This window comes from Mesorhizobium sophorae, from assembly GCF_002270415.1.
In the GTDB taxonomy this organism is placed as follows: domain Bacteria; phylum Pseudomonadota; class Alphaproteobacteria; order Rhizobiales; family Rhizobiaceae; genus Mesorhizobium; species Mesorhizobium sophorae.
In genome coordinates this window covers 1-57,671 of record NZ_NNRI01000008.1, presented here as the reverse complement: position 1 = coordinate 57,671, position 57,671 = coordinate 1, and the positions used below count along the sequence as shown (strand labels likewise).

37 protein-coding genes (1 of these 37 running past the window's edge) are annotated in these 57,671 nt (G+C 61.5%); 24 read left to right on the top strand and 13 right to left on the bottom strand.

Features of this window, described 5'->3' with window-relative positions; genetic code table 11:
• Positions 1 to 303, bottom strand: partial view of a sugar ABC transporter substrate-binding protein gene (locus tag CGZ66_RS12495; RefSeq protein WP_095084461.1) — the 5' portion only. Its footprint begins 678 nt before the window's first position; the window shows 303 of its 981 coding nt (coding positions 1-303); it begins with the start codon at positions 301 to 303; its stop codon lies beyond the left edge, outside the window.
• A gap of 100 nt (positions 304 to 403) precedes the next feature.
• Positions 404 to 1,411, bottom strand: coding sequence for a sterol desaturase family protein (locus CGZ66_RS12490; RefSeq protein ID WP_095084460.1), 1,008 nt, complete (start codon positions 1,409 to 1,411; stop codon positions 404 to 406).
• Positions 1,412 to 1,685: 274 nt separating this feature from the next.
• Here CGZ66_RS12490 and CGZ66_RS12485 point away from each other — a divergent pair, with 274 nt between their 5' ends.
• The 5 genes from CGZ66_RS12485 (at position 1,686) to CGZ66_RS12465 (ending at position 8,666) form a co-directional block, all read left to right on the top strand.
• Positions 1,686 to 2,723: a LacI family DNA-binding transcriptional regulator gene (locus tag CGZ66_RS12485; RefSeq protein ID WP_095084459.1), complete on the top strand. Its 1,038-nt coding sequence runs from the start codon at positions 1,686 to 1,688 to the stop codon at positions 2,721 to 2,723.
• A gap of 360 nt (positions 2,724 to 3,083) precedes the next feature.
• Positions 3,084 to 4,532: a TolC family protein gene (locus CGZ66_RS12480; protein ID WP_095084458.1), complete on the top strand. Its 1,449-nt coding sequence runs from the start codon at positions 3,084 to 3,086 to the stop codon at positions 4,530 to 4,532.
• A 39-nt stretch (positions 4,533 to 4,571) separates the two neighbouring features.
• Positions 4,572 to 6,704 (top strand): type I secretion system permease/ATPase, encoded by a 2,133-nt coding sequence (locus CGZ66_RS12475; protein WP_095084457.1) that lies wholly within the window; start codon positions 4,572 to 4,574, stop codon positions 6,702 to 6,704.
• A gap of 41 nt (positions 6,705 to 6,745) precedes the next feature.
• On the top strand, positions 6,746 to 8,035 hold the full coding sequence (locus CGZ66_RS12470; RefSeq protein ID WP_095084456.1) for an HlyD family type I secretion periplasmic adaptor subunit: 1,290 nt from the start codon (positions 6,746 to 6,748) through the stop codon (positions 8,033 to 8,035).
• Entirely contained in the window at positions 8,025 to 8,666 is a 642-nt protein-coding gene (locus CGZ66_RS12465) for a ribbon-helix-helix domain-containing protein (protein WP_095084455.1), read from the top strand. Before CGZ66_RS12470 ends, CGZ66_RS12465 begins: the two co-directional genes overlap by 11 nt.
• 105 nt (positions 8,667 to 8,771) lie before the next feature.
• On the opposite strand, the gene CGZ66_RS12460 is transcribed toward CGZ66_RS12465, so the two are convergent.
• Entirely contained in the window at positions 8,772 to 9,716 is a 945-nt protein-coding gene (locus tag CGZ66_RS12460) for a transglutaminase-like cysteine peptidase (protein ID WP_095084454.1), read from the bottom strand.
• 324 nt (positions 9,717 to 10,040) lie between these two features.
• Between CGZ66_RS12460 and CGZ66_RS12455 the strand changes: the two genes are divergently transcribed.
• The 6 genes from CGZ66_RS12455 (at position 10,041) to CGZ66_RS12430 (ending at position 24,056) form a co-directional block, all read left to right on the top strand.
• Positions 10,041 to 19,817: a DUF5801 repeats-in-toxin domain-containing protein gene (locus CGZ66_RS12455; RefSeq protein ID WP_095084453.1), complete on the top strand. Its 9,777-nt coding sequence runs from the start codon at positions 10,041 to 10,043 to the stop codon at positions 19,815 to 19,817.
• 61 nt (positions 19,818 to 19,878) lie between these two features.
• Positions 19,879 to 20,250 (top strand): hypothetical protein, encoded by a 372-nt coding sequence (locus CGZ66_RS12450; protein WP_095084452.1) that lies wholly within the window; start codon positions 19,879 to 19,881, stop codon positions 20,248 to 20,250.
• 53 nt (positions 20,251 to 20,303) lie between these two features.
• Positions 20,304 to 21,035: a lytic transglycosylase domain-containing protein gene (locus CGZ66_RS12445; RefSeq protein WP_425352285.1), complete on the top strand. Its 732-nt coding sequence runs from the start codon at positions 20,304 to 20,306 to the stop codon at positions 21,033 to 21,035.
• A 91-nt stretch (positions 21,036 to 21,126) separates the two neighbouring features.
• Complete coding sequence (locus CGZ66_RS12440; protein WP_095084451.1) at positions 21,127 to 22,326, top strand: type 1 periplasmic-binding domain-containing protein; 1,200 nt, start codon at positions 21,127 to 21,129, stop codon at positions 22,324 to 22,326.
• Positions 22,327 to 22,415: 89 nt separating this feature from the next.
• Positions 22,416 to 23,084, top strand: coding sequence for a thermonuclease family protein (locus CGZ66_RS12435; protein WP_245331103.1), 669 nt, complete (start codon positions 22,416 to 22,418; stop codon positions 23,082 to 23,084).
• A gap of 219 nt (positions 23,085 to 23,303) precedes the next feature.
• Positions 23,304 to 24,056, top strand: coding sequence for a GGDEF domain-containing protein (locus CGZ66_RS12430; protein WP_095084450.1), 753 nt, complete (start codon positions 23,304 to 23,306; stop codon positions 24,054 to 24,056).
• Positions 24,057 to 24,077: 21 nt separating this feature from the next.
• Here the strand turns inward: CGZ66_RS12430 and CGZ66_RS12425 are convergent, their stop codons facing one another.
• The 8 genes from CGZ66_RS12425 to CGZ66_RS12390 all read right to left on the bottom strand — a co-directional run bounded on the left by CGZ66_RS12425 (position 24,078) and on the right by CGZ66_RS12390 (position 37,395).
• Complete coding sequence (locus CGZ66_RS12425; RefSeq protein ID WP_095084449.1) at positions 24,078 to 25,427, bottom strand: HlyD family type I secretion periplasmic adaptor subunit; 1,350 nt, start codon at positions 25,425 to 25,427, stop codon at positions 24,078 to 24,080.
• Positions 25,424 to 27,184, bottom strand: a complete 1,761-nt coding sequence (locus tag CGZ66_RS12420; protein ID WP_095084968.1) for a type I secretion system permease/ATPase — start codon at positions 27,182 to 27,184, stop codon at positions 25,424 to 25,426. Before CGZ66_RS12420 ends, CGZ66_RS12425 begins: the two co-directional genes overlap by 4 nt.
• A 105-nt stretch (positions 27,185 to 27,289) precedes the next feature.
• On the bottom strand, positions 27,290 to 32,275 hold the full coding sequence (locus CGZ66_RS12415; RefSeq protein ID WP_095084448.1) for a beta strand repeat-containing protein: 4,986 nt from the start codon (positions 32,273 to 32,275) through the stop codon (positions 27,290 to 27,292).
• 308 nt (positions 32,276 to 32,583) lie between these two features.
• Positions 32,584 to 33,222, bottom strand: coding sequence for a response regulator transcription factor (locus tag CGZ66_RS12410; RefSeq protein ID WP_095084447.1), 639 nt, complete (start codon positions 33,220 to 33,222; stop codon positions 32,584 to 32,586).
• 285 nt (positions 33,223 to 33,507) lie between these two features.
• Positions 33,508 to 35,064, bottom strand: coding sequence for a VOC family protein (locus CGZ66_RS12405; protein WP_095084446.1), 1,557 nt, complete (start codon positions 35,062 to 35,064; stop codon positions 33,508 to 33,510).
• 50 nt (positions 35,065 to 35,114) lie between these two features.
• Complete coding sequence (locus tag CGZ66_RS12400) at positions 35,115 to 35,708, bottom strand: NADPH-dependent F420 reductase (RefSeq protein WP_095084445.1); 594 nt, start codon at positions 35,706 to 35,708, stop codon at positions 35,115 to 35,117.
• A gap of 151 nt (positions 35,709 to 35,859) precedes the next feature.
• A complete protein-coding gene (locus CGZ66_RS12395; protein WP_245331087.1) occupies positions 35,860 to 36,432 on the bottom strand; it encodes a nuclear transport factor 2 family protein in 573 nt (190 codons plus the stop codon).
• A gap of 93 nt (positions 36,433 to 36,525) precedes the next feature.
• Positions 36,526 to 37,395 (bottom strand): SDR family NAD(P)-dependent oxidoreductase, encoded by an 870-nt coding sequence (locus tag CGZ66_RS12390; protein ID WP_095084966.1) that lies wholly within the window; start codon positions 37,393 to 37,395, stop codon positions 36,526 to 36,528.
• Between the two features lie 257 nt (positions 37,396 to 37,652).
• Between CGZ66_RS12390 and CGZ66_RS12385 the strand changes: the two genes are divergently transcribed.
• The 7 genes from CGZ66_RS12385 (at position 37,653) to CGZ66_RS39855 (ending at position 45,426) form a co-directional block, all read left to right on the top strand.
• Positions 37,653 to 38,516 (top strand): LysR family transcriptional regulator, encoded by an 864-nt coding sequence (locus CGZ66_RS12385; RefSeq protein ID WP_095084444.1) that lies wholly within the window; start codon positions 37,653 to 37,655, stop codon positions 38,514 to 38,516.
• Between the two features lie 154 nt (positions 38,517 to 38,670).
• Positions 38,671 to 40,836 carry an adenylate/guanylate cyclase domain-containing protein gene (locus CGZ66_RS12380; RefSeq protein ID WP_095084443.1) on the top strand — a complete coding sequence of 722 codons (2,166 nt, stop codon included), beginning with the start codon at positions 38,671 to 38,673 and terminating at the stop codon, positions 40,834 to 40,836.
• A 597-nt stretch (positions 40,837 to 41,433) separates the two neighbouring features.
• Complete coding sequence (locus tag CGZ66_RS12375; protein ID WP_095084965.1) at positions 41,434 to 42,240, top strand: hypothetical protein; 807 nt, start codon at positions 41,434 to 41,436, stop codon at positions 42,238 to 42,240.
• Positions 42,241 to 42,680: 440 nt separating this feature from the next.
• Complete coding sequence (locus CGZ66_RS12370; RefSeq protein ID WP_245331086.1) at positions 42,681 to 43,319, top strand: hypothetical protein; 639 nt, start codon at positions 42,681 to 42,683, stop codon at positions 43,317 to 43,319.
• Positions 43,316 to 44,014: a hypothetical protein gene (locus CGZ66_RS12365; RefSeq protein WP_095084441.1), complete on the top strand. Its 699-nt coding sequence runs from the start codon at positions 43,316 to 43,318 to the stop codon at positions 44,012 to 44,014. Before CGZ66_RS12370 ends, CGZ66_RS12365 begins: the two co-directional genes overlap by 4 nt.
• A gap of 140 nt (positions 44,015 to 44,154) precedes the next feature.
• Positions 44,155 to 45,255 carry a glycosyltransferase family 9 protein gene (locus CGZ66_RS12360; RefSeq protein WP_095084964.1) on the top strand — a complete coding sequence of 367 codons (1,101 nt, stop codon included), beginning with the start codon at positions 44,155 to 44,157 and terminating at the stop codon, positions 45,253 to 45,255.
• A gap of 9 nt (positions 45,256 to 45,264) precedes the next feature.
• A complete protein-coding gene (locus CGZ66_RS39855; protein WP_167392093.1) occupies positions 45,265 to 45,426 on the top strand; it encodes a hypothetical protein in 162 nt (53 codons plus the stop codon).
• A gap of 189 nt (positions 45,427 to 45,615) precedes the next feature.
• On the opposite strand, the gene CGZ66_RS12355 is transcribed toward CGZ66_RS39855, so the two are convergent.
• Positions 45,616 to 47,538, bottom strand: coding sequence for a sensor histidine kinase (locus tag CGZ66_RS12355; protein WP_245331085.1), 1,923 nt, complete (start codon positions 47,536 to 47,538; stop codon positions 45,616 to 45,618).
• A 376-nt stretch (positions 47,539 to 47,914) separates the two neighbouring features.
• Between CGZ66_RS12355 and CGZ66_RS12350 the strand changes: the two genes are divergently transcribed.
• A complete protein-coding gene (locus tag CGZ66_RS12350; protein ID WP_095084962.1) occupies positions 47,915 to 48,841 on the top strand; it encodes a cation diffusion facilitator family transporter in 927 nt (308 codons plus the stop codon).
• A 48-nt stretch (positions 48,842 to 48,889) separates the two neighbouring features.
• Here CGZ66_RS12350 and CGZ66_RS12345 read toward each other — a convergent pair whose 3' ends face one another.
• Positions 48,890 to 49,768 (bottom strand): succinylglutamate desuccinylase/aspartoacylase domain-containing protein, encoded by an 879-nt coding sequence (locus CGZ66_RS12345; RefSeq protein WP_095084440.1) that lies wholly within the window; start codon positions 49,766 to 49,768, stop codon positions 48,890 to 48,892.
• A 428-nt stretch (positions 49,769 to 50,196) separates the two neighbouring features.
• On the opposite strand from CGZ66_RS12345, the gene CGZ66_RS12340 reads away from it, so the two are divergent.
• From CGZ66_RS12340 to CGZ66_RS12320, 5 genes are all read left to right on the top strand, one after another.
• Positions 50,197 to 50,775, top strand: coding sequence for a VIT1/CCC1 transporter family protein (locus CGZ66_RS12340; RefSeq protein ID WP_143748721.1), 579 nt, complete (start codon positions 50,197 to 50,199; stop codon positions 50,773 to 50,775).
• A 193-nt stretch (positions 50,776 to 50,968) separates the two neighbouring features.
• Positions 50,969 to 53,221: an Orn/Lys/Arg family decarboxylase gene (locus tag CGZ66_RS12335; protein WP_095084438.1), complete on the top strand. Its 2,253-nt coding sequence runs from the start codon at positions 50,969 to 50,971 to the stop codon at positions 53,219 to 53,221.
• A gap of 3 nt (positions 53,222 to 53,224) precedes the next feature.
• The gene (gene speC, locus CGZ66_RS12330; RefSeq protein WP_095084437.1) at positions 53,225 to 55,588 is read left to right on the top strand and encodes an ornithine decarboxylase; all 2,364 of its coding nucleotides are present in this window, start codon (positions 53,225 to 53,227) and stop codon (positions 55,586 to 55,588) included.
• A 30-nt stretch (positions 55,589 to 55,618) separates the two neighbouring features.
• Positions 55,619 to 56,962 (top strand): putrescine-ornithine antiporter, encoded by a 1,344-nt coding sequence (potE, locus tag CGZ66_RS12325; protein ID WP_095084436.1) that lies wholly within the window; start codon positions 55,619 to 55,621, stop codon positions 56,960 to 56,962.
• A gap of 38 nt (positions 56,963 to 57,000) precedes the next feature.
• Positions 57,001 to 57,671 (top strand): transporter substrate-binding domain-containing protein (locus tag CGZ66_RS12320; protein ID WP_095084435.1); only part of this gene is annotated, 671 nt, incomplete at its 3' end.

Below are 57,671 nucleotides of genomic sequence, written 5' to 3'. Positions count from 1 at the left end.
GGGCACCCAGTCCGGACCGACGATGGCGCTCGGCTTCTGGCTGAGCGCCGTGCGGATCAGCTTGGCAGCGTCCGGGCCGAGATTGTCGTAGTTCTGCGGGCCGAGCCAGGTCACCGAGCCGCCGGTCAGTTCGGCGACCTTGCCGGCGTCGTCCGCACCCTTCTTGACCTTCGACCAGAACGGGTCGTCCGCCTTGCCGCCGATGACGAAGATCTTCGCCCCATCGGCCATCGCGGCTGTGGCACCTGTCGCCACCACAGCTGCCGTCATCGCCGCCGTCAAAAGCTTCGTGATATGGTTCATTTCATTTCCTCCCGGTTGCCGTCATCAGACGGATTGGAAAACTTCGTCCCGACGCTCCCCTCCCGGCGCGTCGCGTGATCAATGCTTCGCCCGGCGTCGGTCACGCCCTGGCATTCATGCGCTGCTTCTTTTTCTGGAACCGGGCGTCCATCATGGCGTCGCCCTCTCTGGTGCCGTCATGCAAGGTGCCGAACCATCTATCGAGCGGGATCAGCCCGTCGCCGCCGTAGTTCACCTCGAAATATTTATGGTGCAGGTAATGCGCGTAGGCGTGGCTCGATACGGCTGTGTCCTGCGTGAGTTCCAGCTTTTCGAAGCCGAGATGGCCGTTGACGGCACCAAAGCTGGCGACATGCAGCTGGAACAGTGCGACGATGGGGTTGGACGGGATCAGCAGATGCCAGAAGGCGACCGCGTGATAGAGGAACCCTTCCACCGGGTGCATCGACAGCGACGACCAGGGCGACGGGTTGATCGAATTGTGGTGGACGGAGTGGATCCAGCGATAGAGCGGACCCCAGTGGATCAGGCGGTGGATGAAGAAGAAATGCACCTCGTGAATGGCCGGTGCGACCAGCACCAGCGCGGCGAGGTAGACGGGGTGGTCCTGCCAGCCGACCCACGGCACGTAGCCCTTGGCAAAGCACCACAGGAAGATGACTTCGACCACCGTCCATAGCGGGATGGTGATGAAGAACGAGCGCAGGAAGTTGTCGAGGTTCTGGCTCTGGAACCAGAACACGTCGGAAGGCGCATCGGCGGGGAATTTGTGGTTGTATTTGAAGCGCGTCGCTTGAGCGCGCCTGACGTAATAGCGCAGCTCGAAAATGCCGTAGAAGACCAGGATCGCCGCGGCGTTGACGGCGTAGAGCCAGAGCGCCCAACCCCAGCTGAGCGTCTTCATCGTCTCGACGCTGGGGACGATATAGAACCAGTAAAGGAGCGCCGTGGCCATGTGGAAGGCGTTCCACGGCCAGATATAACCGGGCAGCCACGCCAGGATCTTCGGCAGCCTCGGTGGCCAATTCCACAACGGCACGGCCTCGATGCGCCCGTTCGGCTTCCAGTCGCCGCGCTTGTCGCGCACGCCGTATTTGAGATCGTCCATCCCGGATACTCCACCCGCAGTGCCTGGGATGGCTCGCACGCGCACGCTGCCTCACACCGCCGTCGGGCGGAGGGTCAGAACCTTGTCTGCGCTGTGCTGCTTCTATCCCTGGGCTGGCGGTGCTTGCGCCTTCTTTGCTTCTTCCCGAGATAAACATCTTGATCCAAAATGAATCAAGAATAGAATGTTTATTCCAAATGAATTGTATCATTCGTCTCAGGATTGCCTGAAGAATGATATCTTCGTATCAAATGCTATAGGCTGATGAGACGAAATGGATCAGAACAAGCGGCCGACCATCAAGGATGTTGCCGCCGAGGCCAATGTTTCGGTGGCCACCGTCAATCGGGTGCTGAGCGGCTCGGGCGCCGTCCGCCAGGGCACGCGCGAGCGTGTCATGCTGGCGGCGGAGCAGATCGGTTTCTACGGCATGGGCGCGCTGCGCAGCCGTATAGCGGCCGCCCGGCCGCGCTACCGGTTGAGTTTCCTGCTGCACCAGCCCGGCCGAGCCTTCTACCGCAACATGGCCGATGCACTGCGCCTTGCGGCCCAAACGATGCCCGACTGCGAAATAGAGTTGCGTACTGAGTTTCTCGACGATCTGTCGCCGCAGAATGTCGCCTCGCGGATGCTGGCACTGGGCGCCGAATGCGACGCCGTCGGCGTCGTCGCCGCGGTCCATCCTCTGGTCACCCAGGCGGTGGACGCGCTGCAGGCCCGCAACGTGCCGGTTTTTGCGCTGATCTCGCAGATCTCGGCGACCGGCCATATCAACTATATCGGCCTGGACAACTGGAAGGTCGGGCGCACCGCGGCCTGGGTGTTCGAGCATGTCTGCCGGGGGCCCGGCAGACTGGGCATCCTGGTCGGCAACCATCGCTACCGCTGCCAGGAGATGAACGAAAGCGGCTTCCGTTCCTATTTCCGCGAACATGCTCCTGGCTTCACGCTGCTGGAGCCGCTGCTGACCTTCGAATCCAGCGCCATCGCGCAGGAGATGACCGAAAAACTGCTGAACGAAAATCCGGATCTGTCTGGCCTGTATGTCGCCGGCGGCGGCATCACCGGTGCCATAGCGGCGCTACGGTCCACCAGGCGGGCCGGCAGCGTCGTGGTCGTCGGCTATGAACTGATGGACACGACCCGTGCCGCACTGCTCGACGGCACGCTGACCTTCGTCATTTCGCACCCGTTGGCGCGCATCGCACAAGAAGCGCTGGCCGGCATGGTCCGCTCCGTCTCGGCCCCGAACGAAGGCGGCAACTTCACGACGATCCTGCCCTTCGAGATCTACACCCGCGAGAACATCTAGTTCACGGCGCCGTCGCAATCCTTGATCCCCCGAAAAGATTGCTGCAACAGCGATCCGCCTTCGGTCTGGTCGCAAATAGCGGCTATCCCTGCTTGATTCTCCCCGCCTTGGTTAACCACCTTCGGTTTTTTGTCCTTTTCCCCACTTGGCAGCCTCAGGATACGATCGCAGGGGGCCTATGCTTATGTGCCATTTTTGCTACATTTAACAATCTTGTGGCCTGAATCATCGATTTAGCAGGAGCTAATTCAATAATTCCTCACACATTTCGTGAAACTGTGGATAGTTCTCGGAGGCAGGCCTTGGCTTGGCGTAGCGCTCTCGAATAAGGGTGCTGGGGGAAACTTTAGGGTGGGTTATATGAATAAGACAAGCATCTCGGCCGTCGGCAAGCGCCTTGGTCTTTTGATGGCGGCTACAATGCTGACCTGCGCGAGTGCTCATGCGCTCACGCTCAAGGAGGCGATGGCTGTCGCGGTGGAATCCAATCCCGAGATTGGACAAGCAATCGAAAACCGCGAAGCAATCGAGTTCGAGTTGCGACAGGCCAAGGGCCTTTATCTTCCCAGTGTCGATGTCGAGGCATCGGCTGGAGTTCGTCGCCTCGACGATTCGTCCCGGCGCGCACTGTCGATAGAGGACGATTCGCTCTATCCGGCGGAAGCGGATCTGGTGGTCACACAGAAGCTGTTTGACAGCGGCGCGCGGCGGGCGGAATTGAACCGCCAGGCATCGCGGGTCGACGGAGCGTCCTTTCGGGTGCTGGAACGCTCGGAATTCATCGGGCTGTCGGTCGTCCAAGACTACCTTGAATATATGCTGCAGGCTTCGATCGTCGCCGAAGCCAAGAAGAACCTCGGTTTCCATCAGGCGATACTCGGCGACATCCGGCAAGGCATCTCGGGCGGGGCGCTGAACGAGGCCGACCGGCAGCAGGCCGAAGAGCGTCTGTTCGCAGCCCAGGCACGCATGCAGGAGGCGAGCGAAGAACTGGAAGCCTCCAGGATCCGGTTCTTCAAGACCGTCGGCAAACCGCTGGTCAATGCTTCGCGGCCCGGTGATGTCGCCGCCGCACTGCCGAGGTCACTTGACGATGCGCTGGGCCTGGCACGACAGAACAATCCACGCGTTCACATGGCCACCAGCGATATCGCCGCTGCTGCTTCCATGGTGGATGCGGCCCGGGCGAAATACGGCCCCGAAGTCCTGGCCGAAGGCCGTGCCAGGGGAGGGTATGACATTGACGGCGACAATGGCGACGCCAGTGATCTCCAGGCGCGTCTGGTGCTGCGTTGGAACCTCTATCGAGGCGGCATAGACAAGGCCAATGAACAGGAGCAGATCCGCCGTGCCAGCGAACAGCGGCTTGCCTATCACCAGGTCTTGCGTGAGATCGAGGAGGCTGTCCGCACATCATGGGATCGCCGTTTCCGGCAAGCCGACCTGGCAAAGACGCTCAGGCTGCAAGCCGCTTCCAGTGAAAAGCTGGTTTCGTCCTACCGCGAGCAATTCAAGGTAGGGCAACGGTCGCTGCTCGACGTGCTCGATGCGCAGAATACCCGGTTCAACACGGCAACGCTGGCGGACACAGCATCCTATGCATCGCTGTTCGCCCAATACCGACTTCTGGCCGCGACAGGTCAATTGCTGAAAACGATGGGTCTTCAGCCGGCAAAGCAAGCGACGGCCTATGCACGATCCGAGTTCAACGCACCAGAAACCGCGGACACTGAAACCTATGCGCGGACGCCATCGGAGCAGAAAAACGACCTGCCTTTCGATATCCTTGCGCCAGTGAGGAAGAAGTAGGACGGTGCAAGGTCCAGCGAGGGTCCTTACGGGCATATCGTGAACCAGCAACCCAACATCCTCTCCCCCAAGGAGGCATTCAAAGCCTGCTTTTCAGCGGTTGCCGGCTATCTCGGCCGGCCGAGCGCTGAGACAGTGCTGTTTGCCGGGGTGCCGATTTCAGAGACGAGAATTGAGATAGAGGATATTCGGCACCTTGCCGAGCGCATCGGCCTCGAGGTCAAGGATGTCAGTCATCGCGATTTCCTGCGCGGGCGCGTCGATCTGCCCGCCATCCTGTTTCGCGCCAGCCAGTTGCCTGTCGCCCTGCTCGCGGAGATCGAGGCGGGCGAATACCTGACCGCGCCCCAGGAGAACGGCCGCACCACGATCAGCAGATCCGATCTGGCTGCCAGCTATATCAGCGGCGGCGCGTCCTTCTCGATCACCTATGCCAATGCCACCGAGGCGATGAAGGTTGGCTCGGCACAGAAGATCGAAAGGCGCCATTGGCTGACGGGGACGATGGGCGCCTTCTGGCGCACCTATTCGAAAGTCGTCCTTGCAGCGATATTCATCAATGTTCTGGCCATCGCCTCACCCATCTTCACGATGAACGTCTACGACAGGATCCTGCCGAACAAGGCAATATCCACACTGTGGGTCCTGGCCATCGGCATCGGCGCCGTCATCCTGTTCGATCTGCTTTTGAAGACGGCCAGGGCTTCCCTCATCGACTATGCCGGGCGCAAGGCGGATCTTCGGATATCGTATCTTCTGTTCGAAAAAGTGCTGAACTCGTCACTGTCGGCGCGTCCCGACTCGACCGGAGAATACGCAAACCGGGTCACGCAATATGAGTTCGTCAGAGAGTTCTTCACCTCGAACACCATCAGCGTGTTCATCGACACGGCATTCGTCTTCGTCTTTCTTCTCGTCATCTATGCGATAGGCGGCTGGCTGGTGATCATACCGGCGCTGGCCTTTGTGATGTCCGTCATCGTCGGCTTGATTACCCAGCGCCGCATAGGCAAGCGCGTCGCCGCCTCGATGAACGAAGCTTCGCAACGCCAGGCCCTGCTGGTCGAATCCATCTCGACGCTGGAGACGATCAAGTCGCTGCGCGCCGAGGCGTATCTGCTGCGAAAATGGGGAGAGCACTCCAAGAACGCCGCCAACACGTCCGAGAAGATCAAGCAGCTGTCGGCGGCCGCAGGCAACATAACCCAGTCGATACAACAGCTGGTGACCGTCGCTCTTGTGGTGGCCGGCGCTTACGCCTTCTCGGAAGGGCATGTTTCGACAGGAGCAATCATAGGAACGGTCATGCTGGCGAGCAGGGCGGTGGCTCCGCTCGGCCAGATCGCCATCACGCTGTCACGGTTTCGCCAAGCCATGCTCTCGTTGAGGATGGTGAACTCCATCATGGAGCAACCGGAGGACCGGCCGGACACGGTGGGTTTCGTCAATCGACCCATTCGCAACGGGGCGATGGCGTTCAGGAATGTCGGGTTTGTCTATCCCGGCGCGGAAAACGAGGTTTTGACCGGTCTGAATTTCACGGTGAAGCCGGGAGAACGCATCGGCATCATCGGTCGCATAGGATCGGGAAAGACGACGATGGGTCGTCTGGTCGGCAGGCTGTTCCTGCCAACCTCGGGTGAGCTGCTGCTGGATGGGATCGATATTCGCCAGTATCACCCGTCAGAAGTTCGGGCCGCTGTCGGCATCGTTGCGCAGGCTGGCGATCTGTTCTCGGGCACCATCAAGGAAAATCTCCTGATGGCTTGCCCGGAGGCTACCGATGAGCAGATCATCGACGCGGCAAAGGCGGCTGGCGTCGACGATTTCGTCTCACGCCATCCGCGTGGCTACGACATGAATGTCGGCGAGCGTGGCACCAATCTTTCAGGCGGCCAGAGGCAGACAGTGGCGATCGCACGCCTGCTGCTGACCAAGCCGAAAATCGTCTTTCTGGATGAACCATCGGGCTCGATGGATCTCGCATCTGAACGCCAGTTGATAAAGCAGCTCAAGGTCGCCTTTGACCGCGACACCACGCTGATCGTGTCCACACATCGCTTCAGCATGCTTGAACTGGCCGATCGCCTGATCGTTATCGAGCAGGGCAAGATCGTTGCTGACGGACCGAAGGACCAGGTTATACAGGCGTTGCAGAAAACAAGCGCCTGATCGAACAAATTGAATGCATCCAATGCGTTGGGGCGTAGGAAATGCTTGCCAGGGAAGATCGGCCGCCGCTCTTTGCGTCGGCGTCCATATTCATCATAGGAGCGCTTTTCGTTGTATTTGTCGCCTGGGCAGCCTTTGCCGAAGTCGATGAGATCGCGCGGGGAGACGGCAAGGTGATACCCGCTTCCAAGACCCAGATCATTCAGGCGAGTGAAGCCGGTGTCGTCCAGGAAATCGCAGTGACGATTGGCCAGGTCGTGAAGAAGAATGATCTCATCATCCGCCTCGACAACACGCTCAACACGTCCAGCCTTGGCGAGCAGCAGGCCAAGGCGCGAGCCCTGCAGGCGCGCATTGCGCGGCTCCAGTTCGAGCAGAGCGGCAATCTCGAAGGCGCATTTCCCTGTCCGCCCGAGATCCAGAAGGCAGCGCCGGAAATCTGCGAAAACGAGCAGAAGCTGCTGGTTGCGCGTCGCGAAAACTTCGAAGTCAAGCTGTCGGTTCTCAAGTCGCGCCTCGATCAGCGCCAGAATGAATTGGACGAAGCCTCTGCCAATCTAGATCGTCTCACCAAGAATCTGGCCGTTAGCGACCAGGAAAAGGAGCTGGTCGATTCCATGGTCAAAAAGGGGCTGATGGCGAGGACCGAGCAGATCCGCGTCGAGCGCGAGCATACCGAACTGCAAGGGCAGTTGAACCTCGCCGGTGAAACCATCAAGAAAACCAAGGGGGCTATCACGGAAGCCCAGCTTCAGGTCGACGAGCTAGGTCTGCAGTTGCAGCAGGAAGCCCTGAGCGACCTGACGGAGGCGCTGGCCGATCTCTCGGTGGTGGATGAGACCATACGTGGCGCCACCGACAAGGTCGCGCGCACGGATATCCGGTCTCCGGTGGATGGGATTGTCAACACGCTGGAGCTGAACACGGTCGGCGCCTTCGTCCAGCCTGGCGCGGTCGTGGCCGGCATCGTCCCGACCTCCGAGACCCTTCTGGTCGAGGCCCGGGTTTCACCGCGAGATGTTGCCTTCATCCGGCCGGACCAGGACGCGCTTATCAAAGTCACCGCCTACGATTTCTCGATCTTCGGGGGCATCGAGGGTAAGGTCTCCAATATCACAGCCGACAGCCTGGTCGACCAGAAGACAGGCGAACCCTATTACCAAGTGCGCGTGTCGACGGACAAATCGACGCTCGAAAGAGACGGCAAGGCCTATTCGATCATCCCGGGCATGATCTGTTCCGTCGACATCAAGACAGGGCGCAAGACGATCCTGAACTACCTCTTGAAGCCGATCAACAAGGCACGTCAGGAGGCGATGAGTGAGCGGTAGCGCCAGCTCTCCTCTTCCCGATCGCGAGCGGCTGCTGCATCCTGTCACGGCTGAGGATTTTGGGCTGGAATTTCGGGTTGTGGCACGCGGCGGCGTACGACGCGGCATCCGTTTGGAGCGGGCTTTCTGGGTCACGCTGAAGCAGATGGCCGAAAGCAGGAAGTGCACGATCGGGATGCTCATCGATGAGATCGCCGACAGTCAGGCACAAACAGGTAACCTGACATCTGCGATCAGGGTGGCCTGCATGCGTGGATTGGGGGAAGAAAACCTGACCTTGCGAAGGCTTGCGTCGATCAACACCATCAACGCCATAGTGGTCGCCTGCCCGTCGCCGGCCTTTGCCTTGGCATCGTCGAAGAAGATCCTGACGTTCAACGCGCCGTTCCAGCAACTGGTCAAGCGTCAATTGCCGATAGCTCCAAACGACGATGCGCGCCATGACCTCAAGCTGGCGCTGGACCTCAATGTAGCCGACATTTTCGCGCGGCTCGACGCCAATGGCCAAGCGCCGGTGGCTACGGGCTTTGTCATCGGCGCCGGTGAACGTCGATACCGGGGTCAATTGAATGTTGTGCGAGCCCCGGTGGTCGAGCCGGAATTGCTGATGGCGTTCGTCTTCGGCGGCTGAGGCGCGTCACGTTGACCCGATTCAGCCGATGCGCTCACGCTCTGGTTTTCATGCAAAACATTGTCCCAAAATCACTTTTGGCGACATGTGATCTTGCCGGAAAATCTATCGCTGAACGCCTTCGCCCGGCGCAACGGTCGCGAAGCCGCCTTTGATCTCAGCCATCTGGGCTGCGCCCGGTTTCGAGCCGTGGATCCAGGCCCGGTCCGTGCTGAACGAATAGAGCGGAACGTAGTCGGGAAGATCGCTGTCGCGCACGACGGTGTTGCTGAGGCTGTCGAGAATGAAGGTGCCGCTGCCAGTGCTCACCGACAGCACCGCGTGAAAGAAGCCTCGCTTGCGGTCCTGGAGAACAACGAGCGCCATGCTTTGCGTTGGAATGCCGGCCCTAAGCAGAGCCGTCATCTTGAGGATGGCAAAATCCTCGCAGTCGCCGGCTCGCCGTTCGAGAATTTCCGATGGCTTTGCCCAATAGTCGAGTTTGCCGTAGACAACGCTGTCTTTCCGGTAGGCGATCAGGCGATTTACGCTGCTGTTGACGAAGGATAGCTTCTCGCTGAACCCCTTGCCCTGGGCGGCGGAGACCATGCTGGCAAAAGCCGCACTCTTGCGCTCGCAGGCGCTGCCTGCCGAGCAGCTGATGATTGCCTGGTAGACGGGCGCCCAACGAGCCGACACCGGAAAATTGCGCATGGACAAGGCGACCGATCCGAATACACCGGGAATAATCGATGCCGTCTGCACCGGATCTATCCCGGGATCAGCTCGCGCCGTCGACGAACCATCCCCGCGATCAGCAAATGCCGGGCCGTAGCTGCCAAAAACCATGCTGATCCGGTAGGGAGCCACAGGCTGCCAGGGCTGCGGCCTCGCCAGCGAAACACCGCCGAGGCAGGGCGGCGTCAGGACCCTTTCCAGAGGCGTGCCGGTAGCGGCAGCCTCCCCGGAAACGGCACTTGCGAATGAAGGTCCTGCCAGGCCGACAAGGCCGATTGCCAGCAGGAGCACCTTGAGCCCGGTTTTTCCCAGGACTGATTTTTCTTTTTTCATAGCGCCCACCTTTGACTGTGGACGCTACCAATCTTGTCTCAAATTATTGGAAAGGAAGGTGGATAACTTTACGGCAAGTGGCTTTGTCTATTTTATCTAAAATTTTATTCGATTTTATACTCCTATTTACCAAGAGACCGCGGCGAACCTCCACCGAGCGCGCTACGCAGAAGCCGACATATATCAGGTTATATGTTCGAGGTTTACCAACGTGCAAAAAATGCTGGGGCAAGCATAGCGGAGTATATGAAATAGATTGCGGGGTTGTTGCAAAGCAGAAGTGGCCAATGTCTCTTGCCGGGAAATGTCGGAGGGGTTTCAGCAATGATCACCAATAATGAGTTGGACAGTTCTTCGGGTTCCTTGAACGAGCATTCCGCGTCCAGCGAACACAATGGTCAGGCATCGCCGGGAGAGATCCTGGTCGCACAAGCAACTTCGACCCAGCAGCCCGCGCCGGCAGCGGCTGAACCGGTGCCGGTCGATGTTGGTGGCGGAGCACCTGTCAAGCCGGATGCGCCGGCGACAGCGAACGCACCCGCAGCGACGGCACCCCATGAATATGTGGCTGACGCCAGCAACATCGTGAAACTTCCGTCCAACGTTTCCATCGACAACATCAAGGTCGACGGCCACAACCTTGTGCTCGAGCAGGCCGACGGCTCGGTGATCGTGATCAAGGATGGCGCCTTGAACGTGCCGACCTTCGTCATTGGCGACGTCGAGGTGCCGCGCGTTGCGTTGCTGGCCGCGCTCGAGGCAAGCCATGTCGACGTTGCCTTCGGCGCCGACGGTTCCATGTCGGCCGGCGCGGGCGGTTCGCCACCCAGTGCAGGCGGGAATTTCGAAATCCCCCCCGGCGGCATCGGTGACGGGTTCGGCCTTTCGGCCCTGTTGCCCCCGACAGACTTGCAGTTCGGGTTGCTGGACCGGCGCGAGCTGACGATTGGCGTTGCGGAAAAGGAAGACTCCACCCCCTCGATCGATCTCATAGGCTCGGCAACAGTCAACGAGGCCGGCCTGCCGGCGCGTGGCGGCGAGCCTGCGGGCTCGGACGCGTCCGCGTCCTCGGAGACGACCTCGGGCAACATCGGCTTCACCTCGCCGGACGGTGTGTCGGTGGTCTCGCTCGGCGGCCATGTGTTGAGCGCGGTGGATCAAACCTTCACCGATGCGACGGGCTCGCTGACGGCGAGCTATGTCTTCGATGCGGCGACCGGCATCGGCACCATCCACTACACCTACACGCTTCTCGACAACACCGCTGGCAACGCCACCAATGTGAGCTTCCCGGTCGCGGTGACGGATGCAAATGGCAATCCGGCCCCGGCCGGCAATCTGGTCATCAATATCATCGATGACGCACCGACGGCAGTTGCCGACACCGACGCGGTGGCGGCGGGTTCGCACGCGCCGATTGGCGGCAATGTGATCAGCGGCGCCGGCAGCGACGGCAATGCTGCAGGCGCCGACACCAAGGGCGCCGATGACGCGAAGGTTGCGGGCGTTGCCGCCGGCGCGACCAATGCCGATCTGGACAGCGGCATCACGCTGAACACGCCGATCCATGGCGCCTATGGCACGCTGACGCTGCAGGCGGACGGCTCCTACACCTATGTGCGCGATGCCGGCACGCCTGGCGGCGTCCACGACGTGTTCACCTATACGATCAAGGACGGTGACGGAGACCTGTCGCACACGACGTTGACGATCTCGATCGGCAATTCGACACCGACGATCAGCGACCTGACGCCGGCGGCCGGTGGCGGCGACGTCGTCGTCAACGAAAATGACCTGCTGGCCAACCGTGGATCCGGTGAGTCGGACGGCTCCGACAGTTCCAAGGAAAGCACCACGCAAGGCGGCGCCTTCGCCATTTCCTCGCCCGACGGCATCGCCTCGCTGGCGATCGACGGCCACAACTTCATCACCAATGGCGTGTTCACGGCGGGCTCGTTCACGACGGCGCTGGGCAACACGCTGACGGTGACGGCCTACGACGCCGCGACCGGTCAGGTGAGCTACACCTACACGCTCCTCGACAATGAGGCGCATCCGGCCGTCCAGGGCACCAACAGCCTGTTCGAGAATTTCACCGTCACGCTCACCGACCAGGACGCGCAGAGCGTCAACGGCACGCTGTCGGTCAACATCGTCGACGATGTGCCGACGGCCACGACCGAGGCTTCGCAGAATGTTCTTGAAGGTGCGACCATCACCGGCACGCTGGACTTCGTCGCCGGCGCCGACGGCGCCACGGTGACGCATATTGGCGCCACCGCCCTGGTCTTCGGCGGCGACGGCTACTCGCAGGCGATCGACATCGGTGACGGCTTTATCAAGGTCAAGGCCGACGGCAGCTATTCATTCACTGCCAACAGTCCGGTCATCGGGGCCGGTGCGGCCTCGGCGACCTATACCGTGACGGACGGCGATGGCGACAAGGCGACTGCCGGCATCAGCTTTGCGGTGACCGACGCCAACCATCCGACGACCGGTACGGCGGCGGCCACGGTCGATGATGACGGGCTTGCCGGCGGCAATGCGGCAAGCACGGCGGGCGACATCGACGCCAATGCCGGTGAGGTTCCGCTCAGCGCCAGCGAAGCAACCTACAACGGCACGCTGGGCGGCAGCGTCGGCGGCGACGGCGCCGGTTCCAACGGCTTCTCGTTCGCGACGCTGGACGGCACCAACGGGACGGTCGGCCAGGAGAACGTCACCTACAGCTGGAACGCCGCCAGCGACACGCTGACGGCAACGGGTCCACGCGGCGACCTGTTCACGGTGCATGTGACCGATCCGGCCACCGGCGCCTACACGGTGACGCTGCTCGACAACGTGCTTCAGGCACAGGGTCCTAACGACGAGAACAACGCGACGGTCAACCTCGGCTATGTGATCACCGACGCCGATGGCTCGACGGCACCGGGCACGCTGACCATAACCTTCAACGATGATGCTCCGACGGTCGCGCTGGCCGATGTGAAGCTGCCGTCGCTGAGCGTCGACGAGACGGATCTGACGACCAACGACACGCAGAGCTTCGCCAGCGCCTTCACGTCCAATCATGGCGCCGATGGCGCCGGCACGATCACCTACGCGCTGGGCTTCAATGCCGGTGCGACCGGGCTGGTCGACACGGCGAGCGGCCAGGCGGTGGTGCTGAGCCTCGAGGCTGGCCAGGTGGTCGGGCGTGCGGGCGTCGGCGGCGTGATCGTGTTCACGGTCAGCACCGATGCGTCTGGCAATGTGACGCTCGACCAGCAGCGGGCGGTCGTCCATCCGACGACGGATCCGAACGAGCCGGTCAGCCTGAACGCCGACAATCTGGTGACGCTGACGGCGACGGTGACGGATGCGGATGGCGATCATCAGTCGGCGACGCTGAATATCGGCAACAACCTGACCTTCCTGGATGACGGCCCGTCGATCACGAGCGCGGTTGTCGGCAGCTCGGTGACGCTTGACGAGACCAACAACGGTCCGACGACGGACGGGGTGCTGACCCCGGCGCTGATGACGGCAACGAGTGCCGCGGCGATCGTGACGGTGACGTCGAACTATGGCGCCGACGGCGCCGGGACGACCACCTATGCCTTGTCGGTGACGCAGGCGAACTCCGGGCTGGCAACGGCACAGGGCGATCATGCGATCACGCTGGTGCAGGTCGGCAACACGATCGAGGGCCAGTACAACGACGGCGCGACGCACACGGCGTTCACGGTGTCGATCGGCTCGGACGGCAAGCTGACGGTGGTGCAGAACGTCGCGCTGGAGCACCTGGTCGATGGTTCGACGGCGGCGGCCTACAACGACGCACTGACGCTGGCCGGCAAGATCGGCGTGACGGCGACGGTGACGGATGCGGATGGCGATACGGCAAGCACCGGCGTGATCAACGTCGGCGGCGCGGTGACCTTCCTCGACGACGGCCCGTCGATCACGAGCGCGGTAGTCGGCAGCTCGGTGACGCTTGACGAGACCAACAACGGTGCGACGACGGACGGGGTGCTGACCCCGGCGCTGATGACGGCCACGAGTGCTGCGGCGATCGTGACGGTGACGTCGAACTATGGCGCCGACGGCGCCGGGACGACCACCTATGCCTTGTCGGTGACGCAGGCGAACTCCGGGCTGGCAACGGCGCAGGGCGATCATGCGATCACGCTGGTGCAGGTCGGCAACACGATCGAGGGCCAGTACAACGACGGCGCGACGCACACGGCGTTCACGGTGTCGATCGGCTCGGACGGCAAGCTGACGGTGGTGCAGAACGTCGCGCTGGAGCACCTGGTCGATGGTTCGACGGCGGCGGCCTACAACGACGCACTGACGCTGGCCGGCAAGATCGGCGTGACGGCGACGGTGACGGATGCGGATGGCGATACGGCGAGCACCGGCGTGATCAACGTCGGCGGCGCGGTGACCTTCCTCGACGACGGCCCGTCGATCACGAGCGCGGTAGTCGGCAGCTCGGTGACGCTTGACGAGACCAACAACGGTCCGACGACGGACGGGGTGCTGAACCCGGCGCTGATGACGGCCACGAGTGCTGCGGCGATCGTGACGGTGACGTCGAACTATGGCGCCGACGGCGCCGGGACGACCACCTATGCCTTGTCGGTGACGCAGGCGAACTCCGGGCTGGCAACGGCACAGGGCGATCATGCGATCACGCTGGTGCAGGTCGGCAACACGATCGAGGGCCAGTACAACGACGGCGCGACGCACACGGCGTTCACGGTGTCGATCGGCTCGGACGGCAAGCTGACGGTGGTGCAGAACGTCGCGCTGGAGCACCTGGTCGATGGTTCGACGGCGGCGGCCTACAACGACGCACTGACGCTGGCCGGCAAGATCGGCGTGACGGCGACGGTGACGGATGCGGATGGCGATACGGCGAGCACCGGCGTGATCAACGTCGGCGGCGCGGTGACCTTCCTCGACGACGGCCCGTCGATCACGAGCGCGGTAGTCGGCAGCTCGGTGACGCTTGACGAGACCAACAACGGTGCGACGACGGACGGGGTGCTGAACCCGGCGCTGATGACGGCCACGAGTGCTGCGGCGATCGTGACGGTGACGTCGAACTATGGCGCCGACGGCGCCGGGACGACCACCTATGCCTTGTCGGTGACGCAGGCGAACTCCGGGCTGGCAACGGCGCAGGGCGATCATGCGATCACGCTGGTGCAGGTCGGCAACACGATCGAGGGCCAGTACAACGACGGCGCGACGCACACGGCGTTCACGGTGTCGATCGGCTCGGACGGCAAGCTGACGGTGGTGCAGAACGTCGCGCTGGAGCACCTGGTCGATGGTTCGACGGCGGCGGCCTACAACGACGCACTGACGCTGGCCGGCAAGATCGGCGTGACGGCGACGGTGACGGATGCGGACGGCGATACGGCGAGCACCGGCGTGATCAACGTCGGCGGCGCGGTGACCTTCCTCGACGACGGCCCGTCGATCACGAGCGCGGTAGTCGGCAGCTCGGTGACGCTTGACGAGACCAACAACGGTGCGACGACGGACGGGGTGCTGACCCCGGCGCTGATGACGGCAACGAGTGCTGCGGCGATCGTGACGGTGACGTCGAACTATGGCGCCGACGGCGCCGGGACGACCACCTATGCCTTGTCGGTGACGCAGGCGAACTCCGGGCTGGCAACGGCACAGGGCGATCATGCGATCACGCTGGTGCAGGTCGGCAACACGATCGAGGGCCAGTACAACGACGGCGCGACGCACACGGCGTTCACGGTGTCGATCGGCTCGGACGGCAAGCTGACGGTGGTGCAGAACGTCGCGCTGGAGCACCTGGTCGATGGTTCGACGGCGGCGGCCTACAACGACGCACTGACGCTGGCCGGCAAGATCGGCGTGACGGCGACGGTGACGGATGCGGATGGCGATACGGCGAGCACCGGCGTGATCAACGTCGGCGGCGCGGTGACCTTCCTCGACGACGGCCCGTCGATCACGAGCGCGGTAGTCGGCAGCTCGGTGACGCTTGACGAGACCAACAACGGTGCGACGACGGACGGGGTGCTGAACCCGGCGCTGATGACGGCCACGAGTGCTGCGGCGATCGTGACGGTGACGTCGAACTATGGCGCCGACGGCGCCGGGACGACCACCTATGCCTTGTCGGTGACGCAGGCGAACTCCGGGCTGGCAACGGCGCAGGGCGATCATGCGATCACGCTGGTGCAGGTCGGCAACACGATCGAGGGCCAGTACAACGACGGCGCGACGCACACGGCGTTCACGGTGTCGATCGGCTCGGACGGCAAGCTGACGGTGGTGCAGAACGTCGCGCTGGAGCACCTGGTCGATGGTTCGACGGCGGCGGCCTACAACGACGCACTGACGCTGGCCGGCAAGATCGGCGTGACGGCGACGGTGACGGATGCGGATGGCGATACGGCGAGCACCGGCGTGATCAACGTCGGCGGCGCGGTGACCTTCCTCGACGACGGCCCGTCGATCACGAGCGCGGTAGTCGGCAGCTCGGTGACGCTTGACGAGACCAACAACGGTGCGACGACGGACGGGGTGCTGAACCCGGCGCTGATGACGGCAACGAGTGCCGCGGCGATCGTGACGGTGACGTCGAACTATGGCGCCGACGGCGCCGGGACGACCACCTATGCCTTGTCGGTGACGCAGGCGAACTCCGGGCTGGCAACGGCGCAGGGCGATCATGCGATCACGCTGGTGCAGGTCGGCAACACGATCGAGGGCCAGTACAACGACGGCGCGACGCACACGGCGTTCACGGTGTCGATCGGCTCGGACGGCAAGCTGACGGTGGTGCAGAACGTCGCGCTGGAGCACCTGGTCGATGGTTCGACGGCGGCGGCCTACAACGACGCACTGACGCTGGCCGGCAAGATCGGCGTGACGGCGACGGTGACGGATGCGGATGGCGATACGGCGAGCACCGGCGTGATCAACGTCGGCGGCGCGGTGACCTTCCTCGACGACGGCCCGTCGATCACGAGCGCGGTAGTCGGCAGCTCGGTGACGCTTGACGAGACCAACAACGGTCCGACGACGGACGGGGTGCTGAACCCGGCGCTGATGACGGCCACGAGTGCTGCGGCGATCGTGACGGTGACGTCGAACTATGGCGCCGACGGCGCCGGGACGACCACCTATGCCTTGTCGGTGACGCAGGCGAACTCCGGGCTGGCAACGGCACAGGGCGATCATGCGATCACGCTGGTGCAGGTCGGCAACACGATCGAGGGCCAGTACAACGACGGCGCGACGCACACGGCGTTCACGGTGTCGATCGGCTCGGACGGCAAGCTGACGGTGGTGCAGAACGTCGCGCTGGAGCACCTGGTCGATGGTTCGACGGCGGCGGCCTACAACGACGCACTGACGCTGGCCGGCAAGATCGGCGTGACGGCGACGGTGACGGATGCGGATGGCGATACGGCGAGCACCGGCGTGATCAACGTCGGCGGCGCGGTGACCTTCCTCGACGACGGCCCGTCGATCACGAGCGCGGTAGTCGGCAGCTCGGTGACGCTTGACGAGACCAACAACGGTGCGACGACGGACGGGGTGCTGAACCCGGCGCTGATGACGGCCACGAGTGCTGCGGCGATCGTGACGGTGACGTCGAACTATGGCGCCGACGGCGCCGGGACGACCACCTATGCCTTGTCGGTGACGCAGGCGAACTCCGGGCTGGCAACGGCGCAGGGCGATCATGCGATCACGCTGGTGCAGGTCGGCAACACGATCGAGGGCCAGTACAACGACGGCGCGACGCACACGGCGTTCACGGTGTCGATCGGCTCGGACGGCAAGCTGACGGTGGTGCAGAACGTCGCGCTGGAGCACCTGGTCGATGGTTCGACGGCGGCGGCCTACAACGACGCACTGACGCTGGCCGGCAAGATCGGCGTGACGGCGACGGTGACGGATGCGGACGGCGATACGGCAAGCACCGGCGTGATCAACGTCGGCGGCGCGGTGACCTTCCTGGATGACGGCCCGTCGATCACCATCACCGGCGTAGCGCCGGCGCTAAATGTCGACGAGAGCTATCTGACCGCGGCGACCAACGGCATTGCCGGTTCGGGCGTCGGCCCGGCAGGATCGGCCACGGACACGCAGAATTTTGCCGGTGTGTTCACGGCTGTGCAGGGCGCCGACGGTGCCACCACCAGCTATGGCCTGAGCATCTCGGCTCCGGGCGTGACCACCAACCTGATCGACAGTGCCACCAACACCGCGGTGGTGCTGACCCAAAGCGGCAACACCGTGTCCGGCTATGTATCCGGGCACAGCGGTGATGTGGCCTACCTGGTGTTCACGCTGAGCACCGACGCAGTGACCGGTGCGGTCACGCTGACACAGGATCGTGCGGTACACCAGAACACTGTCGACAACCCGACCGACAGTTCGGAAGGCATCAACCTGACCTCCGGTCTGGTAACGCTGACGGCAACGGTGACGGACAGCGACGGTGACACGGCCTCGCAGTCGATCGACCTCGGTTCCAAGGCCTCCTTCCATGACGACGGGCCCTCGCTAGGCTCCTTTGCCTCAGGCACGATCCCGAACGAGGTGGGATCTGTCGCTGGCTTGTTCTCGCTGGTGCCGGGCGCCGACGGGATCGACCATTTCAACATCACGGGACCGGCGATCGCGGGCATTGTCTACAGCACAACGATCGCTGCGGATGGCGCTACGACCCTCCACGCGAATGCCGGTGCAACCGAGGTGTTTGATCTCACGGTAAGGCCGGATGGAACGTACCAGTTCGACCTCCTCAAGCCCGATGCCGGCACCACAATAACCTATTCGCTACAGAACCTTCCTGCTGGCGGGCCGAACTGGCGCGAAACCACCGATGGCCATATTGAGTTTTCAAGCCCAGGCGGGATCAACTCCAACAACAACGGATTTGGCGTCTCAAACACCTTCGTAGGCGGGAATGAAAGCTTCACAATGGAGTTCCACACTTCCGGAACTGGCGTTGGCGTGGATAATCCGGCCAGCACCAGTGCCGAGTTGAACGACTCCGTGAGTTTGGTGGTCAATTCGCTGAACGGTGCAGGGGGAACCTTCCACTGGGTTGCGACCAACACGCTCACCAACGTATCCACGTCCGGTGACATATCCATCACGGCAACCGGAACATTCGTGATTGATCCGTCTATCAGCTTCAACCAATTGCAGGTCAGCGCGGTCAACGTTTCAGGGCAAGGCGCTCAGTTCTCGAACATCTCCCTCACGCATAACGTTTTGCCTCAAGATCAGAACTTGGCCTTTACAGTCTCCGCGGCCGACAAGGATGGCGATACCACTGGCACGCAGTCGCTCGCCATTCACGTGGTTGCGGGAGATGGGTCCAACAACTTCGCCCTTACCGGGACAGCCGGTAACGACGTGATCGCTGGAAGCACGCACACCGACACGATCTCTGGCGGGGCGGGAACCGACATCGTCGACTACACCGGCAGCCTGGCCGCGATTTCGATCCATCTGGCCGATGACGGACATGCAGCCGGGGCACCGGTGACATTCACCAACCCGGGACTTGGCACCATCGGCGGCGGCGACGCCACCGGCGATACCCTTACCGGCATCGAGGGCCTGATCGGTGGTTCCGGCGATGACTACCTGTTCGGAAACCTGGCAGCCAATTATCTTTCGGGCGGCGGTGGCAACGACACCCTCAATGGTGGCGCTGGCAACGACACGCTGATCGGCGGCGCGGGCAACGACGTCCTGATCGGCGGTGCAGGCCAGGATACAATGACCGGCGGCGCCGGAGCCGACACGTTCAAGCTCGACGGTCTGGACATCAAGGATCTCATCACCGACTACAATGGCGGTCAGGGCGACAAGATCGACCTTACGGCCCTGTTCGACTCGACTCCCGCGAATGTCGGCAACTTCGTGAACTACGACGCGGGCACGGGCACGCTCAGTGTCGACACCAGCGGTTCGGGAAATCCGGCCAATTTTGTCGAAGTGGCCCAGCTGACAAACCACCCCGTCGCCAGCACGATCACGCTGCTCTACGACGACGGCGTAACCCAGCACACGACGACGGCAAACCAGGTTTAACGGCATGGCGCTCGGTCACGCGACTATGTTATACATTGCTAATATCGAGGGGAGCTCATCCATGAATCGTTCTGTAAGACTGCTGGTTTCCGCTGCGACGCTGTTGCTGGCAGTCGGGTCGACGGGCTATGCCGCCGACATCATCGAAGGTCCGTCGGTCGACTATTGTCGCGTTGCCGGGACGTCCAACCTGGTGCTGACCGAAAATATCGTCGACCTCAAGGAGCAGGTGGTCAAGCTGATGGACGAGTCGGTCGCCGCCGCCAACAGCTCGGAGTGGATCAACTCGTCCCGGCCGGTCTTCGTCTGGGCATCGGAAGCCAAGGTCGCTTGCGGCATGGCCTATGGCTACCTGAAAACGAACTATCGCGACGAAGATACCCTCAACAAATGCGAGTGTTTTCACGATCGCATGGTCGAGTACATGCACTGACCGGATAAGCGAACCGACGCCTGTTGGCCATCATGATAGCCGACGGATCCTTTTTGACGGCAATCGCCGCAGCGATTGCGTTGGCAGGCTTTGGCCAGACTGTCACGCCGGCCCGCGCCAACTGGCTGGAGCGACCTTCCGTGGAACAGCCGTCCGAGTTGACGCGGCCGACGCACTGCGACGCGGCTACGCAGTGGACCCGGCAGACCTTCAAGGCGTTTGCGAGTTGCCAGGCATCGATCTATGGCCTTGAGCCGGTGCTGGCGCATGCCGTGATGGAGATCGAAAGCGGGTTCGATCCTGACGTGCAGGGCGCCGACGGCGAAGTCGGCCTGATGCAGGTGATGCCGGCGACGGCGCGAATGCTTGGCTTTCGAGGCTCCCTCGACGAGCTGAGCGCCCCGGCGACCAACATCGCGCTCGGGGTCAGATATCTTGCCCAGGCCAACAAGCTGGCCGAGGGCGACCTGTGCACCACCGTCATGAAATATCGCGCCGGGCACAATGAAAGCCGGTTCTCGGCGCTTTCGGTCCGCTACTGCCAGCGCGCGCGGGCAATCCTGGCAAGACAAGGGATTGAAGTGACCGGGCCGTTGCCGGTGGCGACATTCGGCTTCTCCGCTTTTTCGTCGGAAGGAGAGGGTGGGGCTCCAGCCCAGGGAAAAGGCGTTTGCGTGCGCCGCGTGTTCGTGCCCGGGCCACGATACATGAAATGTGCCGACTATCGGACTGCCGGCCAAGCAAGACAGATCAAGGCGCTCAGAGCCAGGCTGTTCGAAGGCTAAAGAAACTACAGACGGCGCGGCAAGTGCGCCGTAACATGCGTTGAAGACCAGACCGGGAAGCATACTCGGCGGCACATTGGGTGGAGCAATCATGGAAGCTGGCCGACAGGGCCGCTGTCTGCGGACATGGGCAATCGCGTTTGCGCTCACCACGACATTGTCAGGCTGCCAGTCGAAAGGCGGTGTTTCCGAAGTGCTCGATCCGGCGGCGATTGCCGCGCCTGGCGGGCAGACCGGCGACGCGGGTGCCGGTCCTGCCCAGGCGACCCAGTCGCTCGGCACCGGGTCGACAAAAATCACGATGTTGCTGCCATTGTCGGCTCCCGGAACGGCGGGGGAAAACGGCAGGAAGATGCTCGATGCCGCCAAACTGGCGATGACGGATGTTGGCAATGGATTGCTTACGCTGACGGTAGAGGACACGAAAGGCGACAGCGCACAGGCCGGCAAATTGGCGATAAGTGCGATAACGACGGGGTCGAAAGTGGTCATCGGCCCAACCGAACTGCCGGCAGCCCAGCATATTGCCACGCTGTCGGGGTCGAAGCGTCCACCGGTGCTGGCGCTTGCCGACAATTTCGCAGGCGGTGCTGGGGTTTATGCCGTGCGACTCAGCGAAGCCGACAGTGCCGCAGCGGGCGCCGCGGGGCTCGCTGCCAAAGGCGGCAAGAAGTTCGTGTTGCTTGTCGCGGAAGGCTCAAACGCCAGCGCGGTGGAGAAGCGGGTCGCCAACGGCCTCAGCATTTATGGTGCGACGCTCGCGGTCACTGTCCCGTATTCGGCCAGCGACGGTGGCGCGAAGGCCGTCGACGAAATGGCCTCGCTCGTGGACACTCCCGACGCCGTGATCGTCGCCAATGGCGATGGCAGCCCATCGCCTATCCTTGCCGCCCTCAGGTCAAAGGGCATTCCGGGAAAGGCAATTTCCGTCGTCGGAACCAACCGGTGGCTGGAGCATCCCATGGATCCGCTGTTTGAGGGGGCATATATCGCCACGCTCGATCAGCGCGAAACCGGACCGATCGCCGACCGCTTCAGGGCGACATACAACTACCCGGCCGACGTCAATGTGGCCTATGCTTATGATATGGTTGCGCTGACAGCAGGGGTTGCCAGTGCGGTCGGGCCCGACGGCTTCAGCAAGCAGGTTCTCGAAAATCCAAACGGGTTTCGTGGGTCGACAGGTCTGTTTCGGTTTCGGGCTGACGGATCCAGTGAACGATCGATGCCGTTTTACCAGTTTCAAAAGGGCGCGCTCAAACTGGTTGCGAAATCAACGTCGGGTTTCTGATCGGCCCTGGGAACCCGGTCAATCTGATGGGCAGACTGGCCGATGGGGGCTGGCTGATGGTTAGGCTGGGCCGCAGCCGCTTGGCGATCGTGCTCGGAAGCCTCCTGCTTCTGGCCGGGGTTCTGCTGATTGTTCAGGCCGGGGCTTTGCTTTCGGTCGATCGGCCGGTCCTTGCCCCCTCGCAAAATAGCGGGACGCAGCCGACCCGCGTGGCTGCGTCCATCGTCGAAGCATACCGACGAGAACCCGCCCGCAAGATTGCTCAAGACCTCATCGCTCCACCACAGCTTGACACTGTGCAACTCGAACGGGTCGAGCCCCGCCCGCCGCTGACCGACCTTGGTCTGGCTGTGCCCCCGAAGACACCGATGCCGGACGATTGGCGTGAGGTGCTGCTCTTTCGCCCGGATGCCGCAAACTCCGCGATCTTCGCGTCCATGGGCCGGACAGTAATCATCAGCGGGGTGCAGGGCATCGACCTCGACAGAGCCTGTTCGTTTCACGATGTCACCTGGCCTTGCGGCGAGCGCGCACGTGCCGCCTTCAATTCCTGGGTTTGGGGACGCGCGTTGAAGTGCTTCATGCCGCCGGACGTCGAGCGTTTTGCCATCGCCGCCCCATGCAGGCTGGGCAAGCAGGACGTTGGCGCCTGGCTTGTGTCCAACGGCTGGGCCACGGCGCTGCCGAGTGGCATCTATGGCAAAGCGCAAGTGGCTGCCCAGGGCGCGGGGATGGGCATTTTCGGTCCGCCACAATAGGCTGCGAGACTCAAAGAACCGGAGCAGCGTTCGCCGAGGCCGCCGTTGATTGTTCAGCGGCCGTCGGCATTCCATTGATTAACCTTTACGGCGCAAATTTCCGGGGCAAGCCGGTTGCTTGAACAGTATCGGGTCTCATAGTTCAAATTGTATGCTTCTCGGAAACTGAAAATGCTGTACGCCGGCTCTATGCTGGCTGATCTGACAGGAGATTAGCCAATGGCACAAACCACAGCGACCGCCTCCGCGCAGGCATGGAGAAGCGCCGCATGGCTGACCTTTCTAGGAACAGCCGGGAGCCTCGGCCTTTCTCTGGGCTTCAACTATCTGCTCTTGTTCAGCGACGCGTTCACGCCGTTCGGCCGCAGCATGATGACAGCCGTGCTGCTGCCCGTGGTCATTGGTCTGCCGCTTTTCGTACTAATCGGCTGGCAGCAGATCCAAATCCGCAGCTGCCGTCAGGAACTCAACAGGTCCGGAACCTATGACAGGTTGACAGGCTGTCTGAACGGGCCGGTCTTCACGTCGATGGTCGAAAGAAGAGCAACAAGGCCATCGGCGCCGGGACCACGCTCGGGCGCCTTCCTGGTCATTCATTCGGAACATCTACGGTCCATCAACCTGCGCTTTGGCCTTGAATGGGGCGACGAGGCTTTGCGGCTCATAGCCACAACCATACAATCATCAGTGCGCGCGGATGATCTGGTTGGACGCATAGGGACTTCCATGTTCGGGGTCTTCCTCTCAGGCGCGACCGAAGGAGAAGCCAAGGAAATCGGCGAGCGTATCCGCACTCGTGTCGCCCAAGTCTATTTCGCACCAAAGGGAACCGAGGATGCCCTGACCATCAAGGTCGGCGGCGTGATGTTTGAGAAAGAGATGGAGTTCGCGGACATGTTTCAGTTCGCCGAACAGGGCGTGTCAGACACCCAGGATGACGCCAGGTTTGAATTGAAGCATCTCAACAGCTGACGGCTTTCGGGCAGCCTATGGCTATTTTTCCCGCATCGCGCGGCGGAAGTTCTGCGTGATCGGCTCGGCGAGGTAAGAAAGCACGGTGCGAGCACCGGTCCGGATCATCGCCTCGCTCGACATGCCGGGCAGCAGCTTGCGGCCCTCCAGCTTGGCGAGTTCACTCTTGTCGATCAACACGGTTGCGGCGAAATACGGTACCCCGCTGCGCTCCTCCACCATGCGGTCAGCCGACACGATCTCCACGACGCCGTCGAGCGACGGCAGGTTGTAGCGGGCGAAGGCCGGGAAGCTGACGCGCGCGGGCTGTCCGGGGGCGATCGTCTCGACATCTTCAGGTTTGACCATAGCCTCGACCACGAGTTGTTGTCCGAGCGGGACGACTGTCATCAATGTCTCGCCGGGTTTCACGACACCGCCCGTCGTGTGGACCTTAAGGTCCATGACGATGCCGTCAACCGGTGCGACGACATTGGTACGGGTCAGCACGTCCTTGGCGGAACGCTCCTGTTGCCTGAGGTCAAACAATTCCGCCTCGACCTTGCTCAACTCCTCGACGGCCTCGTTCAGCCGCACTGTGCCGAGGTTCAAGATTTGCATGTCGATCTCGGCCATGGCGCTTCTGGCACGAGCGATTGCCGCGGTGTTGGTCGCGCGCTCCCCCTCGATCTCCCTCTGTTGTCGTTTGAGCAACAGGTTCCGCTCGCGCGTGGTCAGCCCCTTCTTGAGCAGCCCCTCGAGGTCTTTGCTTTCACCCCCGATCGCCTCGATCTGCTTGTCCTCGGTGACGATGAGCTCCTTCAGTCCGTTTATCTCTTCCTGTATCTGGTTATGGCGCTGGCTGAGGATTTCCCGCTCGTCCTTCAAGTTGTGGTGCTTCGCCGCGAACACGTCACGCTGTGCGGCCACCGCGTCCCTTGCGGCGGTAGCGGGGTTTGCGAGCAACGCCGGATCGAACTCGATCTCCGCCTTGCCGTCCCGCTCAGTCCTGAGACGCGCGGCCAGCGCGTCGCGCGATGCTATCCGGTTCTGGATCAGGTCAAGCTGCGTCTTTGCCTGTGTGTCGTCGAGCCGGACGAGGACCTTGCCCGCCTTGACGATATCACCGTTGGCGGCGTTTAGCTCTGCGATGATGCCGCCCTCGAGGTGCTGGATGAGCTTGCGGTCGCCGGCGACCTTGATAACGCCCGGTGCCACTGTGGCGCTGTCCAACGGTGCCAGCGCCGCCCAGCCGCCGGCGACGCCGAAGAACAGGAACATGATCGCGAACCCGGTGCACGTCACGCCCGTCAGTCGCAGGGGTACCGGTTCCAGCAGGGACGGTGGCGGCACGGGCAACGGCACGACGTTCAAGTCTGGGGAACGGCTCATGCTTCTTTGACTTCCTTGACCACTTCGAGGGTTGGCAGCGAGGCTCCCATTGGCATCTGGGTCACCTTGCGGGCGCGGTTGGCGAGTTCGTTGAAGACATAGTCGCGCGGGCCGAAGAGGTCTTGCTGGCCGCGGTTGAGGACCAGCACCTTGTCGACCTTCTCCAGGATGTTCGGTCTGTGCGCGATCAGGACGATGGTCGTGCCCGCCACCTTGACCGCACTGAGGGCTGCGATCAATGCGTCCTCGCCATCGCGGTCGAGGTTGGAATTGGGCTCGTCCAGTATAAGGAGTGGCGGGTCGCCGTAGAGTGCCCGCGCCAGGCCGATGCGTTGGCGCTGCCCGCCTGACAGCACCGCGCCGGATTCGCCGATCTCGGTGGCGTAACCCTTGGGCAGCCCCTTGATCAGTTCGTGAACTCCCGCCAACTGCGCGGCCTTGACCACGTTGTTGAAGACCGACGGATTGAGCTGCGCGAAGCGGCAGATGTTTTCGGCAACTGTACCGGCGAAGAGCTCGATGTCCTGCGGCAGGTAACCGACATGATGACCACGGTCCTCCGCCGCCCATTGGGCAACGTCCATGCCGTCCAGCAACGCACGCCCCCCGGATGGACGCCAGGCACCGGCCAGTATTCGCGCCAGGCTCGTCTTGCCGGCCGCGCTCGGGCCGATCAGCGCCATTGCTTCACCCGGATTGAGCCGGAAGTTGATCCCTTTCAGAATCGGCTCGCCACCCTGTCGGGCAAGCACGAGGTCGTCGGCCTCAAACCGACCCTTCGGTCGTGGTAGTGGCAGAACCGGTGTGGCCTCCGGGTGCTGTCCGGCGACTGCGGTGAGACGCCGGTAAGCGGCACGCGCTCCGACCGTGGCCTTCCATGTGGCGATCGCTTGTTCGACTGGGGACAGGGCGCGACCCATGAGGATCGAGGCGGAGATCATGATGCCGGCTGAGGCCTCGTTGCGAACCACCAGATAGGCACCAAGGCCCAGTATGGCCATTTGCAGGGCTAGCCGGTGACAACGCGCTATGGCCGCGATGACGCCGCCACGGTTGGCGGCAAGGACTTGTCCTTTGTTCGCCTCGTCCTGCTGCGCCTTCCAGCCCTCCAGCAGTGGCTTTAGCATACCCATTGCCTGCACAACCTCGGCGTTTCGGATCGCAGCTTCAGCCTGCGTGTATGCCCGCGACTGTGCACTTGCGGCCTCGGTCAAAGGCTTGCGCGTGAGGTATTCGTTGAGCACCGCCAAGGCGAAGAGTACGACCCCGCCGACCAGCGCCAACCAACCCAGCCAAGGGTGCATGAGGAATATGGCGGCGAAAAACAGAGGTGCCCAAGGCGCGTCAAGGATAGGGAAGATGCTCGGGCTCGTGAAGAAATTCCGCACTTGATCGAGGTCGCGCAGCGGTCGGGCATTGGCATGCCCGGGCGCCGAGGCGGCATATTCCACCGATGCGGTCAGCAGAACTGGTGCCAACCGAGCGTTCATCCACGATCCGACCTTGGCCAGAAGGCGCCCGCGCACCACTTCCAGCCCCGCCATTGCGGCGAGCGCCGCTGCCGCCATCAGCGATAGCATCACCAGCGTCTCCAGGCTGTGACTGGACAACACCCGGTGGTAGACCTGGAGCATGTAAAGCGCCCCGGTCAGCATCAGCACGTTGATGCCGGCGCTGAACCAGATAAGCGGCCGGATGGCACGTCTGGCCTCTTTCATCACCACTTGCAGGGCAGGGGGCTGTTGGTTGGATTTCATCATTTGTATCTCTGGCGTGGTGCAGCAGAATCATCCTTTCTGCAGGATCCTGCTTCGTGCGCAGATGGCGGGAGGCAACTTTAGCTGCCTCCCGTCGCTCAGTGATCAGGCGACGACGTCAACGGGTATGTGCTGCGTCCCCGTCGTATCGGCGTCCGCGTCCGCGATCTGGAATGCGAAGTCGAGGTTGGCATTCAACGTCCCGGAGGTCGTCTGCACGAAGCCGATGTCCACGATCTTGAGGACATCGTTATCCTGCGCCTCCCAAGCTTGCGTACCACTGCTTGCGCCTTCGATCGGGATGGTGTTGGGGTTGTCGGTGATCCCGTTCAGATTAATCGCAGATCCTGCCAGCCCGTTGCCGGATTGCATGATCTGCATCCCCTGAATTTTGAAGTTCTCACCGGCGGCGAGGTTGTAGTCGTTGCTCTCGATAATGAGGAGCGCGTCGTTGTTGTCGAGCGTGAACTCGCTGTTGTACGGGGACGGCACCCCACCGGTCGAAAGCTTGAAGAAGTCTTGATTCTCGACGATGATCGACCTCGTGGTCTTGACGTCGTCGGCGGTGGATGCTGTGCCTTTGTCATCGATCAGGTCGAGGACCACGATAAGATCCTCGGAGTTCCCGATACCGTCGAACTTGATGGCGACGCCGGACACGGAGTCTGTCGGGGTGGTTTTCTCTGTGCCACCACCGGGGGCACCGGGGTTCACGTCCCCGAGAATGTTCTCGTTGAAGAACCGAAGCGTCAGCAGTTCGTTCTTTTGGATCGTGTCACCGGCGACACCGTTCGTGGATTGGGTTGCGGACACCCAGTCCTCGAAGCTGCTGGTGACGAACTGGCCGTTGTTATAGGCAGTGTCGAGAGGCGGTCCGTCCGGTGCGCCGTCACCCGTGCCGTTGAAGCCGAAAGGAGAGCCGGCAGGGTTCGAGTTCGCCGTGAACTGCACATAGAACCCGTTGGTGTCGGTCGTACCGTTGTTGAGGTCAAGTTCCGTCACCACGAGTTCCGGGTGTCCGGTGTTGCCGGGAGGTGCCTTCCGCAACAGTTCGGAGGTGTGCAGTACGTTGAAGCTGAACCCGTCGATCGGGTCCGTCAGCGTGATGCTGTAGGTATCGGCGGCCTTGTCGAAGGTCAGGGTGCCGCCCGCCGTAGCATCCTGCACGCCAGCCGTGATCGGGTCCTTGTCATAGTGGAACGAGAAGGTGAACGTTGCACTGGCGACGTCCTCCGACGTCAGTGTCGCCACCGCTTGGGTAATGCCGGGGGTGCCGGGGTTATCGACCGTGCCGGTCAAGCTGATCTGGACACCGGCGAGGCCTGTGTTGGTGTCGACAAAGTCGGAACCACCGCCCGTGTAGAATGCAGCGTTGTGACTGTCTTTGCCGATGTCGTACCCGAAGGCTCCGGTAGCCGTTGCGTTCAGCACGTTGTGCAGGGTCTCGTGGTCGATAGCTGGGGTGCCGGGGTCACCGTCGAACGGCACCGTGATCGTCGGGCCGTCGTCTTGGAACTGCACGGCATCGCCGATACCGGTCGAACTGGTCGCCGTGTCGCCGTCGCCGTCGGTGACCGTCACCACCGCCAGCAAGGCGCTGTCGGTGATGTTCACCGACTCGTCGTGGCTGGCCCCCGGGGTCGGATGATGGATCGAGGCATACTGCGCCACGCTGACGACGCCGGTCGTGCTGTTGATGGCGACAGCGAACGCCGCCGCCCCAGCGGCCCCGCCGATGCGGCCGACCACCAGGTCACCTTCCTTGAACAGGAAGATGCTGGTGCCGGCGGTCGTGTCGAGGCCGGAATCCACGCCGGCGGCGGACACCGCCAGCGAGAATGCCGTCGTGCCGCCTTCCTGGTCGGCGCCGAACGAGCTTCCGGTGGAGCTCACCACCGCGCCTGGGTCCTGCGCGTAGCCGGTCGGGCTCAGATCGGAGCTGACATTGCTGACGCCCGCAAACAGGGCGACAACCGCTGGTGCCGTGGTGTCGTCGGCATCTGCCTGGATGCCCGCGGTCTCGTCATGCGCCACCGTGGGAGCGCCCTGAACGATGCCCGCCGTCGGGCCGTCATCCTGGAACTGCACGGCATCGCCAATACCGGTCGAACTGGTCGCTGTGTCGCCGTCACCGTCGGTGACCGTCACCACTGCCAGCAAGGCGCTGTCGGTGATGTTCACCGTTTCGTCGTGGCTGGCTCCCGGGGTCGGATGATGGATCGAGGCATACTGCGCCACGCTGACGACGCCGGTCGTGCTGTTGATGGCGACAGCGAACGCCGCCGCCCCAGCGGCCCCGCCGATGCGGCCGACCACCAGGTCACCTTCCTTGAACAGGAAGATGCTGGTGCCGGCGGTCGTGTCGAGGCCGGAATCCACGCCGGCGGCGGACACCGCCAGCGAGAATGCCGTCGTGCCGCCTTCCTGGTCGGCGCCGAACGAGCTTCCGGTGGAGCTCACCACCGCGCCTGGGTCCTGCGCGTAGCCGGTCGGGCTCAGATCGGAGCTGACATTGCTGACGCCCGCAAACAGGGCGACAACCGCTGGTGCCGTGGTGTCGTCGGCATCTGCCTGGATGCCCGCGGTCTCGTCATGCGCCACCGTGGGAGCGCCCTGAACGATGCCCGCCGTCGGGCCGTCATCCTGGAACTGCACGGCATCGCCAATACCGGTCGAACTGGTCGCCGTGTCGCCGTCACCGTCGGTGACCGTCACCACTGCCAGCAAGGCGCTGTCGGTGATGTTCACCGTTTCGTCGTGGCTGGCTCCCGGGGTCGGATGATGGATCGAGGCATACTGCGCCACGCTGACGACGCCGGTCGTGCTGTTGATGGCGACAGCGAACGCCGCCGCCCCAGCGGCCCCGCCGATGCGGCCGACCACCAGGTCACCTTCCTTGAACAGGAAGATGCTGGTGCCGGCGGTCGTGTCGAGGCCGGAATCCACGCCGGCGGCGGACACCGCCAGCGAGAATGCCGTCGTGCCGCCTTCCTGGTCGGCGCCGAACGAGCTTCCGGTGGAGCTCACCACCGCGCCTGGGTCCTGCGCGTAGCCGGTCGGGCTCAGATCGGAGCTGACATTGCTGACGCCCGCAAACAGGGCAACAACCGCGGGTGCCGTGGTGTCGTCGGCATCTGCCTGGATGCCCGCGGTCTCGTCATGCGCCACCGTGGGAGCGCCCTGGACGATGCCCGCCGTCGGGCCGTCATCCTGGAACTGCACGGCATCGCCGATACCGGTCGAACTGGTCGCTGTGTCGCCGTCACCGTCGGTGACCGTCACCACTGCCAGCAAGGCGCTGTCGGTGATGTTCACCGTTTCGTCGTGGCTGGCTCCCGGGGTCGGATGATGGATCGAGGCATACTGCGCCACGCTGACGACGCCGGTCGTGCTGTTGATGGCGACAGCGAACGCCGCCGCCCCAGCGGCCCCGCCGATGCGGCCGACCACCAGGTCACCTTCCTTGAACAGGAAGATGCTGGTGCCGGCGGTCGTGTCGAGGCCGGAATCCACGCCGGCGGCGGACACCGCCAGCGAGAATGCCGTCGTGCCGCCTTCCTGGTCGGCGCCGAACGAGCTTCCGGTGGAGGACACCACCGCGCCTGGGTCCTGCGCGTAGCCGGTCGGGCTCAGATCGGAGCTGACATTGCTGACGCCCGCAAACAGGGCAACAACCGCGGGTGCCGTGGTGTCGTCGGCATCTGCCTGGATGCCCGCGGTCTCGTCATGCGCCACCGTGGGAGCGCCCTGCACGATGCCCGCCGTCGGGCCGTCATCTTCGATCACGATCTGCTGGCCGACGAACTCCGAGGCGGAGTTGGATGTCACGATGCCGAAGCCGCCTATGTCGAAAGTGTTGTTGTCGTTGCTGGGATCGCTATCCGCGTTGCTGATGTTTTCGATCAGCACCCGATTATGGGTTCCGCTTGTCGTCCACTGCACAGTGTCGCCGCTGCTTAGGCCTGTGATGATCAAGTCGCCGTTGGCGTCGATCGAGGCGGCCGGAGTATATTGCGTATTGCCTGTCTTGACGACGACGTTGGTCAGCGAGAACGACGTGATGGCGACGTGCGTGTCGTTGGTGAGTCCGTCGACGAAACCCACTCCCGACTCCGCGGCGGTGGTGAAGGCAGAGATCTTGACGGTCACGGGTCCGATGCCCGGATTGGTCTGGTTGACGGTGAAGGATGCTCCCGTCGCACTGACGACATTCTGGAAGTCGATGTTGGCTTCGACATCGGCCTCGTTCTGGTCCAGATTCGGCACGAGGAAGTTCGTGTTCGTGCCCGAGACGTAGGTAATGTACGCCCCCTCGGTAGGGTTGATCGCGTTGCCGTTGACGCCGAACGAGGTGGTGCTGCCGGCCTGGCTGATATTGAGCACATCCTTGGTCGAGATGTTTCCGCCCTCGGACTGGTTCAATGGATCTTTCCCTATCACCACGATCTGGGTGGAGTTTGGATCGCCGAAGGTCATGAACAGGTTGCTGCCGGAGGGCGCTCCGGCAAAGCCGAAGTTGAGCGTCTCGCTCGCCGCGAGCTTGAGGGTGTTCCCGAGATCGACCGCGTCGTCCGGGTTGGGGTTGCCGCCATGGAAGATCGGAACATAGGTGACAATGTTGAACGTCACCTGGTCGCTGGTCGCGCCGGCGTTGATCGCGTCCTGCTTGAAGACGACGAAGGCGATCGCGTCTAGATTGTTGACAATACCGTTGCCATCGCTGTCATAGCGACCGATCACGGTGTTGTTCCCATCGGCGAAGAGCAGGATATCCTTGCCGCCGAGGGTGTTGAGCCCGCTATCATCGCCATTGAGGGTGCCGCCGTTGCCGTCGGTGAACGTAGTGCCGACGAGCTGGGAGCCGGCGGTGGCGTTGACGGTGACCGAGTTCGTTTTGGTCGCGACGCCGATGCTGGCCGGGAACGCGGAATTCAGCCCGAGAGTTGATTCGAGATAGGTCCGGAACGAGGCCGGCAAAGCGGAGTACGCGACATCGGTATCCGTAAAGGCATCGTCGACGTTGTCGCCGGTTTGCAGCCCGGTGGTCTGGTCGTTGACGGCCTCGTCGTTGAGAATAAAGCTGATGGTCATGGCTGTGATCCCCTATCGCGTGATGGGGGCCCAGCCCCCAGATGCCGGATGCACCCACCCCAGCGCATCCTCTGGCCCACTGAATTTGCGGCCCTCAATCCTTCAATGTGCCGCCAATAAAGAGGGCGCGTCCATTCCCGGTTCGATAGGGTTATGGTGAATGCCCGTACCTGATCGAACGATATATATCCTTCGATAGATCTGGCCGGCGCGGGCGCCGCCGGCGATCGCGACGGCATCGAGGCCGATACGTCAGGTGGCTTTGCGGTCTGTTGCCGCACCATGTCGATGCCAGCAGAGAGCGGTGATCAGAGCAGGCCGGTTCCTGGACGCTCGGCCGCCTTGCCATGCGCCACCCAGGCCAGTTCAGCCCGGCCGTCGAGATGCAGCTTCTCGTAGACATGATGCAGGTGCATCTTCACCGTGCCTTCGGATACATGCATCTGTTGCGCGATGGTCTTGTTGCGCAACCCGCGCGAGACGAGATCGGCGATCTCGGTCTCCCGCCCGGTCAGCCTGGACGTCGGCTGGTGCTGCGGTTCTGGCATCAGCAGTTGCTGGACGATCTTGTTGTCGATCCATTTCTTGCCTGCCGCCACCGCATTCACGCATTCGAGAAGATAGCGATGGCTGATCCCGTCCAGAAGCAGGCCGTCGCCGTCGAGCGCCTGTATTTCCTTGATGTCGAGCCTGCCGTTTGGCTGCACGATGAAGATGATGCCGAGAGCGCTGTCGCAGGCCTTCAGCCGGGAGGAAATACCGGCCATGCGCGGGTCCGCGATATCCAGGCCGACGATGACAATATCAGGCCGATGGCGCTCCACATTGGGGACAATGTCGACAGGGCGGCGGCACTGGGCGACGACATCGTGCCCAGCCTTCCGCAGAACCCATTCCAGACCGGCGAGATACACCCCCCGCGGGTCCGCGACAACCAAGGTCGACATGCGAACACCGTCCGGAAACGCAACAAACTTGTTTCAATACCCGGCACATCAGGAAACCAGAGGTTAGGCATTTTGTCAAGCAATCACTAATATAGTGAATGCTATAATTTCAACCCGAGGCTGTCGGGCCTGCCCGAGCGGACACGGCCGCAGGACTGTAGACCAGGCCGACGCCGCCAGCTTGTGCGGCAGTGCATTCCGACGACGATGGGGGGCCGAGGTCGTGGACGCTATGCTCGCAACCGCTGTCACAACTCCCCATGAGTTCGCAGCGCAGTTCATGCATCAGGCAAGCCAGTTTTCTATCAACGATCCCAGGACGTGCAGATCGGCATCGCTCAGTTCGTGGCCAGCAGGCACTGTCAGGGCGGACACTGTGGCATGATGCGCGCTCAGCAACGCCGCAAGACCGGGGAGAAGCGATGCATAGGGGTCATCGCGCCCCTCGATCATCACGATCCGGCAGCCGGACAGATCCGCGTCCGGTCGGGCCTCGAGGACCAAGGAGGGGCGAAGCAGGATCGCGCGTTGGACCAGGGATGGATGGAGCAGCATGGCCGCCGCCAGAAAGTTGGCGCCGTTGGAATATCCGAGGAACGCCAGCTTCTCCGGGAGAAGCCGATAGCCGCTGATTGCGCCATCCATGAAGGCGGCAAAGGCGGCTGCCTCGGCCCCTATGTCGGCTTGATCGAACGAGGTAGCCGAAAATCGGCGGAACCAGCGCAAGGTGCCCTCCTCGACGCTGCGCCCGCGTACCCCCAGCAAGGTGGCTCGCGGCGCCAGGCTGGCCGCGAACGGCATCAGGTCAGCCTCGTTACCGCCGGTCCCATGCAACAGTACGAGCGTCGTGCCGTCCGGATCGGATGGCACATGGAACCGATGCACGAAGGGCAGGTCGAGATACCGGATGCGATCTTCGCCAGGCATCGAAAACTGCGGCAGCCGCGTGCGGATGGCGTCGGCCCGCTCGGCGTCGGAAGGCGGAACGAAGAGCACAGAGCCGAGGGTTTCGATGGGTTCATCGATCGTCATCCCGGGTCCGTCCGTTGCGAGTTCGAACAGGGTCTCTCCCGGCTCACGGACATAGAGAGATATGAAATACTTGCGGTCGTGAACATTGGTGACGCTGGAGTTGCGGCTTGCAAGTCGGCGCTCCACCGTATCCAGGGCAGCAATGTCCGGCGTGCGGAAGGCGATATGGTCGACCACGCCGGTTCCGGGCGCGCCTGGCCAGAAACCGACGGCATCACGGACATCGACAACATCCCCGCTGTCCGAGACGAGGCGCTGCACGGCCCCGGCGTGCTTGAGCGGGCGATAGCCGAAATAGTCCTGCAGGAATGCCGACGTCTGCTCGGCAACCGCCGAGAAAATCGTTGCGCCACGGACGCGGCGGATTGCATCGGCCGGCTCGATTCCTCGGCTGTCGGCCGGTGACGCATGTGCGGGCAGTGCGCTTCCCACGATCTTGACTGCTACACCGTCCGGATCGGTCAGCCGCAGCACTGGCTCGCCGAATTCCTGCGTTGGCCCGCTGGCATTCAGTCCGAACTGCAGTGACCTCGTCAGCCAGAAGCCGATGCTGCGGGGCTCGACGGATAGCGCAATTTCGGCGACTTGGCCGAGGCCAACCCGGCCGGGTGATCCGTCCTCCCATACGAGGAAGGTGATCAGAGATCCCGGCGAACCGATGCTGTCGCCGTAGCATAGATGGAGTTGCTCGGCGTCTTCGAAACCACCAGTCCGCTTGACCAGACGCAGTCCGAGAAAGCCGACATAGAAATCGACGTTGGCTTGGACCTTGCGTGTAACCAGCGTGATGTGGTGGATGCCCGATGTCATTCGGTCGATGCCTTCCTCAACCGTTCCTTGCCATCATCGGCGAGTGCTGGTCATCCGAGTTGAACAAATTGCCTTGCGGCAACGCCGCCGCCGAATTGCTGGGCACGGCCGCCTTCGGTGATACCACCTAGATCGACTGCGGCGAAGCCGAGGCGCTCGATCAGGTCGATAATGGTGGCCCGTGCCGATGGCTCGTCGCCTGAGGCAAACAGGACACGGCGGCCGCCGGGCACCGCCGGATCGGCCCCAAGGACGGCCGCGGGAAGCGTGTTGAAGGCTTTTACAACGCGTGCGCCCAGGACGGCATCAGCGACGAGCTCCGTCGACAGGCGGCCCTTAAGGTCGCGCGGCGTGAAGGCCGGGAAGTCGACCGCGTTCGTGGCATCAACCACTATGCGGTTGCCCCAGTCGACAGCTTTCACGGCATCGGGCACGGCGTCGAACGGGATCGCCAAAATGACTATGTCGGCTCGCAGGGCGTCCACGGCAGTCACCGGCTTAATCAGGGAACCAAGTTCTCCAACCAAGCCGGCCAGGCTTTCCGGGCCGGCGGTGTTGGCAATGGAGACCTCAATTGCAGAGGCGGCAAAGCGACGGGCAAGCGCGGTGCCGATGGCTCCCGACCCAAGGATGGCGTATTTCATCTTAAGGTTCCTTATTGATTTGTGAAACTTTCGCGATCCAAGATGGGTTCGGATCGCCGCGTTGCATCGACATCCAACGAGCCTCGCTGTGCTGGCCAACCAAACGTGCGCAATCTCTGCGCAGGCATTTGCTCGACGTCAGCCGTTCTCCTCAGAACATGCCCTGCGGATTGGCGCGTTGAATGTTCTGGCCGATCCAAGGCGCGGAATTCTTCGGGTCGCCGACGATCTGCAGCGTGTCCCAGTGTTCGACGGCCTTTCCTTCGGCGTTCATCCTGTAGATATCGACGCCGGCGACGCCCGTATCGTTGGGATCATCCGTCAGCAGATTTACAAAATTCACGTGGGCGAACACATAATCCCCGACGGCGATGATCTTGTGGACGACGACATGAGCACTGGGATGCGCCGACTTGACGCCAGCAAAGTATTTGCCGAGCGCCACGGAACCGTCGGCGATCAACGGGTTGTGCTGGATGTAACCGGGGACGAGATACTTTGCAGTACCGTCTTCCGCCTTGGCCTCGTTGATCATCATTTGATAGAGCGTGAGGACGTTTTCGACGTTGCGGGCGGCCTGTTTGTCGTGGGGATCAACCAGCATAATGTCGGCTTTCGCTTTGGCTTCCTTGGCCTGTGCGGTTTGAAGCGGAACAAGCACAGCGGCACTGATCGCGAAGGCTGCAGCCAAAAGTCCTCGGCGAAGGGTGTAGTTCAATGTCATCTCGTTCTCCTTGATTGCTCGAAAAATTCCGGAACGGGTCGAGTGTCGAAAAGTGCTTTACCGGCCTCGTAAGAGGTGGAGTTTCGGGATGGTCTAGCCGAGACCAACAATCTGAAGGCGCAGCGCGTCTTGTTCGGCCTCAGGCATCTCACGGGCCGCTCGCAGCATTTCGGCGGCGTCATCGCCAACGGGAGCGATGCTCGGCGCTGGCACCTGTTCGGCCAGCTCGATGACTCTTTTGGCCGCCAGGACCGATTCCAGACCCGCACTCTGCATGCCGTTGAGCTTGTCTGCGAATGTGCCGAAGGAGTGTCCGTAAAGTGCGCGCTGTTCGGGCGTCATGTCGTCGACGACGCGAGCCAGGGCCGCGGCGGTTTTCGCAGGACCACCGGTTCTCATATTGCCAGCAGCGGCCACGACGACATCGATCCCGAACGACTTCAGTTCGGCACGGTAGACGGCTGCAAACACCTCCATGGCCGCCTTCGACGCGCCCGACGGCCCGTTGAAGGGGAGCGGCACGCTTGCGGTCCAGGTGCTGACCTGGACGATGCGGCCCCGCGCCTTTCTCAGCGCCGGCAGGAACGCGTTTATGACCGACAGGGCTCCGAACACATTGACGTCGAATTCGCGCCGGACTGCGTCGAGCGGCAGAACCTCGATCGGACCCGGGGTCAGGATGCCTGCATTGTTGATCAGGAGATCGAGCCCGGCATTGCCGAGCGCGTCGGACACGCCGCCTGCCCAGGCTTTCACGGCCTCCTGCCTGGTCATGTCGCAGACCGTCAGGCTGACACGCCCGCCGGAAGCGTCCTTGAGATCCTGGACTTCCGCGGCGGACATCGCCGTACCGAAAACAATGTAGCCCTTGGCGGCCAGTCCGAGCGCGATATCGCGCCCAAGGCCACCGCCTGCACCGGTGACCGCAACGGAACGGCCGGAATGTTGGGTCGTAGATGACATCATGTGTCTCCTTTCAGAAGTGGGGTTATCGTCACGACTCTGCCTGTGCCGCTCGCACTTGGTGGCTACCGTCGCCGGGTCGCCAATCAGGAAAGCGCCGTCAGGGCCGCACATCGCTTCGAACTGCTGGCGCGAAGGGGCCGACCAGCCACGCTCGCGACCAATCGCTTCTGGCACTGATGAACGACGTATCGTTCCCGCGAGCGACATGATAGCTTCAGTTTTTGCTAATCTGTGTCGCGGAAAGTGGAACGGCTGTGGATCTTGAAGACTTGCAGACGTTTGTCGACGTGGCCGATGCCGGCGGCGTTTCGTCGGCCGCCCGGCGGCTCGGTGTATCGAAGTCCATCGTCAGCCGGCGGCTGTTTCGGCTGGAGGCGGAACTCGGCATCCAGCTTCTCGCGCGGACAACCCGCGGCGCCGCACTCACCGAGGCTGGCGTCACGTTCCGCGAATACGCCGCCCGGGCTTGCGCCGAGATCGACGTCGCACGAGAGACGATGCTGCCTGCCGGCGACCTGCGTGGCCGCCTTCGGATTGCTGTACCCCTGTCCTTCGGCATAACCCACTTGGCGCCGGTGCTGGCGGAACTGGCACGGCGCCATCCGCTGCTTCACGTGCACGCGTGTTACAGTGATCGTTTCGTGGATCTGGTTGGAGAAGGCTTCGACTGTGGTGTCCGCGTCGGCTATCTTCCGGACTCGAACCTGATCGCGCGCCGCATCGGATCGATCCGCGGCAAGCTCGTCGCCAGCCCGGACTATATCAAGGCGCATGGGGCACCCGAGACGCCGGACGAACTCCTAACCCACCAGACCGTCATGCAAGGGACGGAAACCTGGCAATTCATGGACGGCGACAAAACGATCACCGTTCACCCACAGGGGCGGTTCAAGGCGGATAGCGGCACCGCCCTTGCCGCCGCCGCCGCGGCGGGGCTCGGCATCGCCTCGCTGCCGGATTTCGTTACCGAGAGCTATCTTGCTTCCGGCACCCTGGTCCCGGTGATGACGCGCTATCCGCTCCCCGAGGCCGGCATATTCGTCGTCCGCCCACCTGGACAGCACCCTGCGCGGAAGATTCGCGTCCTCACCGAATTGCTGATCGAACATTTTGGATAGAGCATCGCCTCTCTCGGCCCCGCGACGGTACGGAGCAGGGCCATCGACGGCTTTTGCTGGATGATCCCGAGACACCGGCAACGGACGCCGGAGAGGTCGGTCGTTTCATTTCAGTATGACCAGGTCTATACTCCACGGGGGACAGGCCAGATCGATGGACCGTAAGCTTTCCGCCATTCTCGCTGCCGATGTCGTGGGCTATTCCGCCCAGATGGAACGCGACGAGGCCGGCACGTTCGAGCGCCTTCGTGCTCAACGCAAGGAACTGTTCGAGCCCGAGATTGCCCGCCATCACGGCCACATCTTCAAGCTGATGGGCGATGGACTGCTGGCCGAATTCGGCAGCGTCGTGGACGCGGTCGAATGTGCCGTGTCGTTGCAGCAAGCCCTGGCCGAACGCAACGCCGCCGTTTCCGAGGATCATCGGATTCGCGTCAGGATCGGGATCAATCTCGGCGAGGTGATTGTCGAGGGCGAGGACCGATATGGCGAGGGCGTCAACGTCGCTGCCAGGCTCCAACAACTAGCGGAACCTGGCGGCATCTGTGTCTCGGAAAAGGTCGCAAAAGAGGTTGAGAAGAAATTGGCTTTCGGCTTTGAGCCGATGGGCCAACAGAAGCTGAAGAACATCGCCGAACCGGTGCAGGCGTACCGGGTGCTGCTCGATCCCGCGTCGGCGGGAAAGCCCATGGCCGTCAATCGACACCCACGCTTCAGGCGCAATCTGGCCATCGCTATTGGGGCCCTTGTCGTCGCAGTCGGCCTTGCAGCAGCGTGGTGGCGACCTTGGGAGCCACCGCTTCGGTCCACCGCTCTGACGGCCAATGCGAAAGCCGACACCCGGCCATCCCTCGTCGTGCTTCCATTTGACAATCTCAGCGACGACAAGGCGCAAGGTTATCTGGTTGACGGTTTCACCGATGACCTGACCACAGAACTTGCACGCGTGCCCGGCCTGTTCGTCGTATCGCGAAACGCGGCTTCCACCTACAAGGACAAGGAGACCAAAGCCGCTGACGTCGCCGCAGCGCTTGGTGTCCGGTACATACTGGAGGGCTCGATACGTCGGGTCGGCGACGACATGCGTATCAACGCGCAATTGATCGACGGCTCGACCACCGGCCATCTTTGGGCAGAACGTTTCGACGGCCAGTGGACGGATGTGTTTGCACTGCAGGACAAGGTCGTCGTCAGCATCGCAGGCGCGCTCAAGCTGCGTCTCGTCAGCGCCCAAGGCAAGGCAGATGTCGCGGGGGGCACGCGCAATCCTGCAGCCTACGAAGCTTACCTGCAGGGCATGGAAATCTACAATCGTCGCAATACTCCAGACGAGTTTGCGCAGGCGGTGAGGTTTTTCCAGCAGGCGCTGGAACTCGATCCGAATTTCGGCGCGGCGGCAGCCTCGCTCGCATGGGCCTATTGGGACACGGACGGGCCGCGGGTCCAAGCTTTGGTCGCTTCGGACATCAGTGCGCTGTACAACGTCTACAAGTACCTGGGGGAGGCGGCCAAGCATCCTTCGCCGTCCTACTATCAGCTCGTCGCCAGTTTGCTGGTTCGCGAGCACCGGTCCGACGAGGCAGTCGCGGTTATGTTCAAGGCAGTGGCGCTCGACCCGAGCGATCCCCTGAACTATGTCGGGCTGGCGGAAGCCCTGAATTTCAACGGCAGGCCGGACGAGGCGCGCGACTATCTCGTCGCCGCCAACCGTGTCGACCCAGGCGGCAACGACCATCGGCACTACCAGGCCGGGCTGGCTGAATTTGGCGAGGGTCGTTTCGAGGAAGCCGTCGGCTACCTTGAAAGGATCGATCTCCAATCGCCCGATCCATGGCCGAAATTCTACGGCCTGCAGGTGTTGGTTTCGGCCTACGCACATCTCGGGCGTAGTGACCAGGTCGCGGCCTATAGTGACAGGCTAAGGAACGTCATGTTGGAACGAAAGGATGGAGGGGCAAATCAACTGGTCACGCAGAGGTATTTCGTGTTCAAGAACCCGGCCGACATCGGGCGTCTGCTGGACGGCCTGGACAAGGCCGGTCTGCCGGAGTTGCCGGAAGCGGTCGATCTGGATGCGAAGGACCGGCTTACCGGTTCGGAGATCAAGTCGCTCATCCTCGGTCGTGACCTGCGCGGGGGAGGCGCATGGATAGACAAAGGAACCAGTTGGGTGCAGCAGAACTTCCTGTGCGATGCCATTCCGAAAACTCAGACAACCTGCGGCGCGATCTTCCGCAATCCTGCCGGGACGCCGGAGCGACGCAACGAGTATACGGCAGTCTTCCGTTTCGATCGTTTTGAGTTTTCGATCGTCAAATAAGACCGCCCGGGATCTGCCGGCGAATATCAGAGCGGTTCGCGATTTGCTCCTACAGGCCAAAGGTCGCGTTCAAGTCACCCCTGTACCTGCAATGGCAGCGTTCGTCGGCATCGTTTCGTCCGGCGCGTTGAAAACGATGTTAGTGTGCGAGCGAGGCATAATGAAAACGGGGAAGGTCTCATGAGTTTCGATGATATCGACCTCAATTTGCTCAGAGTGTTCGATGTGATGATGCGTGAAAGGAGCGTAACGCGCGCAGCCAGCGAATTAGGACCTGTGAGCAGATTGGCCGCATACTCGACAGCCAAGCGCCGCCGGTGAGTTAATCGCTTGCTCGTCTGCGGTTAAGCAAGGCCGTTTAGCCCACCTCCCAACAAGGTCGCCGTTATCATAGCGGCGGCCTCGCCGTATTCTATGCGAGCTACGACCTCCCATGACTTCAACCGCAGCTATTGCGGCAAGGCGATGCTGAGCTGACCACGGCCGATGCGGGGTCGGAGACCGATGCGCCGGGATTTAGCAGCAAGCGGCGGCATTTCCAAATGTGCTTGTGGGCGGATTTGGGCTGTTTTATGTATGGCTTCAATAGGAGACGATATGAGTGTTCCAAATGTTGATCAAACTATAACCGCAGGAAAGCTGGCGGAATTTGTAGCGAAGTCCGTAGAGGCCGCGCGCGCGGTGGAAGGGCCATTTTACCATCTCGAGTTCGACCGGGTCTTTCCGGAGGATGTTTATAAATCCATGCTGGCGGCGCTGCCGGTGTACGCGGATTACCGACCGATGCACGGCCGGTCCAAACAGCGGGATGCGATGGGTGCGTCCACGCGGGTGAAGATTGATCTCTTTCCGGAAAACATCCGACATCTGCCGTCGGCGAAGCGGACGGTGTGGAACGTGGTTGGCAAAGCGCTTTGTTCCGAGCCGGTGAAGAACGCTTTCCGTCGCCGACTGGCACCGGCGATGGGGCGACGGTTCGGGCCCGGCTTGGCCGAGGTGGGCATGTTTCCAATCCCCATCCTAACGCGTGACATTCCGGGCTACGAAATTCCGCCGCACACGGATACACATTGGAAGGGCATCACGGTGCAGCTTTACCTGCCACCAGACGAGGCGCACACCAACATCGGGACGATTTTTCACGAGGAGCTGCCGGGCGGCGGGCTGGCGAAAAAGATGCAGATGCGTTTCGCGCCGAACACGGGCTATGCTTTCGCGGTAGACAAGGACACGTGGCACTCGGCGGACATAGTGGGGCCGGAAGTGACAACACGGGACAGCATCCTCCTGACGTATTTTGTGGATAGCGGGTTGCTGCGCATCCTGCGTAACCGGGGGAAACGGGTGGGCAACTTTATCGGCAACGAGATCCGGAATTTGGGCTGGTTCATACCGGGCACATGAGTTGGTAGCCGCGTTTTATGTCGAAGACCGAGGATCGCCGACTGATGCCTGAACCGACAACGGGAAGCCGCGAGTGGCTCGACCGGCTTGACCAGCAGGACATCTCCGACTTCGCCGCCATCCACGGCGACGAAATCATCACCAAGCCCGGTTGTTCATCGGGCCGGGCTCGTTCAGCCGGCGCGCCGCGAAGACGCGCCCGAGGGGCGCCGCCGGCGGTTCATTGGCAGGCGTGGGGTGGGAGTGACTTGTGGCACTGTACTTCGGTCTTCCGCTTGCCGTGCTGCCATGCTTAATTCGAGTAAATTCACATCAAATTATAGAGTTGCCACGTGATACCAATCTACATTGGATATGATCCACGCGAATCCCGAGTTCTGGACGTAGCGCGATGGAGCGCCTACCGGCGGACAAGCACGCCGTTGCAGATACAGCCACTCGTGCTCAAAGACCTTGAAGCGCAAGGAATCATGAAGCGACCGATGGTGGTACGTGATGGCAAGCTCTGGTGCCCGATTTCCGAGGCACCGATGTCGACCGAGTTTGCCATATCGCGCTTTGCCGTTCCGTTCATGAGGCAAGGCGGCTGGGCCATGTTCTGCGATTGTGACGTCCTGTTTCTGAAGGATCCAGTCAAGCTGCTCGACCTGGTCGATCCTTCCTACGCGATTATGGCGGTCAAGCACCAGCAACGCGAATCCGAAGCGGTCAAGATGGACGGACAAACGCAGACGTTCTATCGCCGCAAAAACTGGTCGTCGGTCGTTTTGTGGAATCTGGATCATCCCGCCAACAAACGGCTGACCAACGAGATGCTCAATACGTGGCCCGGACGTGACCTCCACGCCTTCAAATGGCTTGAGGACCATGAGATCGGGGAATTGCCCCTGGCATGGAACTACCTCGTAGGGGCTTCGGCTACCGAACTCGACCCCGCCGATGTCTCGCTGGCGCACTACACGCTCGGCGGTCCTTGGTTTGCGGGCTGGTCCGGCGCCACGCAATGGGACGAATTATGGAGCCGAGAAGAGAGCATTCTGCGCGCGTTTGAGGAACATGCGGTTCAGATTCCCGCATGAAAACTCCGCTTTCGGACCTCTTGCCAACCTTCTCAAAGCCAATTCTTCGCTTGCCCAGTGTCACCGGTCCCGCCTTGGTGATGGGGGCAGCGCCGAATTTTCGCCTACCGCAGGGGCATGATGCCGATTGGGGACTGGTGACGGTCAATGCTTCCCAGCTTTTGGCGGAAACCTTTGGTCTCCCAGTTCCCGACATCGCCGTGCTCCGCCGCGGCATTTTGGTCGGCCAGGACGAGCAGGATTTTTACAAGCGCGATTTGTTGAAAGGACGGCAGGCAAAGCATCTTATCATCCCGATTTGGCCGGACGTTGAAGACAAGCTGATAGCCGGTTGTCGCACCTTTGATTATCGCTATGACACCTTGCAGGCGCTTACAAGATGGCAGCTTGCCAACATCGTCTGGCGGCTTAGCGGCAAATATCATGTGTCGCGCGGCTGGCACCGGAAAATCTCAACCGGAGCCTTCGCGATCATGCTGGCGCGTTTCGCCGGTTTCGCTCCTGTTGTCGTCAGCGGGTTTTCCCTGTCCCAAGCCGGGCATGGATACGACACCCGAAATGCCTTTCGATATCATGCCGACGAAGATGCGGATTTGCTTCGACGGGTGGTGAAAAGAGGCGAGCCAATCTACGCAGAGGATAGAGACTTCGCTGCAGAAAGTGGATTGCCCTTGTGGCAGGGACAGATGCCATGACGACGACAGACGACCTTGCTTCGCTGTTGAAAAGAGGGATATCCATTAGCCGGAACCGTGAGCTCGATTGGACGTTGGGCGCCCACCAATGACCAATTTGACCCGCCGCCCTTCGTGAGGTCGATGTGCTGAATATCTCGATGGCTGATCGGCTGGCTATCAAGTCCATTCTCGTTATTCAGACGAAGTTCATCGGGGATGTCATTCTGACCTCGGCGCTCGTGCGAAATCTGCGCCTCGCTTACCCAAACGCTGCGATAGCCATGCTTTGCGCTTCTGGCCTGCGAGACTTCGTAGTCAGCCAGAATATCGCAGACGTGGCCATCGGATTCGACCGTCGAGGTGCTGGTAGAAGTCTGTCTCAGCGAGTGAAGGAATATTCAGGCTTGGTCGCTGACCTGCGCCGCCGAAAATTCGATCTCACCATTGACGTAACCGACTCGAAGACATCACGGATATTGCACAGGTCAATCGGCGCCCCCCTGCGCGTTGGATACAATCCCCCGGAAAAGCCCATGAAATTTTGGGAAGTTCAGCCTGCTAATATATTTGCCGAAACCTTCGGTCATGGAGGCGCGCACTACTTGTACCGATATCTGTCCCCGCTTGAAGCGCTTGGGATAGAATTGCGAGAAGTGACACCGAGGCTTGAACCCACACCAGTCGGGCGAAGCGCATCTACCCAGATTCTGGCGCAAAGCAATCTGGCCGTAAAGGCTTTCGTCGCAGTACACGCTGGAGCAAGGTTCGAAGGGCGGTGTTGGCAACCTGAACGGTTCGCTGCAGTAATCGACGAGGTTTATGCAACCAAGGGCCTGCGGTCATTGCTGATTGGTGGACCTGATGAGAGCGCAACCGCGCAAGCTATCTTGAATGCGGCAGCGTCGCCATTGGTGAGCGTTGTTGGCAAAGCCTCGCTTGAGACACTAACAGCATTGCTTTCGGATGCATTTATCTTTCTGGGAAACGAGAGCGGCCCAATGCACCTGGCTGCGTCCGTCGGAACTCCAGTTGTGGGTCTGTATGGCCTGACGCCCCCCGACATCTGGGGGCCTTTTGGGGTGCTTCACCGCACCGTTGAGCCGCCGTTGCCTTGCCAGTGTGTTGCGCCCGGATTGTGCAAACCCGACAACCCGGGCGGCGTCTATTGCGTTCATCGACTACCAGTTGCCAAGGTTGCTCAAGCGACACGAGACTTGATAGACGCAGCGAGACAACTGGCCAATAAGACGGCCAATTGACCTCCAGCCATGACCGGCCCGCTTGAAACCGTGAAGAAGGCCCTGCAGGCCTATGTCGACAAGGATCGTGCGCTCATCGATTCGGTGATCGGCAGGCCGTACAGCTTCACCAGTCGCTCGACAACGCGCTCGGTCGCGAAATCGATTTTGAACGCTGCTGGCTGTCAATAACATCCCATCGTCTCCCAACTGTGCACATCTAACCTGCCTGAGCCGCGGCGCTCGGGCGGAACGGCCGCTTTTTGATCGTTTCATCGTGATAGCGGACGGCCGGCTTCGGGCCCAAAACGCGACGTCAGAGTCGTGGCTTGGCTATGTAGTTGCACCCAGCCAAACGCTTGGCAGAAATTAGATTGCCAACTATCGAACAAGAGGAAGTCTAATCCGGAACGACGCACCACCGTGATCCCGATTTTTCGCACGCATCAGCCCACCGTGCGCCTCGACAATGTTGCGCGCGATGGATAGCCCCATGCCCATGCCTTCCGCCTTGGTGGTGAAAAACGGTTCGAAGACCTGTTCTAACTTGTCGTCGGGAATGCCCGGTCCGCGATCAGACACGGACAGCTCGGCAAACTCTTGGTCGCGCGAAGTCCGGATGCTGATGATGCGATTTTCGCTCGGCGTCTCCTTCATCGCGTCGATCCCGTTCACCACAAGGTTCAGAATGACTTGTTGAAGTTGAATGCGGTCGCCGAGTATCGGAAGCGCATCCGGCGTGATCACGCCAAGAAGTTCGACTTTTCGCCCGCGAGCCAACGTCGAAAGAAATTCGACGGTTTCCCGCGCAAGGTCGTTGAGATCGAGACTTTTCAGTTCAAAAGGTGCCTTCTTCAGGAGGCTCCGCATCCTCTGGATGACTTCGCTGGCACGCTGGTCATTCTCCAAAATATCGCTCACGATTTCCCCGAGTGCAGCGATATCGGGGCTCGATGATTGCAGGATAAGTTCTGCGGATTCGGCGTGGCTCATTATAGCGCCGAGAGGCTGGTTTATTTCGTGGGCAATTAACATGGTCAGCTCGCCAGCGGTCGAGAAGCGATTGACATGAGCAAGCTCTGCCATGCGCTGCCGCGACTGCACTTCGGCTGCTTGACGCCGACGATGTTCATTCAACAGGATCATGATAAGCCCGGCCTGTAGCAGAATAGCCGCAGTAATAAGGGAAATTTGCCAGGAATACCGTTCCCACGCCGTTGGCTCCCGAAACAAGACTTCGCCCCCGGGTGGCAGGCGGCTCTCGCTAATGTTCCAGCGCTGCAGCTGTCGCCAATCGTATTTCGGTGCTGAGAATTCGATTGGAGGAACCTTGATGTCACCTGCCTTCTCACCTCCCAATATCCGGACCGCGGCATCCGCCGTCGCTCGGGCACCCTCGGTCGGTGAAGACATCGGGCCGCCAACAGCTTGACCGTTGAAAAGAGACTCGTCGAACGTGAAAATGGGAGCGTTGGCGACCTCATAGATGCGCTTCAATGGATCCTTGTCTCCATAGACGGCACCTGCGCCGTCCACCATCATCTGCTGGTAAAAGATTGCACTGTGGGGCGGCAAACTCGCAACCTTCTTCAGGATCTCCTCGAACGGCCGCTCGTTGTAAAAGATCAATTCAACCTTGTTGTCTAGCAGTGGCTTCAGTTCCCGTTGCACGTCGCCGATCCAAAATCGCTCAGGGGGCGAGTTCCCGATTATCATCGCGATGGCCTTCGTCTCCGGCAACAGCCGTAGAATGTTTTCGACAAGGGCGACGTGATCGACGCGCGTGCCAACCACGGCGTCCCGCTCGGACAACATGGATTGTCCAACCCGGCGCACTTCGACAGCCGCAAGCAGCATCGGCGTTGTCGGAAATAGGTCTATTCTCCATTTCTGGACAAAGCGAGCCGCGGGTGCACCTATTGCGACGATCAAATCGAGCCGTCGTGTTGCGTAGAGCGCCTTGAGATATTCACCAAATTTGGCCTCAGCAGCGTCGTCGCCATCCCGAGCCGTGACGAGGGAATCTTCTTGGATGTCCAGCGGCCAAGGCGACTGTTGGTTCAGTTCATCGCGGATTTCCCTGGCCCATGTGGCCCACGGCTGGAAACCCCGGCCATACGAATATAGGAACAGGATTTCCTTCGGCTGAACGGAAGGCTCGCCAGACCTAGGCTGAGCGGCAGTCTCGCCAATCGAGACCAAAAGAATGACGGCGGTGGCGATCCACCTATTGACCAGCCAATTCATCATCAATGAGCCCGATGCGACTACACGGCCTCTATCGGTGGCGATCAGTCCATCCATGGTTTGCGGGCGCCCGATTGGAGCATCCAAGGTGCCTGACATCCACCCGATGACGAGCCAGTAGAGCCTAGACTGCCGTTATTGGTGGGGATTAGCAAGATGAGCCTAGCCATGTGGGCTGGCCGCACCAACCGAGACCGCAGTAGGTCAAGAAATCCCTTGCCAGCGAGGAGCCGTCCACACATGCCCGAAGTGATCTGGTGGATGAGGCCGCAACAGCGATGCTTGCACTGGGCGAGGCGCTGTCCCGGGGGGTTGATCTGCTTGGCAGCTTGGGAAACGACCGCCAGTTTGCGGTCAGGCCACGGCCACTGCAGGTACTATTGCGATAGCGCCGGTTGCATGTACGATGTTGCTGAGGCTTTCAGAGGGCAAGATGTTGACCGAGCAGGGCTTCCTCCGAGCCTCGATTGTCGCGACGGTAGGCGTCGCGGCGTTCGGAATCGTCTTCGGCCTGCTGTCCGGGTCGTTCTCCATCGCTTTTGATGGCGCCTATTCTCTTGTCGATGCCGGAATGACGATTTTGGCGCTTTGGGTATCGAGCCTGATCGTACGATCGGCAAAGGCCGACGCGCTGTCGGGCAGGCTGCGCAATCGATTCACGATGGGGTTCTGGCACCTGGAGCCTATTGTGTTGGGCCTTAACGGCGCCTTGCTGATGACGGTCGCTACCTACGCCCTCATCAACGCCGTGATCACCATTGTGTACGGCGGCAACGAGCTGCGCTTCGGTGTCGCCATCGTCTACGCCGCAATCACGTTGGTGGTCTGTATAGCCATGGCTATGGCCGGTGCGCGGGCAAACAGGAGACTGCAGTCAGACTTCGTTGCCCTGGACGTTAAAGCCTGGACGATGTCGGCGGGAATAACCTCGGCACTTCTGATCGCATTCCTGATCGGACAGGCGGCGGGCGGAACGCCGCTTGGCTGGATCTCTCCATACGTGGACCCTGTCGTACTGGCGCTGGTCTGCCTCGTGATCATTCCTATTCCCGTCGGGGCGGTGCGCAAGGCCCTGTCCGAGATCCTGCTCATCACCCCCGTGGATCTCAAGGCCCACGTCGATCGGGTGGCCGCCGAAATAGTGCAGCGCGAGGGGTTCCTGTCTCATCGGGCATACGTCGCCAAGGTCGGGCGGGCCACGCAGATAGAGCTTTACTTCATCGTGCCGAAGGACTTGCCCCCGAGGACCATCGAGGAGTGGGACCGCACCCGCGACCAGATCGGCGCGGCCATCGGGGACGAAGGCCACAATCGGTGGCTGACCATCGCCTTTACCGCTGACGTCAACTGGGCGGAGTGAAAGCCGGGTGGCGCGCCAGACCGATGTCGGGCATCGCGTTGTGCCAGGTCAGCCCCGCCGCACCTTCCGGCCCAGGTAGCAAACCTCCTCGTGAAGCTTCGTGTCGCTCGGCTTCATCGGTATCAGCAGGTAGCTATCCTCGGACACCGTCATTGCCTGTCCATTCTGATGGGCGAACGCCTGTCCTTTTGGCAACAACTTGAAATTGCTTGCCTCACCCGCATACCGGAAGTCGTCGAATTCCTTCGTGACGACCGAATACATCTCGACGATCTCCGCATCGACGGCCGCCGGACGAGGATCGTGCCCGATCATGCCCAGGAGGGACAGCAGCGAAATGGCAGCCCGATAGGCGACATCGTTTGAAGATTTGTCGAAGTGGCTACCGGATTCCAGAGTCGCTGACATTGCACCTCGCGCATTGGCGTAATTCTCGGTATCGCCTCCGATGGTCCCGCTCGAGAACTTGCTCCAGCCGGTCATCATCTTTGGTATTCCGAGATGCCGATAAAACTCGACGGCGTCTTGCTCGGCGACCAGAAACGGTTCGTTTGCGATTGGCGCGGAATGGAAATCCAGAAAATAGTCGCAGCTCTCCAGCAACGGCTTAAGCTCCTGCGTCCGTTGGAATTCGTAGGAGCCGCGGTCGATCTCTGGTCCATAGTCCTCGCGAAACATGCGGTTCATGTTGTGTTTGACATAGCGGCACTCCGCAGCGATCGCGCGCTCGTTCGCGCGGGCAAGTGTCAGGGAGCCGCGCAGCAAAAGTCTCGTGCCCCCGAAAAGGTCATAGAGGACTTTCTCTATGGCATGAATGCCACTGACCTCGTCTCCATGAATGCCGCAGAACATGACGACCCGCGGGCCAGCCGCGTCGCAGTCTATCCGCACTACGCTCTGAACGTGCGGATCCCTGGAAATCAACATGGACCGCCTCCTGTCGAACTTGCGACGCCATGACGTGTCGAGCTTCGATTCGACTGGGCACTACTGCCGATCGGCCAGTGCAGCAAGGGTCTGGGCTGAAATGCTACTGTAACTTACGTCGATGTGGTCCGCCTGCAGCGAAGACCAATCTTGCGGAAATTTGCTGCAGGGTTGACGTTCAGGTCATGACAATCCCAAGCTCTGAGACGCTCGGGCTGCCACGTCACCCGGTATCGACTGGCGCGAAACTGAAATGCGGGCGGGTCGGCAACTCCGGCGCCGGAGCGATGGGCGCGATACCCGCAGGCTCCAGCCAGCCGCAGCCAAATCTTCGAGCGAGGTAACCGATGTCCTCTGGACATGCAGTGTCCTCCAGGCGGGTGCTCGAACCCATCGAGCGCATATCCGAAGTGCTTTTCGGATTAATCATGGCATTGGCCTTTACCGGGACTTTGAGTGTTGTAAGTGACCGATCTGAGGTGCGCACCACGCTGGTCGGCGCGCTCGGCTGCAATCTCGCCTGGGGCCTCGTCGATGCCATCATGTATCTGATGGGATGCCTCGCGGACCGGGCCACAGAGCGGCGCATAGTTGCCAAAGTGCAGCAAGCCGCCACCGCCGAAGAGGCGAGGACCGCTATCCTGCAGAACCTGCCTTCCGCGGTAGCGTCGGCATTGACTGACGCCGATCTCGACAGAATGCATGCAGCACTGTTGAAGGAGCGGATGCCAGGCGAGTCGATGGGACTCAAGCGCGAAGACTTGCTGGGTGCGGTCGCCGTCTTCCTTCTCGTTTTCGCCTCGACGATCCCGATCGTAGTGCCTTTCCTGTTCCTGCAGGACGCTTGGACCGCGCTTCGAATCTCCAACGTCATCGCTGTGGCGATGATGTTGTTTGCCGGCTACGCGTTTGGACAGCTGACTGGGTACAGACCATGGCTGACTGCCGCTGCCATGGTTCTGCTCGGCTGCTTGCTGGTCGCCCTGACTATCGCGCTGGGCGGATGAGGGCCGGGCGCCGCGATCTTGCCGTGAACAGTGCGTCGGGACCGAGCGCAGATGTACTACAGTAACATACACCCCGTTCCTTGTTTAGGTCGTCTGGCCTGCGCGACAACCTTTGCCTGAGTGCAAGAACCCGCCACTCGGCCTAACTGCTGGCACGTAAAGCCCGGGCATATGGAGGCATTGGGAGCAGATCATGCGTGAAGTCCAAGCATTCCCGATCGCCATCATCGACGAGGACTTCGAAGGCAAGAGCGCCGCCGGTCGGGGCATGCAAGAGCTTGCCGCCGCAATCGAGAAGGAAGGCTTCCGAGTCGTCTCCGGCATCACCTACAAGGATGCCCGGCGGCTCGTCAAAATCTTCAACAACGAGTCCTGCTGGCTGGTCTCCGTCGACGGATCGGAAGACGCCGAAACACGATGGCAGGTGCTCGAAGAGGTCCTGGCTACCAAACGAAAGCGCAACGAGCGGCTGCCGATCTTCCTGTTCGGCGACGAACTCACTGCCGAAATGGTTCCGACCAGCGTGCTCAAGCACGCGAATGCCTTCATGCGGCTGTTCGAGGACTCAGCCGAGTTCATGGCGCGAGCCATTGTGCGAGCAGCACAGCTCTATCTGGAGGGCCTTCCGCCACCGATGTTCAAGGCGCTGATGGAATACACGTACCAGGCCAGCTACTCCTGGCACACGCCGGGACACGGCGGTGGCGTTGCGTTCCGCAAGAGCCCGGTCGGGCAGCTTTTCTACGAGTTCTTCGGCGAGAACACCTTGCGCTCGGATATCTCCGTGTCGGTCGGCAAGCTCGGCTCGCTTCTCGACCACACCGGCCCCATTGCGGAGGGCGAGCGCAATGCCGCGCGCATTTTCGGCGCGGACGAGACGCTCTTCGTCACGGGCGGCACATCGACGGCCAACAAGATCATCTGGCACGGGACGGTGAGCCGCGGCGACCTGGTTCTCTGTGACCGCAACTGCCACAAGTCGATCCTGCATTCGCTGATCATGACGGGCGCCACACCGATCTATCTCATACCGTCGCGCAACGGTCTCGGCATCATCGGCCCGATCTCCAGGGATCAGTTCACGCCGCAATCCATCAAGAAGAAGATCGCTTCGAACAAGTTCGCCAGCGGGACGGACGGCAAGGTCCGCCTGATGGTCGTCACCAACTCGACCTATGACGGCCTCTGCTACAACGCGGATGCGATAAAGCAGACGATCGGCGATTCCGTCGAAATACTGCATTTCGACGAAGCCTGGTACGCCTACGCCAATTTCCACGAATTCTACGACGGCTATCACGGCATCTCCTCAGCCGATCCGAGCCGACCACCCAACGCGATCACCTTCACCACCCATTCGACGCACAAACTTCTGGCCGCCCTGTCGCAGGCCTCGATGATCCACCTCCGGCACGCCGAGAACAAGCGGCTGGACATGGCCCGCTTCAACGACGCGTTCATGATGCACACCTCGACGTCGCCGCAATACGGCATCATCGCCTCCTGCGACGTCGCCGCGGCAATGATGGAGCAACCGGCGGGCCGTGCCCTCGTTCAGGAGACGATAGAAGAGGCGCTGAGCTTTCGTCGCGCCATGACGGCGGTCAGAAATCAAGTCAAGGACTCCTGGTGGTTCGACGTATGGCAGCCCGATGCGATCGCCGAACGGCCGGCCGAGGACAAATCGGAGTGGGTCCTGAAACCCGGTGATGCATGGCATGGCTTCGAGGGCCTGGCCGAGAACCATGTGCTGGTGGATCCGATCAAGGTCACGATCCTTAGCCCCGGACTGTCGGCAAACGGCGACATGCAGGAGCATGGCATCCCGGCGGCGGTGGTCGTCAAATTCCTGTCGGCGCGGCGCATCGAGATCGAAAAGACCGGGCTCTATTCCTTCCTCGTGCTGTTCTCCATGGGCGTTACCAAGGGCAAGTGGAGCACGTTGGTGACGGAGCTTCTCAACTTCAAGCAGCTCTACGATGCCAACGCGCCACTGAAGAATGTGCTGCCTGCTCTGGTCGACGCGCATCCCGCTGCTTACGCCGAAACGGGCCTAAAGGATCTGTGCGAGATGGTGCACAGCGTGTACCGCGCAGACAATCTGCCGAAGGCTCAGCGCGAGATGTACACGACATTGCCCGAGATGGCGCTGCGGCCGGCCGATGCCTATGAGAACCTCGTGCGCGGCCAGGTGGAAAGCGTCGAGATCGACGGGCTGATGGGACGGACGCTTGCGGTGATGGTGGTGCCATATCCGCCGGGCATTCCGCTGATCATGCCTGGCGAACGCCTCACCAAAGCTACCAAGTCGATTCACGACTACCTGCTCTACGCGCGCGATTTCGACACGAAATTCCCCGGTTTCGAAACGGATATTCACGGACTGCGCTTCGAGCCGACGCCGACCGGACGCCGCTACCTGATCGACTGCATAGTGGAGGGGTGACAGATGATCCCGCGTGACGTCAAATCACCGACCACTGCGGTTCCCTTCCACAAGCTGCTCAAGATCGTCGCGATTGTCGACGACACCAATCCCCAGACAAAAGTTCTGCTCGACCAGATTGCGGCCGAAGGCTTCGAGATCGAGATTGCCGACAGTCCCGATCGTGACGTCTCGGAGGATGCCTCGGTGGGCGCCTACATCGCATCGATCGACGGGGATCGCCTCGAAGGCGCACGCAGCCTGGGCAGGGCGGTGCGGGGCATCGGGTTCCGTACGCCGCTTTGGGCGCTGGCCGACACAAGGCAACTCGCCGACATGGCGGTGCTCGCCCAGACCGGCGAGGTCGACGGCTATATCTACCTTGGCCAGCAGACCCCTGCCTTCTATGCGAAGCAGGTCGTTGCCAGCCTACTGATGTACGGAAAGACCCTTTTGCCTCCATTTTTCGGGGGGCTGATGGCTTATGACGGGGAGGCCAACATCGCTTTCGACTGCCCCGGCCACCAGGGCGGCCAGTTCTACCGAAAGTCGCCAACCGGTCAGCTGTTCTTCAAACACTTCGGCGAGAACATCTTCCGCAACGATCTGTGCAACGCCGATGTCGATCTCGGAGACCTCCTCATCCACGAAGGTCCGGCGGTCGAGGCACAGCGCTACGCCGCTCGCGTGTTCGGCGCCGACAAGACATACTTCGTCCTGAACGGCACCAGCTCCTCCAACAAGATCGTTGCCAACGCCGTGCTGAAGCGCGGCGACCTGGTACTGTTCGACCGCAACAACCACAAATCGTTGCATCAGGGCGCCCTGGTGCAAGCCGGCGCGATACCGACCTTCCTGCCGACCGCGCGCAACTCGTTCGGCATGATCGGCGCCGTCGACTGGAGTGCCTGGGACGAGGACTATCTGCGCGAGCAAATCCGCAACAATCCGCTGGTCGATGACCCGGAGAGGTACAAGGCCAAGCGGCCGTTCCGTCTCGCCTGCATCCAACTCGCTACCTATGACGGCACCGTCTACAACGTTCGCAAGGTGATGGAGAAAATCGGACACCTCTGCGACTACGTCCTGTGGGATGAAGCCTGGATCGGCTACAACGCTTTCCACCCGCTGTTCGAAGACCACAGTCCCATGCGTATCGAGGATCTGGGGCCAGAGATGCCGGGGCTGTTCTCGACCCAGTCCGTCCATAAGCAGGGCGCCGGTTTTTCGCAGGCCTCGCAGATCCACAAGCGCGACGAGCATATCAGCGGCCAGCGTCGGTTCGTCGAGCACAAGCGCTTCAACGAATCGTTCCTGATGAATGCCTCTACCTCGCCCTTCTATCCCTTGTTCGCCTCGCTGGAGGTGAACGCCAAGATGCATGAGGGCAAGGCCGGCGAGATGCTGTGGGACCGCTGCATCGCGCTTGGAATCGAATGCCGCAAGAAACTGCGCGAATTCAGCCGCTTCTATGAGGAGAATGGAGAGGGTGACGAAGAGAAGTGGTTCTTCGACCCATTCGTGCCGGACAGGGTGACAATCCGCAACTCGGCCTTTTCCCCGGACGTCGAAGACGTGCCCTGGGAAAGCCTGCCGACGGATGTGCTCAAACGGGAGCAGCAGTGCTGGAATTTCCATCCGCAAGCCAAGTGGCACGGCTATTCCGGCTACGTCGACGGCTACGCGATGGTCGATCCCAACAAGCTGGCGCTACTGACCCCCGGGATCAACCGCAAGACCGGCGACTATCTCGACTTCGGCGTTCCCGCGACGGTGGTCGCCAACTATCTGCGCGAGCAGCGGGTCGTGCCGGAGAAGTGCGACCTGAACAGTTTGCTGTTCCTGATGACTCCGGCCGAAGACGAGAGCAAGCTCAACACGCTGATCGCGAAGCTGGTCAAGTTCAAGAACCTGTGGGATCGCGATGCGCCATTGCCCGAGATCCTGCCGACCGTGAGCGCGGCGCACAGCCAGCGCTATGCCGGGTATACGATCCGCAAGATCTGCAAGGAGATGCACGATTTCTACCGTGCGGCGAACGTCAAGGACCTGCAGCGGCAGAGCTTCAGGGCGTCCAGCTTCCCCGAGCTCGCGATGTCTTCCGAGAAGGCATACGAGGCGCTGGTCGCGAACGACGTCGACTACGTCCCGCTGGACGCCATCAAGGGCCGCATCTCGGCCACGCTTGCGCTGATCTACCCGCCAGGCATCGGCGTGGTGGTCCCGGGCGAGCGCTGGGATGAGAAAGCCCGGCCGATGCTCGATTACTTCCTCGCGTTCGAGGAGTCGTTCAATCGCTTTCCCGGATTCAATTACGAAGTGCAGGGCGTCTACCAGGAGAGGATCGACGGCCGCATCAAGTTCCACACCTACGTGGTCAAAGAGTGAGGGCCGGATCCACACCGGAGGAGGAGCACCATGCCACAAGAACCGCAGCCGAAACGCATGAATTTGATGCAGCTGACCTTCATCGTGGCGGTCAACATGATGGGCTCCGGCATTATCATGCTGCCAACCAATATGGCAAAGGTCGGTGCGATATCCCTGCTGTCGTGGATTGTCACGGCGCTCGGTTCAATGGCAATCGCGTACGGCTTTGCCCAGGCCGGCCTTTTCAATCAGCGTCCGGGCGGCATGTCGGCATACGCCGAGGATGCATATGGCAAGTCGGGGTACTTCCTCGTCTTCATCCTGTATTTCCTGTCCCTTGCGATCGGAAACGTCGCCATCGGCATATCGGCTGTCGGATACCTGTCGTCGTTCTTGCCCGCGCTTTCGGCGACGCCGGTGGCGACATGTGTCAGCCTGATCTTCCTGCTTTGGCTTACGACAGTTGCCAACTTCGGCGGCCCAAGCATAACCGGGCGTATCGGGTCGATCACGGTTTGGGGCGTCATTATCCCGGTGGGCCTGCTGTCTGTCTTCGGCTGGTTCTGGTTTAGTCCCAGCACTTTCGGCGCGGCCTGGAATCCGCACGGGCTGAGCCTGGGTGAGGGTATGGGCTCCAGCATCGCGCTGACGCTTTGGGCTTTCCTGGGGATGGAATCTGCCGCCCAGAATTCCGCCGCGGTCGAGAACCCAAAACGCGACGTGCCTTTGGCATGCCTGTTCGGAACGCTTGGGGCCGCAGTGATCTACATTTTGTCGACCACTGTGATTCAGGGCATCGTGCCGAACGAGGAACTAGCCAAGTCGACCGGGCCGTTCGGCCTGGCCTATGCGCATATGTTCAACCCGTTCGTGGGATCGATCATCATGGCTCTGGCCGTCATGGCATGTCTGGGCTCGCTGCTCGGCTGGCAATTCACGATCGCCCAGACCGGCAAGGCGGCGGCCGACGAAAGGATGTTCCCAGCATTCTTCACCAAGGTGAACCGCATGGGGGCGCCGGTTACCGGCATGATCGTGATGGCTGTCGTGCAATCGCTGCTCGCACTGATGACGATCTCACCGACACTAAGCGAACAGTTCGCAGCGTTGGTGAACCTGGCGGTCGTCACCAACGTGCTGCCATACATCATAGCGCTATCGGCTCTCGTGATCATGATGAAGTCGGCAGGCGTGTCCGGATCGAAGTACGCATTCAACGTGTTCATCGTGACGGTGGCGATGCTCTACAGCACCTATGCACTCTACGCCTCGGGCCACTCGGCGGTGATGGGCGGCATGCTGGTGACGGCGCTCGCTTTCATCATTTGGGGTTTCCTTGCGCCTCGTTTCAGCGGGCAGGCAGGCACGCCGGCGCGTGCAGCGGCAGCCTGAACAGGGGAACGGCAATGCGGTCGACAGGAGGACAACACATGCAAGCCGCACAGCAGAAAGCCGCTCGCCGGCATGGTATCGGTGCCCTTGGCCTCCTTGCCGTGGGCATCGGCGTTGGCCTTGCGCTCCTTGACGCGATCCCGGCTTCAGCCGCTACCCTCGATCGGGTTCGCCAAGCCGGGAAACTTGTATTCGGCTATCGCGCCGACGCCCGGCCGTTCTCGTTCGACGACGGGGGCAAGCCCACCGGGTATTCGATTACGCTTTGCCAAAACGTGGCAGACGAAGTCAAGACAGAGCTTGGCATTGCCGACCTGAAAGTTGAATGGGTTCCGGTCGCTGTCGAAGATCGCTTTGCTACGCTCGAGCAGGGCAAGATCGATCTCCTATGCGGTGCAGAGGTCACGCTGGAAAGCCGGAAGCAGGTGTCGTTTTCCATACCCATCTTTCCCGGTGGCATCGCTGCGATGCTCAGGTCGGATGCTCCGCGGGCGCTGCAGGATGTCCTCGCTGGCCGGCCGGCATCCGGCCCCATCTGGCGTGGTTCGCCGGCGCAGATCCTCGAGGACAAGACCTTCTCGGTCGTTTCCGGCACTACTGGGCAGTCATGGCTTGAGAAGCGGTTGAACGAATTCCAACTGACGGCAGAGGTAGTTCCTGTGGACAGCTACGATGCCGGCACGATGCGAGTGCTGGACCGCACGAGCGA

Bases quoted from the DNA above. Each gene is read 5' to 3' on its own strand.
- CGZ66_RS12490 (WP_095084460.1), bottom strand. From the start codon at position 1,411: ATGGACGATCTCAAATACGGCGTGCGCGACAAGCGCGGCGACTGGAAG.
- CGZ66_RS12485 (WP_095084459.1), top strand. From the start codon at position 1,686: ATGGATCAGAACAAGCGGCCGACCATCAAGGATGTTGCCGCCGAGGCC.
- CGZ66_RS12480 (WP_095084458.1), top strand. From the start codon at position 3,084: ATGAATAAGACAAGCATCTCGGCCGTCGGCAAGCGCCTTGGTCTTTTG.
- CGZ66_RS12470 (WP_095084456.1), top strand. From the start codon at position 6,746: ATGCTTGCCAGGGAAGATCGGCCGCCGCTCTTTGCGTCGGCGTCCATA.
- CGZ66_RS12460 (WP_095084454.1), bottom strand. From the start codon at position 9,716: ATGAAAAAAGAAAAATCAGTCCTGGGAAAAACCGGGCTCAAGGTGCTC.
- CGZ66_RS12455 (WP_095084453.1), top strand. From the start codon at position 10,041: ATGATCACCAATAATGAGTTGGACAGTTCTTCGGGTTCCTTGAACGAG.
- CGZ66_RS12450 (WP_095084452.1), top strand. From the start codon at position 19,879: ATGAATCGTTCTGTAAGACTGCTGGTTTCCGCTGCGACGCTGTTGCTG.
- CGZ66_RS12440 (WP_095084451.1), top strand. From the start codon at position 21,127: ATGGAAGCTGGCCGACAGGGCCGCTGTCTGCGGACATGGGCAATCGCG.
- CGZ66_RS12430 (WP_095084450.1), top strand. From the start codon at position 23,304: ATGGCACAAACCACAGCGACCGCCTCCGCGCAGGCATGGAGAAGCGCC.
- CGZ66_RS12425 (WP_095084449.1), bottom strand. From the start codon at position 25,427: ATGAGCCGTTCCCCAGACTTGAACGTCGTGCCGTTGCCCGTGCCGCCA.
- CGZ66_RS12420 (WP_095084968.1), bottom strand. From the start codon at position 27,184: ATGAAATCCAACCAACAGCCCCCTGCCCTGCAAGTGGTGATGAAAGAG.
- CGZ66_RS12415 (WP_095084448.1), bottom strand. From the start codon at position 32,275: ATGACCATCAGCTTTATTCTCAACGACGAGGCCGTCAACGACCAGACC.
- CGZ66_RS12410 (WP_095084447.1), bottom strand. From the start codon at position 33,222: ATGTCGACCTTGGTTGTCGCGGACCCGCGGGGGGTGTATCTCGCCGGT.
- CGZ66_RS12405 (WP_095084446.1), bottom strand. From the start codon at position 35,064: ATGACATCGGGCATCCACCACATCACGCTGGTTACACGCAAGGTCCAA.
- CGZ66_RS12400 (WP_095084445.1), bottom strand. From the start codon at position 35,708: ATGAAATACGCCATCCTTGGGTCGGGAGCCATCGGCACCGCGCTTGCC.
- CGZ66_RS12395 (WP_245331087.1), bottom strand. From the start codon at position 36,432: ATGACATTGAACTACACCCTTCGCCGAGGACTTTTGGCTGCAGCCTTC.
- CGZ66_RS12390 (WP_095084966.1), bottom strand. From the start codon at position 37,395: ATGTCATCTACGACCCAACATTCCGGCCGTTCCGTTGCGGTCACCGGT.
- CGZ66_RS12380 (WP_095084443.1), top strand. From the start codon at position 38,671: ATGGACCGTAAGCTTTCCGCCATTCTCGCTGCCGATGTCGTGGGCTAT.
- CGZ66_RS12375 (WP_095084965.1), top strand. From the start codon at position 41,434: ATGAGTGTTCCAAATGTTGATCAAACTATAACCGCAGGAAAGCTGGCG.
- CGZ66_RS12365 (WP_095084441.1), top strand. From the start codon at position 43,316: ATGAAAACTCCGCTTTCGGACCTCTTGCCAACCTTCTCAAAGCCAATT.
- CGZ66_RS12360 (WP_095084964.1), top strand. From the start codon at position 44,155: ATGGCTGATCGGCTGGCTATCAAGTCCATTCTCGTTATTCAGACGAAG.
- CGZ66_RS39855 (WP_167392093.1), top strand. From the start codon at position 45,265: ATGACCGGCCCGCTTGAAACCGTGAAGAAGGCCCTGCAGGCCTATGTC.
- CGZ66_RS12355 (WP_245331085.1), bottom strand. From the start codon at position 47,538: ATGGATGGACTGATCGCCACCGATAGAGGCCGTGTAGTCGCATCGGGC.
- CGZ66_RS12350 (WP_095084962.1), top strand. From the start codon at position 47,915: ATGTTGACCGAGCAGGGCTTCCTCCGAGCCTCGATTGTCGCGACGGTA.
- CGZ66_RS12345 (WP_095084440.1), bottom strand. From the start codon at position 49,768: ATGTTGATTTCCAGGGATCCGCACGTTCAGAGCGTAGTGCGGATAGAC.
- CGZ66_RS12340 (WP_143748721.1), top strand. From the start codon at position 50,197: ATGGCATTGGCCTTTACCGGGACTTTGAGTGTTGTAAGTGACCGATCT.
- CGZ66_RS12335 (WP_095084438.1), top strand. From the start codon at position 50,969: ATGCGTGAAGTCCAAGCATTCCCGATCGCCATCATCGACGAGGACTTC.
- speC (WP_095084437.1), top strand. From the start codon at position 53,225: ATGATCCCGCGTGACGTCAAATCACCGACCACTGCGGTTCCCTTCCAC.
- potE (WP_095084436.1), top strand. From the start codon at position 55,619: ATGCCACAAGAACCGCAGCCGAAACGCATGAATTTGATGCAGCTGACC.